Origin of the sequence: Herpetosiphon geysericola (assembly GCF_001306135.1) — a bacterium.
Lineage (GTDB): Bacteria > Chloroflexota > Chloroflexia > Chloroflexales > Herpetosiphonaceae > Herpetosiphon > Herpetosiphon geysericola.
The window spans coordinates 57,672-104,529 of the sequence record NZ_LGKP01000002.1; the positions used below are offsets into that span (position 1 = coordinate 57,672).

The following is a 46,858-nucleotide window of genomic DNA, read 5'->3' on the forward strand; positions in this document are numbered from 1 at the left end:
AACCCGCAACGAAATTGCTGATGGCCTTGAACAGGCCGCTGAGCAATTGCAAGATCAGCCGGAAGTGGCCGAACGCTTGCGTAGCGATGCTGATCAACTGCGTGGCAACCCGCAAAATGCTGCCGATGCGCTCGAAGATTTGGCCCAGCTGACCGATCAGCTTGATAATGCTCAACCTGATTTGGCCAATGGCGAGCAGAATGGCCAAGCTGGCAGCGAGCCACAAGCTGGCAACCAGCCGCAGCAAGCTCAGCCAGGCGCAAATCAAAATGGCCAGCCAAGTAACAATGGCGCTGGCAATTCTGGCACTGGCAGCCGTTCATCGCCGCCCCCAAGCGATGCGCTTGGCCCCGATGTAAGCTTGCCGGAAGCGCCTGCTGCTGGCGAAACGACTCCAGGAACTGGCGGCGATACCTCCATCACCTTGCCTGGTGGCGAGGGCACTGGTGGCGGCAATGCTGGCGGTAGCGGTGGCAGTGTGCCCGATGACCTTAGCGATCCATCTAATATTCCTGCGGAGCTACGCGATGCGATTCAAGACTACTTCGGGCGCTAGTGGCGACCTGTTTAACCCTGAGTTTTTAGCGCGCATCGAGCGGCTTGCTTTGCGTTCACGGCGCACTTTACGCGGCGGTTTAAGTGGCGAACATGCCTCGCGCCGACGTTTGCCAGCCCCAACATTTAGCGATCATCGTGCCTATAGCCCGGGCGACGACCTTCGCCACGTCGATTGGTTTGCCTATGCACGCCATGAAGATTTGCATGTAAAACTTGGCGAAACCGAACAAGATATCAATATTACAATTGCTTTGGATTGCTCGGCCTCGTTGGATTGGGGCCAAGGCGAGCTGCACAAAGGTCGCTATGCCCTGCGCTTGGCGGCAATGCTCGGCTATCTCGGCCTTACCTCAAACGATCAAACCACAATTTGGCCGTTTACCAGCAAATTGATCAAGCCGTTTGGGCCGGCGGTTAGTCGGGCACGCGGCCCCGATTTGCTGCGCTATTTAAGTAATTTGAATTGGGCCGAACAAACCTCATTTACCCCGATTACCCAAGCAGTTCGTCGCAGTTCTGGCGGCATGCTTTTAATTATTTCCGATTTATGGACAAGTGATTTAGAGCCGTTGCTACGGGCTGCTGCCCCGCCAGTCTGGCAAGTTGTGGTGCTGCACCTGCTGCATCCCGAAGAAATTAAGCCTACGCTAAGCGGCCCAGTTGAATTTGAAGATAGCGAAACTGGTCAAGTGTTGGCGCTTGAGCTTGATCAACAAACTCAAAAAGATTATCGCGAAAAATTGGTGCGTTGGGTGCGCATGCACGAGCAAATGTGTCAGCGCTATGGGGCGACCTATGCTGGCATTCGCAGCGATCGCCCGCTTGAGCAAAGCATTCTGCCCTTCCTGCGGCGGCGCGGCATTATTGGCCTCTAAAGTCAGAAGTCAAAAGTCAGAAGTCAAAAATTTAACGCAGAGGCGTAGAGAAATCAGGGCTATTGGCTATTGGCTTTGGGCTATTAGATTATTCAATCTGAGCCAATCTGTGGCTCAAAAAATGATCGTTCATGGAATTCGTGGAATTCGTGGCTAAAAAATCAGCCTTCGTGCTCTTCGTGGTTACGGTACTTCGTGCTCTTCGTGGATCAAAAACGCTAATCTAGCCTAGATCGGCTATTGCTTCTTGTGCTCGAAAAAATTACTATCAAACTGGAGCATATGGTTGTTGCTGATTCAGCTGCTGCTCCATATTAGGAGGATGGTATGAATTTGATCGAACGCACAGGCGCTATCGTTGTGATAGGGCTGATCGGACTGTTCATCGTCGGAACGTTGCTTGCACCGAATCATGCCACTTCAGCAACCACAAGCAGCCTTGCCCAATCGTTTGGCGGCCCAACCGCAACTCTAGGGCCAGAACCTACCCTCCAATCGCCTGCCAACGAAGCTATTCTGCCCCAGCCAGTTGCCCCCAACAAATGGACGTTTAATTGGCAAGGCCCGCGCTGTGGTCATACGATCCATCTCGATGGGCCTGGCGATCGGAATTATGTTTTCACTGGGGTTATGGGTCAAGGCCAAGCAATCGTCCCGTTTACCTACAGTTATACCCAAACTCAAGCGCTGCCAGCCGATGCCCTTGCGCCATGGTATTGGCATGTTGAGTATGATTGCAGCACCTACCAAGGCCAAAGTATCACCCGCACCTTCTCAGTTGTGCCTGCCAATTTCGTCTTTTTGCCCTATACAACCCAGTAATTATGAGGGATGAAGGATGAAGGATGAGGCATGAAGGTGAAGAGCAGCGGCCCATAGCACCTGTGGCTCTAGGCTGAAGCCTTTGAGCTATAGTTCAGAGGGTTCAGGTGCTAGGGATCAGGGGTCAGATTTACGTAATTATGAGAGATGAATTATCGAAACTACGAATTGCAAGAAGCACAGCTTTAACCCCAAATTATTAGGATGTGATTCATGTGCGCGTCATCCTAATAATCTATGCCAAAAAACGTAGCCTTCGTGTTCTTCGCGTTCTTTGCGGTTTCTGTAGCTCATCCCTCATAATTCATCCTTCATAATGTGCTTTACGCTTCGGGCGCAAAGACCTTGATTGGCTGATAGCCAGTTTCGCTCAACAACGCAATCGCCACTAATTGGCCAGCTTGATCAAGCAAGCCTACTCGTTCGGCAGTGCTCGCAACCTGCACAACCCGCCCCATGCGCACATCGGCGATAACCGCCTCAGGCAGCGAGATTAAAGGCCAGTTGGCAATCGCTGCCTGTGGTGGCAACAAGGCCGCCGCCAAAACCTCAGGTTGTTGATCAAGATCAGCCAATGCAATGCTTGTGCTCAAATCAAAGGCTCCTGCTCTGGTGCGCCGCAAGGCAGTTAGGTGCGCACCACAACCAAGCAAGGCCCCAATATCGCGGGCCAAGGCGCGAATATAGGTGCCTTTGCTGCAATCGACTGCGATCGTTAATTGCTGCGCATCCCAAGCCAACAAATCAAGCTGCTCGATTGTGATTGGGCGGGCGGGCAACTCGATATGCGTGCCTTCGCGAGCATACTCATACATGCGTTTGCCATCGACCCGAATTGCTGCATATTGTGGCGGCACTTGTTCGATTGCGCCGCGAAATTGGCTCAAGACGTGTTCAATCAAGCCTGGTTCAAGCGCAGGAACCGCCGATTCAGCAATCACGTTGCCTTCTGCATCGTCGCTATCAGTGGTGATGCCAAGCCGCAATGTTGCAGTATAGGCTTTGCGATCTTCCTCTTGTAGATATTCGAGCAGACGGGTGGCATTGCCCAAAGCAATTGGCAGCACGCCTGTGGCCATTGGGTCGAGCGTGCCACCATGGCCCACCCGTTTCATGCGTGCAGTTCGTTTGACCACCCGCACCACATCGGTTGAGGTCATGCCTTGGGGCTTATCGATGTTTAAAAATCCATGCAGCATACGCAAAAATGGCTCGCTCATCTACGAGCCAGCACCTTTCTATCAATTAGGCCAAGGCTACCCGTAATGTGCTTAGCACCAAATCTCGGGCTTCGTCCAAGCCAAGCTGCAAAGTTGCGCCAGCAGCTTCGCGATGGCCGCCACCACCCAAGCTATGGGCCACACTGCCAACATCAATCCCAGGCTGCGAGCGCATGCTGATTTTCACCGTGCCATCACGCCGCTCTTTAAACAGCACATAGGCTTTGGCTGTGGCAACGCGGCTGAGATAGGCTGTAATTTCATCGCCAGCCTCATCATCTGCGCCAGTGCCTTGTTGCATGGCTTGGGTAAATTCAGTCCAGATAATATCGCCTTCGTCGTGCATGCGCTCAATTGCCATGCCCAAAGCTTTGGCATGGGCAAACGGCTTGCCATACATCATCGAGCGCATAACCTCGTTTAAGCGCCCGCCGAGCGCCAATAAATCGGCGGCAACCCGCAAGGTGCGCGGGCTGGTATGCGAGGTTTGGAAGCTTTGGGTATCAGTCACCAAGCCCATCAACAAGGCGGTTGCGGTTTCTGCATCAATTGCTTGGTTCCACGCTTGGGCCAGCAAGCCCAAAATTTCGCAGGTTGCGGCGGCTTCGGTCATCACCAAGTTTAAAAAGCCTTCGCCGCTATTGGTGGCATGATGATCAATCACCAACAATGGGCGTTGAGCCAAATAGGCCCGTTCAGCGCTAAAAATTGGCTCAATCCGCGAGATGCTGCCAGTATCGACCAACACCACTAAATCAACATCGGCGGGCAAACTTGCCCCTTGGCTATAAACCCCAACCTCTGGCGCATCGGGCAAAACCACCGCCAAACTTGGCAGTTCGGTTGGCAAAACCATAGTTACCCGACAACCCATCGCCCGTAAAATGCGGGTTAGCCCAATACTTGAGCCAACTGCATCTCCATCGGGATTGATATGCGAGGTAACCAAAATATGGCGTGCGGCGGTCATGGCATCACGCAGGGCCGGAGCCGCTTGTTGAATAGTGGTATACAGCATCGTGGTATTCCTTATTCGTCGTCTAGTTTTGGGGGATTAACCCGCCGTTCTTCGTCCACTTGGTTGAACAGCGCATCCATATGTTGGCGCGTATCAATCGTCACGTCAAGATGGAAATGCAACTCTGGCACAGCCCGTAACTTCATTTGCTGGCCAAGCTCACGCCGCAAAAAGCCTTTGGCCCGATCAAGGGTTGCAATCGAATCTTTGCGCGCTGCATCATCGCCCATTACGCTGACGTTGATATTGGCATGATACAAATCTGGGCTAACATTTACGCTGGTCAGGGTCACAAAGCCCAAGCGTGGGTCTTGAATTTCAAATTGAATCGCGTTGCTCAAAATTACTTTAATTTCTTCGGCAACCTGTTCAACTCGTTTATTTTTTGCCATAACAGTCACTCCCACAGGATTCATAATGCAGAATGGAGACAAACACACCTGTTCCAAACAACAGATCTATTTGTCTCCACTCTAACGGTTAATCAGCGCTTACGAGGTGCGAATAATCTTTTCTTTGCGATAGAATTCCATCGTATCGCCAGCTTCGATGTCGTTGAAGCCATCGACCTGCATCCCACACTCGTAGCCAGAAAGCACTTCGCGCACGTCGTCTTTGAAACGGCGCAGCGAGCCAATCCGACCGTCGTGTAACACAACCCCTGAGCGCAAAACGCGAACCAATGAGTTGCGGGTAACTTTGCCGTCGATCATCATCAAGCCAGCCACAACCTCGCGTGATGGCAAGCGGAAGGTATTGCGCACTTCTGCAAAGCCATCGGTCACTTCCTTGATCTCAGGATCGAGCATCCCGATCATGGCCTTGTTCAGGTCTTCGATCAATTGGTAAATGATGTTGTAGAAGCGAATATCAATTCCGTTTGCTTCGGCGCTGCGGCGGGCAGCAGCATCAGGGCGGGCATTGAAGCCAATGATAATCGCGTGCGATGCCACGGCCAAGCTTACGTCCGACTCGCTGATTGTGCCCGTGCCACGGTGCAAAATCTTGATTTGAATCTCGCTTTGTTTCTCGTTCAACTGCGCCAACGAGTGTTCGATGGCTCCAATTGAGCCTTGTACGTCGGCTTTGAGAATAATGTTAAGATCTTTGATTTTGCCTGCTTGAATTTGTTTGTACACTTCATCAAGCGTGGTTGCTTTGCCAAGCTGGTTGGCCATATGCTCCATCTGGCGTTGGCGTTGGCGCACCGTTGCCACTTCACGGGCAATCCGTGGATCATCGAGCACTTGCAAAATATCGCCAGCTTGTGGCACTTCTGAAAGCCCAATGATCGAGACTGGTGTGGCTGGCTCGGCAATCCGAATCCGGCGGCCAATATCGGTAAACATGGCCCGAATTTTGCCGTGCGTTGCGCCGACCACCACAATATCATCTTGACGTAACGTGCCATTTTGGATCAACACGGTTGCGACTGGGCCACGACCCTTGTCGAGTTCAGCTTCGACGATTGTGCCGATGGCTGGTTTATCGGGGTTGGCCTTCAATTCTTGCAAATCGGCGACCAACAACACCATATCGAGCAAGCCATCGATGTTTTTCTTGTGCTTAGCCGAAATTTCGACATCAGGAACGTCGCCGCCCCAGCTTTCAGTCGCAATCCCTTCGACAGCTAATTGTTGGCGCACGCGGTCGGGGTTGGCCCCAGGCACGTCGATTTTGTTAATCGCCACAATCATTGGCACGCCAGCAGCCTTAACGTGAGCAATTGCTTCTGCCGTTTGCGGCATCACGCCGTCGTCTGCTGCAACCACCAAAATAACAATATCGGTGACGGTTGCTCCACGGGCACGCATGGCGGTAAACGCTTCGTGGCCTGGAGTATCCAAGAACGAAATTTTGCGGCCATGGATTTCAACTTGGTAGGCCCCAATGTGTTGGGTAATCCCGCCTGCTTCGCCTTCAGCAACCCGCGTTGAGCGCACTGCATCGAGCAATTTGGTTTTACCGTGGTCAACGTGACCCATGATTGTGACAACTGGTGGGCGAGTTTTGAGATTTTCGGCGGTTTCTGCGCGCAGTGCATCGCCAATATCATCGACCAAGCCAGCCATGCGTTCGGGCACATGTTCACTGGTTTCAATATCAAATTCTGCGGCAATCACAGCGGCAGTTTCATAATCAAGCTGTTGATTGATATTGGCCAAAATGCCTTGCTTGAGCATTTCTTTGATAATATCAGCTGCGCCAACACTCAGCGCTTCAGATAGTTCACGCACAGTCATAACGGGGCCAAGTTCAACTGGGCCGCGTGGGCGCGCAGGCGCAACTGGGCGAGCCATCATTGGTGTGCCACGGCCACGACCACCTTGTTGATTGTTGTTTTGGCCGCGTCCGCCGCTGCCGCGTGGTGGAACGCCACCGCTGCCACGAGGTGGAACACCGCCACCACCGCCGCCGCGATTGCCACCAGGGCCACCGCTACTCCGGTTTTGGTTATTGTTGTTGCGGTTTCCGCCGCCGCCGCCGCCGCCACCTGTGCGGTTACGGTCGTCTTCGCCGCTACGGGTAGGGCGTGCGCCACCAGGCGATTGAGGTCGATTGCGGTTACCACCGCCGCCGCCACGGTTGCCACCACCGCCACCGCCGCCGCCACGGTTGCCACCGCTGCCGCCGCTGCTAGCAGATAATGATTTGCGATTGTTTGCGCGATCACTTACGCCATCGCGGGTATTTTTTTGAGAAACTGGCATCTATAGTCCTCCTAATGCCCAACACGAAACTTGTGTTTAAGGGCTTGGGAAGCTGAAGCCAGAGGCGAAGGCAGTGATGCGGCTTAGTTCATCGCAGCCTCCACCGCTGGGTCAGCATCGGGAAATTGATCAGCAATTGTTTGCAGAGCCTGCTGATCAATCGCGCTCAATTCGACGCGCAAGGCTCGCTCTAAGGCCCCGCGCTTTAGCGCATTGGTCCAACATGGGCGTTCAGCACAGAGATATGCACCGCGGCCCGCTTGCTTGCCGCTTGGATCGACCACAACACTTTGGTCGGCCAAGCGTACAAGACGTACCAACTGACGTTTATTATCGGTACGCCGGCAAGCAACACACATGCGCTGTGGCACATGGCGTGGGCGCGGCGACTGCTTTTGAGCAGCCATAGGCTATGCCTCGGTATCCGTCTCGTCGCTCTCGCCAGCTTCATCATCGATGATATAGCTAGCAATGAGCTTGTCATTGAAATAAATATTGAGTTTTTGGGCGGCGGCACGCAACGCGACTTCTTCGCCAATAATCTCTGCTGGCAATGGGCCGTATTGGCGCCCTTGATAGGTAACCAAGGAATCGACCCGAACCTTGCGGGTTTCGACTTTGGCGGTTGAAAGCGCTGCTTCTTGCAGCATTTGTTCCGACGCGGCAGCTTCGCGCACTTCGGCAGCAGCGCGTTCTTCCTCAAGGAGTGAAGATGCGCTCTTGATGTCGATGCGCCAACCAACCAGTTTGGCTGCCAAACGAACGTTTTGGCCCTCCTTGCCAATTGCCAACGACAATTGTTTATCTGGCACGACCACAGTGGCCGTTTTCTCGCCTTCATCAAGATGAACTTCGACGACTTGGGCTGGGCTGAGGGCATTGGCAATAAATACCCGCATATCAGCGCCCCATTGCACCACGTCGATCTTCTCGCCGTTCAATTCATTGACAATATTTTGAATCCGAATCCCACGCATCCCCACGCACGAGCCAACCGGGTCGATGCCTTCTTGACGGGCATGGACGGCTACTTTCGAGCGTAAGCCTGGTTCGCGGGCAATTGATTTAATTTCAACGGTGCCGTTGTAAATTTCTGGCACTTCCATCTCAAATAAGCGTTTGATTAAATCTTTGTGGGTGCGCGAGGCCACCAAACGCGGGCCACGGGGATCATCACGGCGGGCTTCCATCAAATAGACTTTGAGCCGCTGGCCATGACGATAGTTGTCGTGGCTAATTTGCTCTTTTTGCGGCAGAATCGCTTCTGCGCGCCCAACTTCCAAAATCACGTTGCCTTTGGCGGTGCGCTGCACAGTTGCAGTAACAATTTCGCCTTCGCGATCAAAATATTCGCCATAAATATGGTCGCGTTCAACTTCTTTGATCCGTTGGAGCACAACTTGCTTCGCCGTTTGAGCGGCAATCCGACCAAAATCGTCGGGCGTGCTTTCAACATAGACGGTTTCGCCGATTTCAACATCAGCACGCACGTTGCGCGCATCTTCGATGTCGATTTCGAAGCGATCATCCATCACTTCATCGACAACTTGCTTTTCAGCGTAAACTCGAATGCGGCCAGTATTTGGCTCTAATTCAATCTTAACGTCAACGGGTGGTGGATTATTGCCCAAATACCGCCGATAGGCGGAGATTAGGGCTTGCTCGACCACATCCTGCACCGACTCGCGGGGAATGCCGCGCTCGGCGGCAATCTGTGAAATAGCTGCGTAAAAATCACTTTTCATATCTAGCCTCGCCTAGGGGTGCAGTGGGTCAGGTATCGACATAATACCTGCTTTGATGGAGCCACCCTGCGTTGGTTAACATTGTTGACAAGAAGAAACGTGGGGGACACCCACGTTTCGGTCTGTGTACTTCATACTGATTATAGTATAGCACTACCACTAAGGCCGTGCAACCCTAGGGAGTTGGGTAGGCCGTTGGTTGCGAGTTGGGCACTGGGTATTGGCCTGGCTCCAAGGTTGGCTCAACAACCACATTGCCATCTGCTGGCGTTGGGTAGCTGGCCGGGGTTTGGGCTGCTGGAGCCGGATTGGTTGGTTGGTTGGTGACTGGAGCTGTGGTTGGAGCTGAACCGGTGGTTGAACAACCAGCCAAGAGTGCTAGCACAACAAGGCTAGCCAACATGTGTTTGCGCATCTGTAAGAACCTCCATGGGTTTTCAATCGCTCGTTATGCTACCGTAGCGCCGATAAAAAGTCAAAGCTTTGGCTTAACCGTTGTTAATCTTTTTGGCCTGCGCAGCCCGCCAATCAGCGCCTAGCAAACCAAAGAAAACTGTGTCGGTGAAGCGGTTTTCAACAATGTCAAAGTAGTTTTCGCGTAGCAGCCCTTCTTGGCGAAAGCCAACTTTTTCGAGTGCCCGCCGCGAGCCGTGATTCTCAGGGTGAATCTGGGCTTCGACGCTATGCAATTTCAGGCTTTCAAAACCAAATTGGAGAATTGCCTGCAAGGCCTCCGTCATAATGCCCTTGCCCCAGAAGTGCGCTGCCAATTCGTAGCCAATTTCGGCCCGCGCATGCTCGCTTTCAAACCGCCAAAACCCACCAGAGCCAATCCACTCGCCATGGTCGCGTAAGGTGATGGCCCAGCGCACGCCAATTTTTTGCTCAAACGATCGTTTGAGACTGTTTAAGCGATTTTCTGATTGCTCAGGCGTTTGCATTGGTAATTGACCAAAATAGCGCAAGACCTGTGGGTCGGCCATAATCGCAAACATGGGGTCGCGATCGGCTAAAACTGGCTGGCGCAAGATCAGGCGCTCGGTCTCCAACACGGGAAATTGGGCTAAAGCACGATCTAAATCAAGCATATCACCTCTTGTTGTAAACACGTGACGGGCTTTATCAACAATTAATTCAACCAACGAGCGATTAACGCAAATGACGAAACTCAAACGAGCTTCGTCATTGCCAATTAGCGATTAAGCAGTTTAGGCGCGTTTTTTGATCAAGACTTTATCAATCCGCCGCCCATCCATATCGATGACTTCAACATCATAATCATCCCAAGCCACATGATCGCCAACATTGGGCAAGCGATGCAGCTCGTTGAGCACATAGCCTGCGATCGTCACAAAATCGTTGGCATCATTAATTGAAATGTTTAAGCGATCGGCAATTACCGCATACGATTCAGAGCCGTCGATCAGCCATGAGCCATCATCACGTTTGACCATGGTTTGTTCTTCGTTGGAATCATATTCGTCACGAATATCGCCAACCAGTTCTTCTAACACATCTTCGAGGGTCAGAATGCCCGAAATCTGGCCATATTCATCGACAACCAAGGCCATATGTGAGCCAGTTCGGCGAAACAGGCTCAACATTTTGGAAACTGGCTCGTGCTCCAACACATAGGTTGGCGGGCGCACCAATTCACGCAGTTGGCGTTGGTCGTTGCCCAACATCGATGGCAAGACATCCTTTATATAGATCGTGCCAATCGAGCGGTCAAGCGAATCGCCTTCGTAAACTGGCATGCGCGAATAGCCATGCTCTACCGCAATCCGCGTAATTTCAGCAAGTGGGGTGTTGGCACTGACCGCGACCACATCGGGGCGAGGTGTCATCAGCATTCGCGCCGTGCGATCCGAAAAATCGAAGACCCGCGAGATCAAGGCTTCTTCATGCAAGGCCACTGTGCCGCCAGCGCGGCCTTCACGGGTCATATACAAAATATCGTCTTCGGTGACGCTAGAATCAGGTTTTTTATTCTGGCCAATCAACATCAAAATCAAAGTTGATGAATTGGTAAGCACCCAAACGATTGGGCGGGTAAGCCACGAAAGCCACGAAAGCAATGGCGCAAGGTTGCGGGCAATCGTATCTGCATGCAACAAGGCTAAGCGTTTGGGCACAAGCTCACCAATAATTAACGAAAGATAGGTGATGAGCAATACAACCACCGTAAAGGCAATTGAATCGGCATAACTCTCGAGCGCAGGAATCGTTTTCAGATATTCGGCAAAGGGTTTGCTAATGTTCGCGCCCCCAAAAGCTGCTGCAAACGTACCAATTAAGGTGATCCCAACTTGAACGGTGGCTAATAAGCGATCAGGTTGGTCGGCGAGTTGCAGGGCCTTCTTTGCCCGAAGATCGCCATCGGCGGCTTGTTGTTCTAAGCGAGAACGCCGCGCCGAAACCATGGCTAGCTCCGATGCAGCAAAAACCCCGTTGGCAACCAGCAATACCAAGACAATTCCTAGCTCGCTGGCTATGTCACTTAGCATTCAATTGTTCCTTTCTCAAACATAGAATGGCTCCAGCACAGGTTAATTTTCATTGAGATTTCTTGTGCTCTAATATCACAAATTGTACCATTGACTGAGCGTCGCGTTGAAGCAGCTTTGGGCCTAATTCGGCAGCTAAATCTAAGAATCATTCTCGTTTGACAGAACGAATAGCGCGACGTATACTCTGCCAATCGCAATAAAAACTGTTTTTTCCGTACTAAATGATTTAACTAGACCTTGGCATGTGGAGGTTTCTGGCTCATGTATCGTTGGCTTTGTGCATTAACTCTCGTAACAGTGCTTTTCGGCTGTGGGGCTGAAGAGGCTGTTCCTACCACGCAACCAACCCAAGCAACCGCCGCTGGCGAACTTGGCGCAATCAAGACCTATCTTTTAGGCAAAACTGGTGATTTGATCACCAGTACCACCGCTTTGGAAACCGCCAGCCAGCGCTATTATGATTTGGCCAAAGCTGCTAATTTCGATTATGCAACCCTTTGGAACAGCAAGCAAGCTGAGGTTGGCACGACCTTGAACGAGGCCAAAGCAGCTTGGTTGAAATCCAGCCCTACCTACGAACAAATGGAAGGGATCGTTGCAGGCGTAGGGAGCTTGGCCGATTTCGACGTAACGCTTGACGCTGGTTCTTCTGCTGAAGAAGGCGGCGATAGCGTGGTCAATTATGATTTGAGCTTGGCTGATGGCCGCACGATTGCCAAGCCTGGCAACTTGTTTGGCGTAACCGAAAGCACGCTCTGGGGCACCTATGATGCCTTCCGCATCACCGATGTTGAAGCAGACATTAACGGCAATGGCACGCTTGAATTTGGCGAATCGTTGCCAGAAGCCAATGTCTTGTTGGCAGCAGCCCAAAAGCTCAAGGCTACCGCAACCGAGCTTGATACCGCCGCCAAAGCCTGGGAGCCAACCGACAGCGACGCATTCAGCGCCTTGGTCGTGATGGTGCCAACCATGAACGAATATTTCGATTCGTGGAAGAACTCGCGCTTTGTTGCTGGTGATAGCAGCACCCAACGCGATTTCGTGGCGATCTCACGTTTGGCCGATATTGGCGATATTTTGGGCAGCTTGCAAGTTGTTTACGATAGCCTTAGCCCCAAAATTGCCACGCTCGACGCCGACCAAGATCGCCAAATCAAGACCAACTTACAAGGTCTGCGCGATTTTGTTGCCGATGTGCACAAAAAAGAACAAGCTGGCCAACGCTTTACCGCTGAAGAAGCCGATTTGCTTGGTGCTGAAGCCCAAAATCGTGCTGATGCAATTACTGGCCAAGTTAGCCAAATTGCTGCTCGCTTGAATGTCAAAATTAGCGAGTAAGCTGAAAATTGCAGGGTTAGGCTAAAAATCGGTTCCCGAACTGATTCGCAAATCAAACCAAAATAGGTATACTGCTCACAGGGATATCTATGCGCTCAGTGAGAAAGAAGTTGCGCCGGAGCAAGGTCGATGGAGTTTGGGTGTGCGTCCCTCCATCACAAAACTTAAGCAGTAAAGGGCGTGAACTGTTGGCATACAGTTCACGTCCTTTGTCGGTTTATTTTGCTGTTGCCCATTATGAGCAGCAGCAAACCACAATTTTAGGAGCTTGTATGTGGTTGCGTCGTTTTTTGCTGGCGTTGGTCGTTGCCTTATTGCCATGGTCGGCCATGGCCGCCGAACCATCACCAGCCCAGGCCAGCGAATCGGTGCGTTCGTTGTTGGTGCAAGCCCAATTATCGCTCACGACTGATGCTGCCAAAGCCAAAAGCCTGGTCAGCGAAGCCCAAGCCTTGTATGATCAAGCGCTGGCGCAGGATTTGACCAGCTTGGCTCCCCAACAGGCTGCTGAAATCGCCACGCGCTGGGCAGATTTGGCTCAAGCCTTGAGGACGAACGATGTTGCGGCCTTTGCCCAACACCGAGCCTTGCTCTGGATTGATTTGCTCAAAGCCAGTTATGGCATCGTTGGCCAAGCGATTGATACGGACAAGCCTGAACAAGCCTTGCAATGGCTGCCTGTGCGCGAGTTTCGCAATGCAACGCGCTTTTCACGCCCTAACGGCGATGCAGCCCGCGCTATCGAGCAATGGAAACAAGCAGCCTACAGCGCCGCCGATGCCCGCATTGCCCTCGATGCAGATTTGTTGGATACCTACCAAGCCAAACTTAACGAAAGTTTGCGTACCTTGCGCAGCGCTGCCCAAAAAGGCAATCGGATTCAACAAGCAGAAGCAGGTGCGGCCATTCAAGGCTATTTCGCTATTTTAGAGCCAGCCTATCGCGGGCAACACCCTGATAAAGCTGATGCAGCTTTGACTAATGCTGAAAACTTGCGCGAAGCAGCGCTGAGCAATAACAATTTGGAAACGGCAATTACGAGCTTTGAAGGCTCGCTCAGTGGTTTTCGGGCGGCTCCGCTTAGCCCAGCAGAGCAAGTGCGTCGCGCTGGTCAATTGCGCCGCTTCTTGAGCCTCGTGCCAGTTGAATATGAACGTGGCGTGCGCAACGGCCAAGTTACGCTGGATCTCGAAATTCAAGAAGCGACGACCTTCCGCAATGGGGCTGCTGCTGCCTTCAGCGACCTTGAAAGCCTGTTGGTCGAAATTGATCCAACCAAAACCCAACAAGTTGCCAGCGATCTACGCGAATTGGAAACAATACTGACCGCTGCGGCCCAACGTACCAGCGTCGCCGACCCCGATGCAGTGCAAGCCAAAATTGATAGCATTAACACAACTTTGGCGGCAATTATGCCTGCCGAGTGGCAAAAATCGAGCCTCGAAGGCGATTTCGATGTGATCGATTCAATGCTTGATCAAATGGAAAATGCTGTTGCTGGCGATCAATATGATCTGGCCGAATCGGCGCGTTTGGAAGCCTACGCTGTGCTTGAATCTGGCCCAGAAGCCCGTTTGATTGTGTTTGCGCCAGAATACAAAGCGCCCATTGAAAACCTCTTTTGGTATGGCAAAGACGAATTTACTGGCCTTGCAGAGTTGATTCGCCAAAAAGCGCCGTTGAGCGATATTCGCGCTAGCCGCCAAGCCTTGGATAAACAACTCGATTTGGCGCAAGATGCGCTTGGCGGTTCGAGCACGCCTGAAGCTGTGGCAACCAGCGCTGCCGTGATTGTGTTTCGCGAAGGCTTAGAGGCAGTGTTGATTTTGGCCTCGCTGCTTGCCAGCCTCAAAATTGGCGAACAACGCAGCTATCGCAAGCCAATTTGGATTGGCGCAGCCCTCGCCATGGTTGCTACAGCTCTAACGTGGATGTTGGCGCGTGGCCTGATCAACGAACTAATTCGGCGTGGCGACCAAGAAAAGATCGAGGCGATTGTTTCGTTGATTGCGATTGGCGTCTTGCTGTTGATCACCAACTGGTTCTTCCATAAAGTCTATTGGACAGGTTGGATGGCCAATTTCCATGCTCAAAAACGCCGGATTATTGGTGGCAAAGCTGGGCTTTGGCTGGGTTTGATCACCTTAGGCTTTACCAGCATCTATCGCGAAGGCGTTGAAACTGTGCTCTTTTTGCAAGCGCTGGTGCTCGAAGCCAGCACCCAAGTGGTGCTTGGTGGGGTTGCGCTGGGGCTTGGCGGCACGGCCTTGGTTGGGGTGCTGGTCTTTGGTTTGCAAGCCAAATTGCCGCATAAGAAGATGTTGATCGTCACTGGCGTGATGATTGGCGCGGTGCTGCTGGTTATGGTTGGCAATACGGTGCACATTATGCAACTGGTTGGTTGGATGCCGTTGCACCCAATTCGTAGCCTTGAAGTTCCCTATTGGGCCAATATGTGGCTGGGCTTCTATGCAACCTGGGAAGGCATTGCCTCACAAGTGGCAGCTGCGGCCTTCGTTATTGGCTCGTATGTGATTGCTGAGCACTTGCAACATCGCAAAACCGAAGTTGCGGTTAAACGTCAAAGTGCGCCTGCCAAGTAAATTTAATTAATGTCGCTCACGCTGGTCAATCCCCGGCTCAGAACAATTTCTGGCAGGGGATTGGTATTTAAGCCTAAAATTAAGTTTGTTAGCTAAGTTTCTCAGCAATCTTCATCACAACTTCATCGTTTATTAATCTTTTATTGACCTTTGGGACGTGAGCAAGGACGTTGTTTCGGACTATCTAGCTTTATAGTGACCGAGGTTTGAAATTCACCTCTGCTTGAAAGGAGCACACGGTCATGGCAAGCATTAATAAATTACTCGATAAGCCAGGATTTGGGATCGCTATTTTGCGAATTGTGGTTGGTTTTATTTTTTTTATGCATGGCTTGGATAAATTCAATGGCGGGATTGAAGGCACTGCTGGCTTTTTGGGCAGCCTTGGCATTCCAGCGCCAACCTTTATGGCAGTTTTGTTGATTGCAACTGAACTGATTGGCGGGATTATGTTGATGCTCGGCTTGTTTACGCGCTACGTTGCAGTGGCTGAAGCAATTGCCATGGTTGTGGCTTGGGTAACCGTACACTCAAGTAACGGCTTCTCATCACAAAATGGTGGCTACGAATATGTGTTGGCTTTGATTGGGGCAAGCCTTGCCTTGGTCTTGCTTGGTTCAGGCTCATTGGCGCTTGACAACTTGCTCAGCCCACGCTTGACTGGCCGCCAAATTACTGCTCGCGCCTAAATAACTTACAGATACACACTGCGACCCCGCCATGCAGCCTAGACGCATGGCGGGGTCGGCATTTTAACAATCGCAGCTACAACAATCGCCACATTCGCAGCAACTGCCGCATTCGCAACAGCTACAGCCGCCTTCGCAAGCATCAGCTGCATCGCAACACAAACATGAACATTGACAACAATCACAGCAATCATCATCACAACACTTAATTCGTGAGCGATGCGAATGGCGACGACTTTGGCAGCAACACAAGGCCGCACCCAAGGCGACATCACGTTTGCTATCTTGATAATGGCCTTGCGGCGCTGGATGCGAGCTGGCTGGCGGCAACGTACCTGGTGGCAACATCCCTGGATCGTTGGGATTGTACGGCGGCGGATATTGCGAAGGATATTGTTGGCCTTGGTAGGGCGGTTGTTGCGGGTATTGGCCTTGGTACTCTGGGTTTTCGTGGGGTTTGAGCGCCCGCGTTGGCCCAGTGTAGGCGCGGTTGGGGTCGCGACGCGAAGGATCATCGTCGTAATCGCTGGCCATGGCTGGCAACAAAGCGGCGGCCACTGGCAATGCAGTAGCGCAGACTAAACTATGGCGTTTGCAAGCCCCAAAAGCTTTTGAGCCAATTGCTGGCAACATATTGAGCAACAGCACCTCAACCAAATGGGCTTGCAAGAGGGTTAAGCGTTGCCAGTGTTGCCGCAACGTTACCAAGGCATCGTTGAAAATTTTATGCGCTGTGGTGCGCAATTCAGCTTGGGGTGTAGCATTCAAGGCATTAAAATGGCCGCGCGCTTGATCTTCGGCAAAATCGCCGTAGCTATCGAGCAGCAACATCATGCGGCCATACATGCGGCCCATTTGCTCTAGCGGCTCGGCATTGCTTGGCTGGTTGGCTAAAATTGCGGTATGCCGAAAGGCCGCGCCGACAGCGGCTTCCGTCGGTGCTGAATAGGTGCAGAAATCGGTGTTGGGCAAGGCTTCAACTGCTGCTTGGGCAATTGCTTGTTCGCGCAGCAAGGCTGGCTCGAAGCCCAATTCGCGGGCAGTTTGCTCTGCCTGCTTATCCCAACGTTGAGCAACCGTCTTGGCAACGAATGGAACCTTGCCAGCCCAGCCATCGCGGTCGGCCACATTGTCGCGCAGCCGAATTGCTGCCATCAGCAAACTAACTGCTGCTGCATAGCGCGAGCCATGATCATCAGCAGCAACCACATCGAGCGCGCGAAAGCTGCGTAAGGCACAAACACTGGTGCGCCGTGCGCCTTGTTCAGGGCGTTGCGCTTCGTATAAGGCCGAAAGTAAGGCTGCATCGTAATTGGTGGTGATGCGAGCAACTTGGCCGTGCTGATCGCGCAATGTGAGGCACATGCCACAAATATGGCTCCACCAAGCGGCATGGGTCGATTGATCGAGGTGCGGCGAGCACCCACGCAAAACGCCAAACATAATACGCCCTTTCTCAAAAAGAACATCGCAGAAAATGGCCAGACTTGGGAGAAAATCTTGCAAAAGGTACGTGGTTTAGGGGCTGATTGTTGCGCAAAAAGAGCCTGAGGTAGCCACCCCCCAAGCTCTCTGATGATTAAGCGGCTGTGCTGGCTGGCTCGCTTGGCTCTGGTTGCCAAGGGTTGTCCCATTGTTGGTAGCTGCTGGCTGGTGGGCGGCGTTGTAAGGCGCGGCGCAGCACAAACAAACTGCTACAAACCACAATCAAAACAATGCTGGTCAAACGGGCGGTTGAAAGGCTATCGCCACATGCAGCGCCACCAACCCCGCCAGTACACAGCTTATCAACCCGTAGATCTTCGATCCAGAAGCGGCCAATTGAATAGAGCACACCGTAGATCAACAATGAATCGCCGTTGCGCAAGCGACCACGGAAGCGGCGCTCGATAAACACGATTGCAAACAACACGCCCAAATTCCAGAATGATTCATACAGGAAGGTTGGATGAAAGCGGGTTGCTGCATCGTATTGTTCGGTGCCACGAATCCGATATTGCGCGGGAATGTTTAAGTTCCAAGGCAAGCCGTTATTGACTGGGCCGCCATAGGCTTCGTTGTTGAAAAAATTGCCCCAGCGCCCAATTGCTTGGCCAACGCTCAAACATGGAGCCATGATATCCATCCATGTCAGAGCATTGGTTTTGGTGCGCCACGAGGCGATAATGACCGTTAGCACTGCCCCAACGATTGCGCCGTGAATTGCCAGCCCGCCTTTGGTGGTGTTGATCATATCGATGAATGGGCCATCGCGATATTGGGGCCACGACGAGGCGACATACCAAATCCGGCCTCCGGCAACGCCCAAAATCAAGCCAACGATCAACCAATCCCACACTATATTAGGGTTGTAGCCACGAGCGCGCGCGCGATGCGCACCCAACCAGCCACCAAGCATCGCGCCACTCAAAATGGCAATCGCATACATTCGAATAATAATCGGGCCTAATTCAAGCAAATTTGGACCAAACGGCGGTTGCATAGACTCTCCTTAGAACAATTGCTTGGGCCATTGTAGCACGGCCTAATCGAGTGTTTGCTGCCATTCAGCCTCTAACAAACCAAACGATCGATTGTAGATTGCAGCATAGTTTGCCGCGCCAGGCTGGCGCTCGCCGCCAGAAACATACAATTGATCGAAGGCTTCGCGGCCATAGCTGTTAATCAAATAATCGACAAAACTCGCCCATTGATAGTAGAGCACATTCATGCCGTCGATGCCAACGCTGGCGTAGTGCGTGGCAAGCGGCAAGGCTTGACCATTGGCCTTATAATCGCGGGCAAAACTACTAAAATCGTTGGCACTGCCAAGCCAATAGCGGCCTGCACCCCAGGTTGCAAAACCCTCAGACAGCGCCAAGTCGGCGCTCAAATGGGCAGCGCCATAGCGATCTTGCTCCAATTGATGCACAAATTCATGGGCGGCGATATTAACCACGCGGCTGCGGGCAACTCCAGCGCAACTATAAATGTAAATCACGCGCACATCGGAGTAGGTCACGCCATGAAAACCACACTGCCCATCTTGGCTGATGACCACGGTCACACGGTCGCTTAGGCGAATATTAGTGCGTTCTTGAACATAATCGAGCGCTGTTTGTAGCTCGCCCGCCAATTCGCTGCTTTGGTCTTGGTACAGCTCGGTTTCGAGCACCAAATCGATTTGGTTGGAGCTTCCGGCGGCATTGCTTTGTTCAATTGCTTGCAGGGTGGTTGGTGGCAGTGGCGTAACTTGGCTTTGCGGCACACTAGCAGCAGCATCGCTGAAATACGCACCTAGCGGCGCATAACGGGTTTTTGGTTGATTGAGCTGGTTAACAATTAATAGCAATAAGCCCAAAAGCACCGCAATTGGCCCAAGAGTTGCCCAATCTAATGGTTTTTTTCGCCGCATCGCCAGCCCCAATCTACACATCAGCAGCGGCTATTGTACCATTGGAGCTTCCTGATGAGGGTAGGCTTTATGTTGATTGCGGTTCTTTGTCAATTGATTTGTAATTGACAATCGATCATAATTAGGTATTGGTTCTCCACCCTTCCGTCCCTCCGCCGGAGGGAAACGCCGGGGGTTTTCATCCCCCAGCACCCCCTAATATGTATCTAGTGGACTATGATTGTTTTGTGGATGGAGCACAGCGCGAATGGCTGAGCTTTTTGAATTAATTATCCTCAACCAATGCTAACAAACGCTCAAGCTCTGGCAAAGGTGCGGGCCTAAGCTCAGCAAGCGGCGAGGTTAATTGCAGCATTGTCGCAATCAGGCCTTGAATTACCTGTTTTTGGGCGAGCGTTGTCGCCGCAAACTGGCTGCGCGAGCCATGCTGGTAGCTCCATGGTCGCTGTTCGATTAAGCGTTCGACTTCAAGCACAATTCGTTGCAATTCTTCCAGCCATGTCGTCACAAATCCATGATCGCGGCGAATTAGATATTTAATCGTGACTGCGCTCATCATCCAAAAAAACGCCACTCGTTCTTTGATTAATTCAGTTGGGTTTGGCTCAACCTGCGGGGCAGCTGCCACTGCAATTGGCTCATGCTCAAACAAGATCAGCGCATCGACTGGACGTTGCGCCTTGTCAGCTGGAACTAATGTCCAATCAACCATTATGCCAGTGCCTTGATAGCAGACAAAGCTTTGAGTTCCGCCTGCTGGCGCATTGTGATGGGCTTCGTACAGCGCAGCAATTGGGCCAAATGTTGTAAACAAGGCAGCTCGTTCAGGCGTTGTGCTGGCGCGATTAATCGCTGGTTTGGCGCATAATTGGGCGCTTGCTGCCTCGGCTACTAGCAACATCAGATCAAGATCGCTAACTGCATCAGCAGCGTTGCGGCCAAAACTGCCAACCAGCCATCCAGCTACAAAACGCTGATCAGCTGCGAGGGTTTGGCGTAACTGGACGACTAAACCATCGCGCTGGGTTTGATATTCAAGCACATCATGCATCAATCACTATCCTATCAAGAGTGATTGGTCTAGTTGCAAGTTCCCAAAGAAACCGTGGTTGATCATCAAGAATATATTGAAAGGTCAACGTGCCACCATGTGGTAGCATTTGGATATGATCGATTGCAGTAAGATAGGTTAGTCCTGACTCATAATCATCCAACCGGATATCGCCATAGGTCTGAATCTGAGTCTGGAGGGCGAGCGATCGCATGTCAGTTGTTATCGGGGGGATAGAAACAGTTATTGCTGGAAAGGTTAATGGCTCAGGATAGGTGACAGAATAGCCACTCATGGTTGCTTGGTCGACTGTAAAGATTGGCCCAAGTTCGATGCGTTGGCGTTGAGGCGTGGCATTATCACTATTAAAATCAAACTCCTTGGCCAGATTAACCAGGATTGCATTGACCGTAATGCGTTCAGGAACTAGCAAGCCATCAGGCAGCAAGCTCCGGAGCAGATGGGCAGTAATTGCAACCTGTGGTTCATTGGCTAATCCCTTTTGCATCGTTTCTGTTACTACAAGATGATAGGATTCATCAGGCGTAAACTGGGTTGCATCAGCCTGAATGAATGCTTGGATTGAGTCCTCAACCTGAAAATGTGCTGCAATTTGACGAACTGAATCTAAGGTTGATTGATGATAGTCAAGAACCCAAAATTGGACTTCCGTGGGTTTAAAAACCGTCATAAGTGGCAATGCGAGTGGAGCAAATGGTCCGGAACCAGCATAGAGCACCCGAAGGCATTGATTGGGAAACCGTTGCTGAAGTTCCTGAATTGCAGCATAAACACCCTGTAAAAAGCGCGTTGTGCGCAAGAAATCATGGAGACAGCGACCTGCATTGCGCGGTGAAATCATGCGCCCATAGGGTGATGGAGTATCACGATGAATGCTGGTTTCAATTGCGACTTCGCCATGGCCAACGATCTTGACGCAGATTGAGAAATAACGTTCAATTGCCTGTTGCCACTGTAGATACGAGCCATTGCGATCAAGCATCTGGCTTGTAAGCTCTGCCAGTTCCTCAAATGCTGAAAGAGATGCCGAATGGGCCATAGAGTCCTCGCTCAGGCTATAAAATTGTGTGAAGAGTATACATCGGAACAGGTTGGGATAATGCCGACCTTAATTCTACGATATTCATTTCTGCACATCCAATTCAATCACTGTAATGCCTTTTTCGTCGGCAACCGCAAAGCGCTTGTTTGCTTGGTCGAAGGCAGTTGGTGGCAGCGCTTGGTCAAGCCTGCCGATCATGCTGTGGGTTTGGCGACCAGTAGCCAACTCTGGCCAACGCTGCACCACTTTGCCAGTTGTGCAATCGAATACTTTGGGATGATCAAAGAAGCCGACCACATAGCGCTCGCTTAGGGCCATGGCCGTGCCCACGATTTCTGCTGCCTGTACAGTTGCCCGAAATTGGCGATTTTCCAAATCGTAGTAGCCAATGCTATGTGCTCCGCGCCGCTGCACCAGCGTATCAACCAAATTTGCATTGAGGTTGGCAAACTCATCGGTGATGATCAGTAGAGTTTGTTCATCCAAAAAGCTGACCGAGCTAATATCAACTTTGATTGGCGGGCAAAAGCCTTCAGTATCGAGAATTTGCGGCTCTGACCATAGCTCATCGACTTTGTAGATTGCCACGGTATGGGCTGGCTGCCATTGCCAACCGGCGCTGACCACCCAGGTGCCTTTGGGACTGACGCTCAAGCGCGAATGAAAAATATCAACTGGTTTGCGCTTCCAGCCCTCAGTCAAACGCCGCCCAGTTGCTACATCCTCCAGATCAAGTTGGTTGTGCTTATCGGGGCAGTGCAGCAGCACATCATTCAAATCGGCATGTTGCAACACAGCAATCGGGTATTCATAGCTATCGGCGTAGTAATAACTGCGGTTAATTTCGCGCACAATTTTGCCATTTTTGAGCACCAAGCCCTTCGTTCCCAAGCGTTGATAGATGACCACTACCTCGCCTGAGGCCGATTGCACCGCCGCATCAAAAGGATACGGATAGACCGTGGCCGAACGCTTAATCTTGCCATCAAGCTGATAGCGCGTCCCGCCCGCAACCCAATCAATCAAACTATTATCGTTCCAGCATAACGAGCGCACGTTTGGCGCAGGAATGCGATATTCGCGATAGTTCATATAATCCCCGTCTATTTTTACCGATTTGGCTATAGCAGCAGTTGTGCCGCGTTATTCAAATCATTGTAATAAGTCTATTGCATCAGCAGGATTGCTGTGCTATACTTCTGTAACGTTTCAGAAACACAAGCGTTGCTTCAGCGTTTCGTCTGTTAATGGTCTTTGGAGCATGTGCGGCAAACACATTCCAAAACCCGAGATTCGCGAGCCTCGCGTGTTCGAAGCATACTCTCCTTGCACTCCCAGCGGATTGGCCTTGATTCTCCCGATGAGGGTTGCTGCGCTGGGAGTGTTTTATTTAAGCAGCAATGTTCACTGGGCTAATCTGGCGTAGCGCCATGATTGCGAAAGGAACTTCAATGCACAGCACTACCAAAAATCTCAAAACTGGCCAACAAATTGCTGCAATGGTTGCCCATGCGTTTGCTGGGATGCAGCTTGCGCCACATGCAGAAGCAGTTCAAGAACTCAAAGATGGTTGGTTTAATGCCGCTTATGCGATTACGTTGGCCGATGGCCGCGAGTTTGTGCTCAAAATTGCCCCACCTCCAACCGCCGATGTGATGAGCTACGAAAAAAACATTATGCAGACCGAAGTTGCAGCAATGCGCTTGGTGCAGCAAAATCCAGCGATTCCGGTGCCAAGCATCGCCTTTTTCGACGATAGCTTGAGTATTTGCGATTCAGCCTATTTTTTTATGCAAAAAATTGCTGGCACCAACCTTGAGCAGCTACGGGCAACGCTTGAGCTAAGCATCCAAGCTGAGCTTGATCGCCAAATTGGGTCAATTATGCACCAGATTAATGGCTTTAGCGGCAGCTATTTTGGCTACGAAGGCAACCCTGATCTTCGTGATACAACGTGGCGAGCGACGTTTATTAAGCTCATTGATGCCCTGTTCGCAGATGGCCAGCGCAAAAATGTCGAATTTGAGCATAGCTATGCCGAAATTCGCGCCGCCGTGCTCAAGCATGCCGCTGCCTTGGATACAGTGACTACGCCTCAGTTAGTGCATTGGGATGCTTGGAATGGCAACTTCTTTGTTCGCGATTCCACGATTGTTGGGATTATCGATTTTGAACGGGCGTTATGGGGCGATCCCTTGATGGAAGCCCAATTTCGCCCCTTCTCAGGCGAAAGTCTGATCAATTTTATGGATGGCTATGGCAAAATAAGCTTTACGCCTGCAGAAGAACAACGCTGCCAACTCTATTCGCTCTACTTGGCCTTGGTTATGGCAATCGAATGCTATTACCGCAATTATGACACTGATTTTGTCCACACAATTGCCCGTCAATTGCTGGCCACAACTATGGCTTGGCTCAAGGCCAATTAGGCATCATTGCAGGAGCAAGCAGCACGAATCTCGGAACCGCTCCCATTGCCGTAGCAGGCGCAGCAAATAGTGCGCCAGTAGGCATCAATAAGACGTTGTTTGGAAGGTCGGATTATGCCATCAATGACGATTGAACAAATTGCCGAAATCGCCCAAGTTTCGATTGCGACTGTTTCGCGGGTGCTGAACAATCAGCCACATGTGCGAGCGGAAGTGCGCGAACGGGTGTTGGCTGTGATGCAGGAGCATCATTATACGCCACAGGCAGCGGCCCGTACCTTAGCTGGGCAACGACCCAAAGTTATTGCGGTGTTTATTTCTGAAACCACCGCGACGATCTTTCGCAATTCGACCTTCTCGAATTTACTGCAAGGCATGACCGAAGCCTGTAACGCCAAGGGCTATGTTTTGATGGTTTCGCTCGATAGCGCTAATCGGGCTGATGATCCGGCGACCAAATTGCTGCATGGCCGTAGCGTCGATGGCCGGATCGTAATTCCCAATACGATTAATGATCCCTTGCTGCCGCAGTTGATTGCTGATCGGGTGCCGATGGTTTTGGTTGGCAAACATCCTTTGTTGCACCATATTGTGACTGTCGATATTGACCATTTTGCTGGTAGCTATCAAGCGGTGCGGCATCTGCTGGCGCTTGGTCATGAATCGGTTGGCATGATTATTGGCTCATTGCATGCCCCAGCCAGCCATGATCAAATTGAGGGCTATCAACAAGCCTATCGAGAGGCGGGCTTGCCGATTCACCCAGCCTTGATTGTGACTGGCGCGGAGAGCGAACACGGCGGACAAAGTGCGATTCAGCAACTTTTAGCCTTGCAACCACGGCCAACTGCGTTGTTCGTTAGTAGTGCGGTGATGGCAACAGGCGTATTGCGAACCTTGCATGAAGCTGGGCTGCGCATTCCCGATGATATGACCGTGGTGTGTTTTGATGATGTGCCAACTGCTGCCAGCCTCAACCCCAGCATGACCTCGCTGCACCAGCCAATGTACGATTTAGGCACAACCGCCGCCAATGTGTTGATCGAAATGATCGAAGGCAAAACACCAAGCAGCGAAAACACAATCCTGCCAATTAGCATGATCGTGCGCCACGAAAACGATGAATGTTGCGATGAAGAATGTTAATGGATTGGGTGAGAGACGATTATTAATCAAAAAAGCCCTGCTGCTCGACTGAGCAACAGGGCTAATGTTTTATTCTTCGGTTGGCAAGGGCGCTGGCACATAGCGGCCTTCGACCTTCTCGGCTAACACAAAATACGGGCCGGTGCGCATCCAGCCAAACAACCACAAATCAAGCTCCATCAGCAGCGTAACCAGATACAGCGCCCAGTAAATTGGCGAGCTTTTGGTCAGGTGGCGGCGCATTGCGCGCCGTGCCACAATTTCGCGTTGTGCGCCTGCCGAGGCATTGACGGCCTCGTCGGTTAGCACCGGAGCGCTGGCTGATTTGGCAGCTTTGCGCTTGGCAATCAGCGATTCGCCCAGTTTCATTAGCACATGCTCAACAAACGAGGTGAAAACGCTATTCCAAAATACAACTTTAACTGGCTTGAGGCCTGCTTCAACCAAGGCTGCTTCCACATCATCCCAGGTTTTGAGGTCTTTGATGTGGTCGGATTTACGCCGTGCTTCGCGCTCGAAATCGTAAACGCCTTGCTTGACGAAGAATTTACCCAAGCGCTTGGAAATATTGATGATCGGCTGAATTGGCGACATCTCGCGGGTATTCGAGAAGATTGCCACCCGACCGCCAACCCGCAACACGCGCGCAGTTTCGACCAAATAATCGTGGATCACATCGCGTGGGAAGTGTTCGAGCACATCGACCGAGAGCGATTTATCGAAGGCACCATCGATAAAGGGCAAACGCCGCGAATCAGCTTGAGCCAATTCCATCTCGGCCAGCGCTTGGTCGGCGAAGAGCACCGCAGGATCGCTGCCGACAATCAATCCAACTGCATCGGCGTTCCACAAGCCAAAGCGCCCATTGCCACAGGCATTATCAAACACAATATCGGTCGGTTTGAGTGCCAACATGCGCCGAATTTGGCGATGGCGCACGCCTGCTGCCAACAATGGGGGAGCCATCTCACGATAATCAAGCTCCTCGCCCATGCTTTCTTCTTCGGAAACATATTTGGAAATATAATCAAATTCAGTTTGGCGCGGCATTAAATCAATGTAGCCCTTGTGAATGGGATATTCGTTGCGACAGCCAGCGCACAACACATGCTCAGCATACACCGCCAAATCCCGTGAGTTACAGGTAGGGCATTGCAACAACCGATAAAGTTCACGTCCAACCATTGATAGACCTTTCTATTGGGGTAGCATAGAGTGCCGCGATGCGAGTGCTAAATCCACCTTTAGACGCGGATCAAGCCCCGAAAGCCGCGTACAGCATAATACGAATCGGCACCACTATGATAGATAAAAACATGGTTATAGCGATAATCACCGAAGAGCGCACCGCCAAGATCGCGAATTGCAGGCGGAGTTTGCAGCCAGCTTGAGGTTTTGGTATCGAATGCTCCAAGCTGTTGCAAGGCCCAATAATCTGCTTCGCTCAGCAATGCAATCCCCATTTCCGCTGCCATATCTTGCGCACTGGTTGCTGGTTTATGTTCTTTGCGCGCATTCAGCGCTGCACGATCGTAACAGATACTGCGGCGGCCTTTGGGAGTTTCAATCGAACAATCGAAGAACAGGTATTGATCATTTGCTGGATCGTAGCCAACCACATCTGGCTCGCCGCCAGTGCGCTCCATTTCGTTGAGCGACCACAGTTTGGCTGGCTGGGCCAAGAGTTTTGCTTCAATTTTGGCCCATTCAAGCGTTGGATGGCGCTGCATAAATTGCGCAAAGCGAGCTTGCAAGCTACGCAACAGAGCTTCGGCAGCTTCCGGTGCTAACGCTGCTTGAGTTGGATCAACACGCTTCATTGTGTATCGTACCTCCGCTGAAGTGCTTGGCATTGACGGAGCATAAGCAACTAGGTTTGCGCGCAATGTGCGGCTAGCTAGCGTGCTAGTATAGCAGAATTTCCTCAATTGCTAGCGATCTGGCTGCACATAAGCTGATTGTGCTATCATGCTCGCGGAGCGTTTGTTCTCAACTTGTGAGTTTAAGCTATGCCTATTTTAATTCAATTAACCACCGCCGACCATGGCGGACGCGTTTCAACCGGCAAATGTGGCACCGCCGAATGTGGCGTGAGTTGCAATTGTGGTTGCCCATATACTGCGATGGAAACTCGCGGCCATACCGAAGCCATCGAAATTATCGAAGCTCGCTATCCTAATCAATGGCTGGGCTTGGTGATTCCGCCAGAGGAAGATGAATTTGCACCTGAGCGCGCCATGCTGGTGGCCTATTCCCACGACGATAACGAAGTGTGGGATGCGATGAGCCGTGTAACCCACAACCAAGTGGTGCATGTCTATTTTAATGGCCAATATAGCTCCGAGTATGCAGATTGGGCGGCGAGCGAGCCTGCAACCTATGGCGCTCGGCTGAGCCAATCATCACCATTCGGCGGCGATATGATTAGCTTGATGCCTTTATGACGATTCAACAAGCGCAACGCCAACTGGCTGTGCAAATCCTTGGCATGCTCGATTATCAGGCTGCTTGGGAATTACAACGCCATTTAGTGAGCCAACGTAGCGCCGACAGCATTCCCGATACCTTGGTGTTGTTGGAGCACCCATCAACCTATACGATTGGACGCTCTGGCGGCCACGAACACTTGTTGGTCAGCCCCGAAAGCTTGCAACAACGCGGCGCAGCCTTAATCGAGGTTGATCGCGGCGGCGATATTACCTATCATGGGCCAGGCCAGTTGGTGGGCTACCCAATTTTGCAAATTCGCGATCATGGCCGCGATTTACATCAATATCTGCGCATGCTCGAAGCAGTGATTATCGAACTGCTGGCTGAATATGGCCTGAGTGCGCGCCGCTTCCCTGGCTATACCGGGGTTTGGGTTGGCGATCGCAAAATTGCTGCGATTGGCGTGCGCTCGAACACCCGTGGCGTTACCTCGCATGGCTTTGCCCTGAATGTTACGACCAATTTGGATGATTTTGCAGCGATTGTGCCGTGTGGCATTCACGATTATGGCGTAACCTCTTTGGCCGAGCTGTTGCCTGTTGCGCCAGCCTTGAGCGACGTCCAACAACGAGTTATTCGGATTTTTGCCCGCATTTTTGATTTAAACCTGCTAGAGCCTGCTTAGTCGAGGACTATCGAAACTATGCCAACTATTCTTTCTGTTTGGGCGCACCCCGATGATGAAGCTTTTGGCCCGGTTGGGGTGCTGGCCCAGGCCCGTGCTGCTGGTTATCGGGTTGTGATTATCACCGCAACCCATGGCGAACGTGGCGATATTAGCCCTGAAGTGGAAATTGATCCTGCTCAATTGGGTTCGGTGCGCCTAGAGGAGCTGTATCAAGCATGTCAAGCAATTGGCGTCGATCGCAGCATCGTCTGGGATTATCCCGATGGTGGCTTGGCGCTGGCAAATGCCACCGAATTGCGCGATAAAATTGTCGAAGTGCTGAATGCAGAGCAGCCAGAAATTGTCTTGACCTTTGGCCCCGATGGAATTTATGGCCACCCAGACCATATTGCGATTAGCATGGCTACAACCCAAGCCTTTGCTCAATATATGGCCTTGAATCCCAGTAGCGAACAGCCGCGCTTATATTATCAAAGTGTCGCGCCAGGTAGCGATCGGGTAATTAATTCTGCGAGTAGTGGCGATTTCCCCGACCCGCTGCCAGCAACCACGATTATTGATGTTAGTGAATTTGCTGAAACCAAGCGCGCAGCCTTAGATGCCCATGCTACTCAGCGCCACGATTGGCAACAATTTCTCGATAACCATGATTGGTTTAATACTGCCTATCTCCATCGCGTTTATCCTTCGTTCGGCTTGAACGATCAGCCAGAAACGAAACTTTTTGCATGAACACCAAGCTTGAAACCAAAGCCCAAGCAACGGCTGGTCGCAGTATTGCGCTAGCCGCTTTGTTATTAATGGTTGGCAATTTTGCCAGCCGCATCCTTGGCCTTGTCCGCGATAAAGTTATCAATCACAATTTTGGGGTTGGCGCAGAAACCAGCCTCTATTCGTTGCTCAGCGCCGTGCCCACCCAGCTCTACGATTTTTTGGTTGGTGGCTTGGTCAGCGCGGCGCTCGTTCCAGTGCTTAGCGATTACATCGATCAGCAGGATGATGGCGATTTATGGCAAATTATCAACACGATTTTGACCATACTCAGCCTTGTTTTGGGCTTTTTGGGTGGGCTAGTTTGGCTTTTTGCAGCGCCAATTAATCAGGTGTTGGCTTCTAAAATTGTTGCTAGCCCAACCATGCTCAGCCTTGGCGTGTCGATGTTGCATTCGATGGTCATCGCCGTGGTTTTTATGTGCTTGTCGGGCGTGCTGACTGGTTTATTGCAAGCCCAACGGCGGTTTTCATTACCAGCCTTTACCTCGACCGTGTTTAATCTGGCCTTGATTGTGCTAATTTGGTTTTGGCCGCAGGATGCGCGGGTGTTGGGTTGGGCGATGGTGGCTGGGGCGTTGGCGCAAGTTGGCTTGCAATTGCCAGCCTTGCGCGCTGCCCGCTTGCGCCCGATGCTGCGTTTGAACCACCCAGGCGTGCGTCGAATTGGTTTACTCTATGCGCCAGTTGCGTTAGGCATTAGCTTCTCGTTTGTTGGCACGCTGATCGATCGTCAGCTGGCAGGCAGCATTGATGACCTATCTGCCTCGTATATGCGCAATGCCACAACCTTTATTCAATTTGCCTTGGGCTTAGTTTCCGCGGCCATCTCGATTGCGATTTTGCCAACCCTCGCGCGGCTCAACAGCGATGGCGATGAAGTAGGCTTTCGGCGTATCTTAGGCATTGGGCTAAAAGTGGTATTGCTGCTGATTGTGCCAATGTTGGTGATTTTTGGCTTGCTGGGCGAGTCTGTACTGCGAATTTTATTTGAAGGTGGCAAGTTTAGCCCAGAAAATACTCGGGTTACAGCGCTGGTGTTGCTGGCATATTTGCCAAGCATGTTGGCGGCGGCGATCGATCAGCCATTAATTTTCGCTTTTTATGCTCGCAAGAACACCTTGTTGCCCAATTTGGTGCAAGCTCCGGCGATTGCCAGCTACTTTTTGGTGGCTGGTTTGAGCTATCGTCATTGGGGCATGTATGGCCTGATTGCAGGCAATGTAGCTCAATTGACTGTTCACGCCTTAGTGATGGCGGTCGTGGCCCATCGGCGCTTACGGGTTTTTGATGGCCAAGCCATGCTGCTTGCAGGCGCCAAAATTGCTCTGGCGGCCTTGGTCATGGCCGCAGCATGTTGGGGGTTATTACAATTGTTGCCAACCACGCCCAGCAAATTGAATGCGCTGCTGGTGCTGATGGTGGCGGGCGGCGGCAGTGGCTTAATCTATTTGGGCTTATTGTGGTGGCTCAAACTCGATGCGCTGCTATTTTTTAGCCAAGCATTGCAACGCAAATTCAAGCGTAACGCTGCTTAACCGAAATACGGCGGAGTTTGTGCTCCGCCGTGTTTGATCAATCAGGGCAGTTATTTACGCCGAAAGGTATATTCGATGCCTTGTTGCAGCGTGCTATAGGTCACAACGCTGCGCAAATCGAGGCCAACGCTGACGATGGTTTGGGCAATTTCAGGCCGCAAGCCAGTCAGCACCATACGCGCACCAAGCAGCTGAATTGCTTGCGAGGTTTGCACCAACAACGAAGCCACATAGGTATCCAAGACTGGCACGCCAGTAATATCGAGAATCACGAAATCGGCGCGATATTTGCCAACTCCCGATAAGACCGCCTCGGTCATGCGTTGTGCTCGTTGCTGATCGAGTGCGCCAATCAATGGAGCGACCAACACTTGATCATTAAGCGGAATCAACGGCGTTGAAAGCTCATCAAGCAAGTTTTGTTGCAGGCCGATAATCTCGGTTTGTAGCCGCTCGCGTTCGCGAATATCGTGTTGATGGGTGCGAATTTCTTGGCGCAACTTAAGCTCGGTCATCAACAATTCAGCAAATTCATGCAAAATATCGAGTTCTTCAGCTGTCCACACCCGTGGCTTGCTATCGATCACACAGAACGCGCCAAGCACATGGCCATCGCTGCGAATCGGCATACCAGCATAGCTAATCACGCCCAAATCGGGGATGGCAAGGTTATCGTGAACTAAAGGATGTTCGCGGGCATCGGTGACAACTAACTCACTGCCATTGCTGACGACATGTTGACAAAATGAATGGCTCAAGGGTGTTTCGCGGCGTTCTGCCCAAGGCTCGCCCAAGCCAACATGACTTTTGAAATATTGGCGATGATGTTCAACTAAGGATAGTAATGAAACTGGTGCTTGCAGCACCTTGCTTGCTAAACGGGTCAATCGATCAAAGGCTGGGTCGAAAGAAACATCAAGGAGCCCTAGCTCTTGTAGTGTCTCGGTTCGGTCAGCATTGTCAAGCTGCGATCCTGATGCTGAAGACATATGCCAGACTCTCCACATAATAGCGTTACTCAAAACAGTAACAGAGTTATTAAGATTGCACAATTGCCACGATAGGGTAACCATGAGGGGTAAGTGAAGGATGAAGGATGAAGGATGAAGGATGAAGGATGAAGGATGAAGGATGAAGGATGAAGGATGAAGGATGAAGGATGAAGGATGAAGGATGAAGGATGAAGGATGAAGGATGAAGGATGAAGGATGAAGGATGAAGGATGAAGGATGAAGATAGTTTCGCCACGATTGAGACTTGAACCACGAAACGAATACCCCTCGCCCGCGTCCAGTGGGAGAGGGGCTGGGGTGAGGGAATCAGGCTATAGGCTATGGGGAACCCATTCTAACTAATCTGTGCAATCTGTGGCTAAAAACTTAATCTTCGCGATCTTCGTGGCCCTTCGTGGTTTCTATACCTGCTCTGATCCCTTACCTCTGATCCCTGACCCCTACTTTAACGTGGTATACTATAACGCAGTGCGTCATTTGGATTCAGGAGTAGCGCCATGCAACGGACGATCGGCTTGTGCCTTGGCGGTGGCGGCGGCAAAGGCAGCGCTCATATTGGCGTGCTGCACGAGCTAGAACGAGTTGGTATTCAACCAAATATGGTGGCCGGAACCAGCATTGGCGCGATTATTGGCGCGGTTGTGGCGGCTGGCTACAACGCTACCACTATCGAGCAGGCCTTTCGCTCAACTCCATTGCGCCGCATTCTCAGCCTTGATCCCGCTAGCTGGGGCTTGATTGGCTCGGAAAAATTGGCTGGCGTGCTCAGCGAATTATTGGGCGACCAGCTGATCGAGGATTTGCCAATTCCCTATGCTGCGGTCGCTGTTGATTTAGTAACCGGCCATGAGATTGTGCTGCAACGTGGCTCGTTGGTTGAGGCAGCACTTGCAAGTGCCGCCGTGCCTGGCGTGTTTCCGCCGCGTCGCATTGATCGCTATATTTTGGCCGATGGTGGTATTCGCAATAATTTGCCAATTGACATAACTCGTCAGCTTGGGGCTGAACGGGTAATTGCCGTTAATTTAATTGGCGAATTTGATCAATTTGAGGTGAGCAGTGCTGCCCAAAGTAGCCTTTTTTCGTGGCGGCGTTGGGTTCCACTCACCCAATTGGCCTTGGCTGAACGCGCGATTGGGATTATGGTGCATCAAATTACCTTGCAACGCTTGCGTGAAACTCCGCCCGATCTGCTATTTAGCCCCGATGTGAATCGCATGAGCATGGCCGATTTGCTTCACCTTGATGATGGAATTCAGGCAGGAATTGCTTGTGTGGCTGATTATTATGAAGAATTGCAGCAATTGGCGCTGTGGCAACGCGGCGAATTAGCCTAGGCCGAAATCGAGTACACTCTAAACCGTCATTAAGCCGACCACGTTGGTCGGAAGGAGAATTTATGCGGTTTATTGGCTATTTTTTAATGATCGGTAGTTTGGTTGCTTGTGGTGGCGCGACAGCTACAAACGTGCCTCCAACCGAACAGGTGGCCCAAGCTGCCACTGCCACGGCAACTGCCGAGCCTGTTTTGCTCGTACCATCGGCCACCCCAACCGTGCCAGCGACGGTTGCTCCACGTCCACAAGTTACCCCAACCACCGACGAGTTGGCAAATATTCCAGGCGATAGCACATCCTTTATCGTGATTGATGAGCTGAAAACCTATACTAATCCAACCAAGGCCTTTTCAATTGATGTCCCAAGCGATTGGCAAATGCGCGATAGCGTTGATGCAGGCAATAATTTGCTGTTTTGGGTCGACCCCTTAGAACAAGCATTTATTCAATTGCTGCTAGTTGATGATAGCCAAAACTTGATTACCAATGATGAAGAGTTTTTAAACGATTTTATTAGCCAAATCGTGGGTGAGTCTGCGGAGTTTAATCTTGATCAGCCAGTCAAGCAAGCAGATGGCACAACCTATATTTCCTATAGTTTTATTGATAGCCAAAGCTTGCTAGCGATGAGCGGCGATGGTTATGTGCGCCGTGATGGCAATTATCTCAGTATGATTCAGATTTTGGTGCCGCTTGAGCAATTTGAGAGCTTGCAGCCCGACCTACAACGCATTGTCCAAAGCTACAAAATCGATCCCAATATTCCATTGCAATAAAAAAAGCGCAGGGATGGCTCAACCATCCCTGCGCTTGCACTGAATTTAGAAATCGCAGCCAGTGCGAGTAATTGGCAAATAGGCTTTGTAATCGCCACCTTGCAGTTGTTCTGGAGCATACACCTGTTGGCGTGGTGCTTCTGGGGCAGGGTTTTTGACCCATGCAGTCCGCTGCAAGTCTTGGCGGCTCATTGGCCAAGGCATCAATTCTGGCAAATTACGGCCTGGGGTTTCCCAAACATAAATATTGCCAGCTCGGCTATGGGCCAAAATCTCAACATAACAATTATTGTCAATATCGGCGATGGTTGGCGCAGCTTGAATACCTTTTTGCGAGCCAGCAGTATTATCATTCGATGGGCCTTCATTGGGCAACGATAACGGAAAACCGCTGTGTAAGGTTCCAGTCCGCGCATCGAGCGCGTACAGCCCCACAATTCCCGCATAAACGCGATCAAATGAATAGGTGCCGAACACAATGTCGATTTTGCGATCGCCAGTGACATCGGCAATCGTCACTTCGCTGCCAAAGACTTTGCGGGTTGGTGCGCCAGCTACTGGCTCTTGGGCATAGAAGAACGACCACATTTGGACGCCATTTTCGCGATAGGCGCGAATCGTGCCATCATCAAAGGTCACAACAAACTCTTTGATGCCATCGCCATCCAAATCGGCGACAACAATTGGGTTATTTGGGGTGAAGTTGACATCCAAAGGAGCGCCTGCCCGTTTGGCATCAGTCCAGCCTGCGCGCCGCGTACCATTTGGCTCGGTCACAATCACCGCGCTGGCAATTTGGGGATCGTAGTTATTATCTGGTAAGCCGTCGGGAGTGCGCACTTTGCCTGCTGCAATAATCTCGTAGCTACCATCGCCATCTAAGTCGGCGACTGCTGGCCCAGAGCGGGTAAACTCCAGATAATCGTGGACGTTCCAGGTGGTTTGGTTGACATGGGTATAGGTGCGAATTGGCCAGCCTGGATATTGGTTGCCATCGCTGTTGTAGCGATAGAAATAGATTTCATCGCGGCCAACCAAAATTTCCGAATAGCCATTGTTATCGATGTCGGCCAAAGCTGGGTGGCCCCAAATGCCCGAACCTTTGTCGGCGCTGCGCGGATAGCCATTGAGGATGGTTCCGTTTGCAGACCAAGCATAGACATTTGGCGCAAAATTGGTGTTGCTGCCAGCTTCGTTGGTTGTGGTTGCAACCACTTCAAGTTTGCCATCGCCGATAATATCGGCAACCGCCACATGCACAACTTCGGGGAAATTGCCATTGGTGATATAGGCCCAATCCATCTCTTTGGGCCAGCCACTTAGGATTGCCCCATTGCGTTGATAGACAATTACTTTGCCGCGTTGGCCGACCGAAGTGCCTTTGCCGCGCGTGCCAACCACGATTTCCAGCAAGCCATCTTGGTTGATATCAGCGACCACCAACGAGCCGTTGACCCGAGGGGTGTTGGAACATGCGCCGCCAGTCATCCATGGGAAGCCAGGCAGCACTTGGCCATAAATGTTATGGCCCCAAATACAGCCAGTTGCATCGGCGGAGAGAATTTCCGGCGAGCCATCTTTGAACAAATCGACCACGGTTGGTGATGAAAAGTAGGAGCCATTGGGTTTGGTTGCTGGGAAGCCAGCGCGCATCGTGTAGGCATTGGTTGCAGCTGGGCTTGCGACAACTGGGGCTTCAGGGGCGTTCGTTTCGAGCGGCTTTGCCGAAACTGTGCTCAGGCTAAAAATAACGAGCAGAACAAACATCATCCTTCGAATGAACATACCAGACACTCCTCCGTGACTGCAAACATGGCAGTTAAATGGAAATAATGGGTAGATCGTGCTATGCTAAGCCCTAATTGACTATAGGCCAACAGTCCTATTCGCCTTTAAAATTTTATTAACAAGTATGTATTTTTTAAGCATTTAGGAATAGCCAATGAGTGATTCGATTTTGGCTCAGGCTGCGCCGCCTGCTGATCAGCGAATTTGGTATGCTGCCGATCCATTGCAATTTGGCGATTTGCGCTTGCCAGCTGGCAATGGGCCATTTCCTGTGGTCATCGTTGTCCATGGTGGTTTTTGGCGCGCTCGCTATGACCTTGAGCATATTGGCCACGTTTGTGCCGCCCTGACTGCACTTGGCTATGCGACGTGGAATATTGAATATCGGCGGGTTGGCAATGGCGGTGGGTGGCCCACTACCTTTTTCGATGTTGCCCAAGCTGCCGATTTTGTGCCCCAGTTGGCCCAAACCTATCCGATTGATGCGCAACGGGTGCTAAGTTTGGGCCATTCTGCTGGCGGCCATTTGGCTTTATGGCTTGCTGCACGCTCGAAACTTGCCCCAACCAGCCCACTTTGGCAAGCCCAACCGTTGCGCTTACAAGGCGTGGTTAGTTTGGCGGGAGTTGCCGATTTGGCCTTGGCTGATCAACGGCGTTTGAGCCAGCAAGCGGTGCAAGAATTATTGGGTGGCTCGCCAGCAGAGTATCCAGAACGCTACCATGATGCTTCGCCAGCTGCCTTATTGCCCTTGGGCGTGCCCCAAATTGTGCTGCATGGCACAGATGACGGGCCAGTCCCGTTTGCTATTAGCCAAAGCTATGTTGAGCAAGCAGTAGCTGCTGGCGATGAGGCGCGCTTGGTAGCGCTGCCAAACGCTCATCATTTTGAGTTAATCGATCCGTCAAGTCGCGAGTGGCCTGCGGTTGTGGCTGCGGTTCAGGATTTATTGGCAACGCCGTAGGCTTCGCGGGTTTCTTGGCGCAGCAACAACCACAGCCCAGCAATCGGCAAGAGTAATGGGGTAAAGCCATAGCCAATCCCAAAATCGCTCCAAACCGTATCCTTGGGAAACCAATCGCGCTCGATTAAGGTCAAAATTCCAACCGTAATTACGCCCAAGAACTCAATCGCACAGACCGCCATAGTTACGCGCCATGCTTGCGGTGTGCGCCGCCCAAAGCCTAAGAAAGCGATCCCATAAATTAACGCGGCGATGGTGGTTAAGCCATAGGCCAGTGGCGCTTGATTGAATTTGGTGGCAACTTGAAACAAGGCCCGCGCGCCAGCAGAAATTGCCAACACACAATAGGCAAAGCGTAAAACCCGGCTACTACCTGCTAAAACTTCCGATTCAGTGGTTTGATCAGTACGCGCCATTGCGCCACTATCCTTTCAACAACAAAAAACGCCGAGCAACAACGTTGACCTCAGCGTCTAAGTTTTGTATAGGATACCATAAACTTTGGCTGCTTCGAGCAAAAAAAGGGTTTATTGGCCGCTTGCTTGGGCAGTTTTTTGGGCCAAAACCTGCTTGAGCACGCTTAAATGCTGACTCGCTTCTTTGATTAATGCAGAACGCATCAGCGGAGCAAATGGGCGTAAAAACCACTTGAAATCAAGCGCCGTGCTAATGATTAAGCGCGTGCCTGCTGGCTCAACCACAAACTGATAATCCATATCCGATTGCATTAACGGCGAGCTAATAGTGAATTTGATCTGTTTTGGCGGCTCGTAATGATAAACTTTCAACTGCATTTTCATCGGAATCCCCGCCACTTTGGCGTGTTCCTCATAGATTGCGCCAACGCCCGCGCCGCTGATGTGTTGAGTATGGGTGACTGGCAGCCACCACTCGCGGTTATTTTCAAACCGACAAACATAGTCAAAGGTCGTCGCTTGATCGCTGCTCAGCAATTCGTTGGCGCTAATGCGTAATGGCTTTGGCATGGTGCGTTCTTCTCCACTATTACCCGCCTAATTCCGACATTCCTCGAACTGTTGGTTTAACCCCTTCGGGCAAGCCATGGCCCCAAGGTTTAATCCAAACCGCATGCCTGATCAAGGCTGCTAGCTCTTCGTCGCTGCCGTTGCCCCGTAAGGCTGCTCGCAAATCAAGCTCATTATCGCGCAGCAAACACAGGTGCAATTTGCCGTCGGCAGTCAGCCGCATGCGATTGCAGGTAGCACAAAACGGGTCGCTAATTGAGCTAATAAAGCCAATTTTGCCTTGCGCTCCAGGAATTTGATAGGTGCGCGCTGGGTCAGCTCCATACCAACCAAGGAAATCGAGGCCCAAGTTGGCTTCAATCTGACCAATTAATTCGTTGCTCGGCACCACGCCGTTATCAGCTACATCAGCCACGCCAACCAACGGCATAACCTCGATAAAACGCATTTGCCATGGTTTATCGATCGTCAGTCGAGCCAAATCGAGCACTTCATGATCGTTCATGCCACGTACAATCACACAATTGAGTTTGAGTGGAGTTAGCCCAGCTTGTTCTGCGGCTTCGATGCCAGCCCAAACCCGCGCCAAATCGCCGCCACGCGTAATTTTGCGGAAGTTTTCGGGGTTGAGCGAATCGATGCTGATATTGACTCGTTTGAGGCCTGCATCGGCCAATTGCTGGGCAATCGGCGCTAACAATAAGGCGTTGGTGGTCATCGAAACTTCGTTAATGCCTGGAGTATTGGCAATTGCCTCGACCAACCCGACCAAATCGCGGCGCAAGGTTGGCTCGCCGCCAGTCAAGCGAATCTTTTCAAAGCCAGTTTGGGCCATAATGCGCACCAAGCGAATCAACTCGTCATTGGTCAGCAATTCTGGTTTGGGCGCAAATTGCATGCCCCATTCGGGCATACAGTAGAAACAGCGAAAATTACAGCGGTCGGTGAGTGAAATCCGCAGGTAATTAATCCGCCGCCCATGGGCATCGTGGGCAGGGCCAGTTGCGTGGATTTGGCTGGTTTGAGGGCTTTCCAGTAGTTCAATCGGCATCATCGGCTTGCTCTTTCAGACAACAATGACGCATAGCAGCAGCCATGCGTCATTGAAGCGTTACCAGTGGCAAGGCGCTAGGCCGCCACCATGGTTTCAATACTGATGCGGCCTGCGAGCGTGCGCGCAACTTCGCGGAACGCATCTGCATAGGCATCTTTGGCGCTTTGGGTAACCGCTGGTTGGCCAGTGTCGCCACCTTCGCGAATTGACATACCCAATGGAATTTCACCTAAGAATGGTACACCCAATTTCGTGCTGGCAGTTTGGGCGCCGCCATGGCCAAAGATGTCGTAGCGCTTGCCAGTGTCGGGAGCGATAAAGTAGCTCATGTTCTCGACAATCCCCAAGATGGGTACATTCAACTTGCGGAACATCTCAACGCCTTTAATCGCATCAGCAAGGGCTACATCTTGTGGCGTGGTTACCACAACCGAGCCTGAAAGCGGAATCGCTTGGGCCAAAGTTAATTGAATATCGCCAGTGCCCGGGGGCAAATCGACGACCAAATAATCCAGCTGGCCCCAATCGACCTCGAACAAAAATTGACGCAACATCGATGAAATCATCGGCCCACGCCAAACCAAAGGTTGGCTATCATCAACAAAATAGCCTACCGAAATGATTTTAATGCCATGCGCTTCGAGCGGGGCAATTTTTTGATTTTCGGTAATGCCTGGTTTGCCGCGTGCGCCAGTCATCAACGGGGCGCTTGGCCCATAAATATCAGCATCGAGCAAGCCAACCCGCGCGCCTTCTTGGGCCAACGCGACCGCAAGATTAACTGCAACTGTTGATTTGCCTACGCCGCCCTTGCCTGAAGCTACCGCCAAAATATGGCTCACGCCAGGCACGCGGGCTTTATCAGGAATCCCATTGTATGACCGCACGGTAGCGGTAAAATCGACCTCGATTTCGCTTACACCAGGCACTTGGGCCAAGGCTGCGCGTACATCGTTGGCCAACTGGTCCTTGAACGGACAGGCTGGCGTGGTCAGATCGACGAGGACGACGACGCGTCCGCCATCGATGGTCAGCTCTTTGATCATTTTGCGAGCAACTAAGTTGCCGCCGAGTTCTGGCTCTTGCACCGTTGCAAGGGCAGCCAAGACTGCCTCTTGTGTTGGCGCATCCGCCCGTTTCCCAAACAAGCCCATGGTGCTATGCGCTCCTATAACAATGATGCGAGTGTCGCGCACCATTGAGCAATCTTGTTATGCTATTTAGAACGATTATAGCACGACTAGCTATGACTTAAGTCGCTGTAGCAAAGGATGAGGGATGAATTATGAGGGATGAAGGTCAAAAATCAGAAATCAGAAGTCAAAAGAGAAGAATGAAGAATGAAGGATGAAAGCAAAAATCAGAAGTCAAAAGGCAAAAATCAAAACCGAGGGATCAGGATTGAGGGGTCAGGGTTATTGGCTATTGGCTATCGGCTTTTGGGAACATAATCAAGCTAATCTGTGGAATCTGTGGCCAACGGAAAGGATGAAGGATGAGGGATGAAGTTAAGAACAGAGAACAGAGAATATAATCCAAACAATCTGTGCCAATCTGTGGCGAAAAAATAAGGCTTGCGTTCTTTGCGCGCTTTGTAGTTACAAACCTTCGTGCCCTTCGTGGATCATTAGCGCAGAGCCAGGGTGCGGAATTCAGGGGCGAGGGGCCAGAGTTCGTGTTTTAAGCCTGATCCCTGACCCCTGATTCCTGATCACTTATTTATTCTTACGCACGCCAGTGAAGCCTAAAGCGCCTGGCCCAATGTGGGTTCCCACAACTGCGCCAATTTCGGCCAGCACAATTCGTTCGGCGGGGAAAATTTCGTTGAGGCTTTGGGCAAACTCTTGGGCTTCTTCCTCGTTGCGTGAATAGAGCACTGCTAACTCTTCGAAGGGAGCCATATTGCGGGCTTCTTCGATCAAGCGAGCCACAGCTTTTTTCTTGCTGCGTACTTGCTCGAACGGCTTAACTTCGCCATCGCGCACGTCGATAATTGGCTTGACGTTGAGCAAGGTGCCGAGCAAGGCGCGGGTTTTGCCAATTCGGCCCCCTTTTTCGAGGTAGCGCAAGGTATCCAAGGCGGCCAGCAAGCGCGTGCGCTCAACGATGCTATGCACCAAGGCTTCAATTTCATCAGCCGATTTGCCTTCTTTGGCGGCGCGGGCTGCCAAAAGCGCTGCCCAGCCTTGCGACATGGTGGTGCTTTGGACATCGATTACCCGAATATCGAAATCGGGCAATAATTCGGCAGCTTGTTGAGCTGAGCGAATCGTACCGCTCAACTTGCCAGCAATATGAATCGAGATAATTGGCTCATCGTTGCCAATTGCGCGATACAGTTGCTCGAAGGCCCCAACTGAAGGCTGCGACGTCGTTGGCAAATTGTTGCTAGCTACTAAGCGCGCATAAAATTGATCGTGGGTAATTTCGACGCCATCGGAGAACGATTCTGCATCGAAATTAACCGTTAATGGAATCACATGAATGTCGTGTTCTGCTGCCAACCCTGGCGGAATATCAGCAGTACTATCGGTTACAATAATCGCCACTTGGCCTCCTTCTGGCATTATTTTCGCCAAATCGTAGCGAGCGGCCTTTGGCTATACTGCCAGCACACTGCTCGCTAAGGGAATAGCTACCCCACGCAGCCGTATAATAGCCGAAAATGGCGCTGCGTGGGGTGTTGCTTTGGTGTATGGATTGCTTGGTTGCTGCGCAGGTGCTTTGCGGCGTTTTACTCGATCCCTTCGTACACCACCACGCCCATTGCATTTGGCCCAAGGTGGGCTCCCAGCGCTGGCCCATATTCAACAATCATGACCTGATCGCGAGGATAGATCGGGTCGATCTTCTCAAGCAATTTCTCCACATCATCGGGCGTGGTGCTGTGCATAATCGCCACCTGCTCGACTTTGGGAAAATCCTCAATAAAGGTAAACAGGCCTTCAATCGCTTTGGCTCGGGTGCGAGTGCGATCGTAGGGCACAATTTCACCATCATCAAGAATCAGCAAAGGTTTGATTCGTTGCATCGAGCCAAGCATTGCCGAGGCTTGCGATAAACGCCCGCTACGTTCAAGATAATCAATTGAATCAACAAAAAACACCACATGGGTCAATTGAATAGTTTGCATCACTGTCCGATGCACTTCATCAATTGAGGCGCCATCAAGTGCTGCTTTGGCCGCAGCGATCGCTACCATGCCCAAGCCCAACGAGGTCGAGGTGCTATCAATTACCTCAACCCGCGTCAGCGAGGCTGGCAATTTATCGCGGGCAATCGTTGCCGATTTAACCACGCCGCCAAAGCGATTCGACAAGTGAATTGAAAAGACCCCGTCATATTCACGGGAAAATTGACGATAATACTGTTCAAACACTCCTGGTGCTGGTGCAGTCGTATAAGGATACGGCCCACCCTCGGCCATCCGCCGATAAAACTGCTCGTTGCTAATGTCGATTCCAGCTCGCAACGTCTGATCTCCAAAATGCACATAGATTGGCACAACCGTGATGTTCAGCTCTTGTGCCAAGGCTGGTGGAATATCAGCAGTGCTATCGGTAATAATCTTTACTCGCGCCATAACCCAACATATCTCCATCGCGCCGTCAGAAACGGGGCTGTGTATCACTCCGCAGAGAGAATGTAATCATAAAATGGTTGTCCGCCGTTTTGCACCTCAACATCAAGCGCCGGGTAGGTTGCGTTGATCTTGTGGGCTAGTGTTTCAGCCTGTTCCGCCGAACATTGTTCGCCATAATAGATGGTAACGATCTCATGCTCGTCCAAATCCATCCTGGCTAAGATGCGATCAATCACGTCGTCGGGCTGATCGCCAGATTCAACCAGTGCGCCATTGAGCAAGCCAATTGTCTGGCCATCGCGCACTTCAACTTCATTTACAGTAGCGTCGCGCACAGCAGTGGTAATTTCCGCCGTGGTAATCGCTTTAATTGCGCGGCTCATGGCCTGCACATTTTCCTCAGCGCCAACCGCATAATTAAAGGCAAACATTGCCGCCATGCCTTGAGGCACGGTTTTGGTTGGAATCACATGCACAACTTTATTGGTTAATTGTTGGGCTTGTTGCGCCGCCAAAATCACATTGCTATTATTTGGCAAAACCACAACTGCTGGCTGGGGCAATTTCTCGATTGCCGTTACCAAATCTTGAATCGATGGATTCATGGTTTGGCCGCCAGTCACTACTTCGCCAACATTCAACGATTCAAACAGCTCACGGAAGCCTTGGCCTGGCGCAACCGCGACCACCCCAACATCGCTCACTGGCTCATCGGGCTTGACCCGCGCTGGTTGGCTGGTTTGTTGGGCTTTGGCCTCATGCAAATCGCTGCGCTGTTTATCCATATTAGTAATTTCAATTGCCCCAAGGCTGCCCCATTGCACCGCATAATTCAGCGCATCGCCAGGCCGCAAGGTGTGCAAATGCACCTTGACCAAGCGTTCATCGCCGACCGCCACCACCGAAGTGCCCATTTCAGCAATTGTGCGCCGCACATCGTCGTAAGGGATGTTTTCGCCTTGGATCATAAAGTTGGTGCAATAGCCAAAATCATCATCGCTATGAATATCATCAAACGCCATCGCCACTTGATCGATTGGGGCAACTCGTTGCTCAAGCTTCTCACCACGGGCAAATGCCTGCGCACCTTCGAAGAGCACATACAAGCCTTCGCCGCCAGCATCGACCACGCCAGCATCGCGTAACATTTTCATCAGGTTGGGCGTATTATCGACCGAAACCCGCGCACCTTTAACAATTAAATCAAGCACTTCGTGCCAGTTCATTTCTGGCTTAAAGCCTGCCCGCGCTGCCTCGCTAGTTTCGCGAATAACCGTGAGCATCGTGCCTTCGACTGGCTTGATCACTGCTTTATAGGCAGTGGTTGAGGCTTGTTCTAAGGCAGCAACCAAAATTTCGGGCGTACAAACCTGATGGCCGGCCATGCCCTGCGAAAGCCCGCGCAAAATTTGCGAAAGAATCACCCCAGAGTTGCCGCGAGCGCCCATCAAAGCCCCGCGATACACTCGTTCGGCCACCACAGCGACCGAGGCATCATCCTGCACATCTTTGAGCGCTGCTGTCAGCGTAAGGTTCATGTTGGTTCCTGTATCGCCATCGGGCACAGGAAACACATTGAGCGCGTTGACAGTTGCCACATTCTGGCTAAACCACGCTGCGGCTGCGCGAAAAACTGCCAACAGCCGGGTGCCATCAATTTGATTCTTCGGTGCGCTGTCCACGCAGACCTCCCATTACGCCAAAACGTCGCCAGCGGCTGGGCTGGCCTTCGGTTGCATCTTTTGTTGGTTCTTTGTCTGCTTGCTCAATCCGCAGGCCCTGAACATGGACATTGACCGTAATATTGGCCTCGCCAAGTGCATGCACAACCGCGTACTGAACAGTTTCCATAATATTGCGGGCAACAGTGGCAATCCGTGTGCCATACTCGATGATCACAAACAGATCGATATTAATTGCCTCGCTACTGACTTGTACGTCAATACCTTTATATTGATCTTCCGGTCGCAACACATGGGCGACACTATCGCGTAAGTTGCGCGGGGCCATGCCCACAACGCCGTAGCATCGCACTACCGCTCCTGCTACCACAGTAGCAATGGCGCGAGAATGGACCTCGATGCGTCCAGCGTCGTTTTGGCGCACATTCGCGAGACTTGTTTTCTCGTTCACTCGAACAGTCCTCGCAACTAGATGGTTCGATGGTCGGCGCTCATGAGCGTCGGTTTTTTGATGAGAATAGCGCGGAACTAACCGCGCTACTGCTGTATGATACTCGATTATGCAAGAGCTAGCATAGGCCATAATGGGCCTCAATTTGCGGCCAAACTGGCCCTTGATTACCAGGTATTTAGCTGTGGCACTTGCCTACGGTTAAAAGTTGCATCAGAGCGCGTCCTATGGTATAGTCAGCGGGTACAGCCACCAAGGGTGGCTCTTTTTAAGTCTCAACTACGGAGGTCCGCCCATGGCAGTCTGCCAAATGACGGGGAAAAAGCGCTCCTTCGGCCACAATGTGAGCCACGCTAAAAACCGTACCAATCGCTCATGGAAACCAAATATCCAATGGGCTATGGTTGAAGTTAATGGTCAAATGAAGCGAATGAAAGTTAGCACCCGCTATATTCGCACCATGTACAAAGATCGCTAATGCTTGTATCACCGCAGAGGTGCGTTGCGGCAAGGAACCTCGGTTTTGACCGCAACGCATTATAGCGGATAGCTATACCCTTTGCAATAGTTTTTAACTATTATTTGACCTCAGTTCAAGCTACTTTTTAACACCTAACAATTCAATAAATCCCCCAATGCATACAATAGTCCCATTGTACACTAGCACTTTACTCCTAACCTATGAAGAAACTTTGAACATCTATAAACTACCCCTTTTGGCTTATTGATCTTGACGAATCTCTTGCTATACTATACTTGTTATACTGTAACTGTAAGAATTACAGTTCGTGGCGTGGTTTTTGCTTCAGACATCATCCAGGATGTGTAAGCAGCCCGTCACAATCCAGCAAACATCCAAGCTAACCAGACGTAACGTAGTACATTGTATAAAGAATCCTGCGGGTTCAATAGATAGCTTTCGTGCGCCGCCAGCTAGCGAAAGCCATAGTGGGCGTAGCCCAGCGAGCGTGGACGATGACAAAGTATGAAACGATGAATGTAGCAAAAAACCAACCGGAGCTTGAAGATGCCCCTGAGGGCTGGGAGCTTGAGCCGGGTTTTAATGATGAAGACGCAGAATTAGCCATAGTAAACCTACGCCGCAAGAAAACGCTCTATTCCGAGGCTGTCGAAGATTCAGTCCAGATGTATTTGCGTGAAATCGGCGAGGTCGAGTTGCTTACCGCCGAGGAAGAAATTACCCTCGCCAAACAAATTGAAACTGGGCGCAAGGCGGAGCTCCAGTTGCAAACCGAGCAATACGCAACCTGGGATGAGCGCAAAGCCCTCGAACGCCGCGTCGATTATGGTAACGAAGGCCGGCGCAAGCTAACTCAAGCCAATTTGCGCTTGGTGGTCAGCGTCGCCAAAAAATATATCGGCAATCATATGTCGTTCATGGATCTCATCCAAGAAGGCAATATTGGCTTGATGCGTGCCGTCGAAAAATTCGACTATCGCAAAGGCAACCGTTTTTCAACCTATGCTACTTGGTGGATTCGCCAAGCAGTAACCCGGGCAATTGCCGAGCAAAGCCGTACGATTCGCTTGCCAGTTCACTTGAGCGAATCAATCGCGCAAATGCGCCGCGTTGCCTACCAGCTTGAACAAGCTCTACAACGCGAGGCCACTCCCGATGAGTTGGCCGATGCCTTAGGTGTAAGTTTGCGCAAGGTCAAGCGCATGCTGAATGCCTCGGTGCAGCCAGTGTCGCTTGAGCAACCAATTGGCAAAGAAGGCCAAGGGCGGGTTGGCGAGTTTCTGGCCGACGATACCGATGAAGCGCCACTTGAGCAAGCAACCCGCATGATGTTGCACGATGAGTTGGCCGATGCGCTTTCGCAATTGCCCGACCGCGAACGCCAAATCTTGCAGTTGCGCTATGGCTTGGCCGATGGCAAACGCCGCACTCTCGAAGAAGTCGGGGCCGAATTCGGGATTACCCGCGAACGTACCCGCCAAATCGAGGCCGAAGCTATGCGCCACTTGCGCCAACCCAATGTTGGTCAACACCTCCGAGCATACCTTGACTAAGCATTAGGTTTTTACTATGGCTTATGAACCCTCGCTACCGCCTTGGTGGCGGGGGTTTGTTGTTGATCCACGAAGCGACACGAAGTTACACGAAGGACGGAAACCGCGAAGATCGCGAAGCATTATTTTTAGCCACGAATTGCACCGATTGATTTGATTATCGTTCCCATAGCCCAACGCCCATAGCCATATGTTCTCTGCGCCGCTGCGTTAACAGCGTGATCCACGACGGCTTGTTTTTTTGCCACAAAGTGCCACAGATTGTTGGGATTATGTTCTATGCTCTATGTTTTATGTTCTATGCTCTATGTTCTATTTAGCCACGAATTCCACGAATGCTCACTATTCATCCTTCATCCTTTCCAACTCTGCGCCTCTGCGTTCAATCCAAATCCTTTTTTAGTTACAAATAATGTCCCGATAGCCAAAAGCCCATAGCCATTAATCCCTGACCCCTAATCCCCATAGGTGGTAACTTAAGCTCTGACAGGCTTAGGGATAGGCATACAAAGAACCTCGTGGTATGCTGGAAGCAATCACCCAACCAGCAGCACGAGGTTCCCCATGCATTCTACCACACCACCCGCC

General features: G+C 51.3%; 44 protein-coding genes (1 of these 44 running past the window's edge). 17 read left to right on the forward strand and 27 right to left on the reverse strand.

Annotation, left to right across the window (positions count from 1 at the left end; genetic code table 11):
- The 3 genes from SE18_RS00195 to SE18_RS00205 all read left to right on the forward strand — a co-directional run.
- Window positions 1–556, forward strand: partial view of a hypothetical protein gene (locus tag SE18_RS00195; protein WP_054532397.1) — the end only. 776 nt of this gene lie to the left of the window's left edge; only the last 556 of its 1,332 coding nucleotides appear in the window; its start codon lies off the left edge, out of view; it ends in the stop codon at window positions 554–556.
- Entirely contained in the window at window positions 528–1,433 is a 906-nt protein-coding gene (locus tag SE18_RS00200; protein WP_054532398.1) for a DUF58 domain-containing protein, read from the forward strand. The genes SE18_RS00195 and SE18_RS00200 overlap by 29 nt, the downstream gene beginning before the upstream one ends.
- A gap of 327 nt (window positions 1,434–1,760) precedes the next feature.
- The gene (locus SE18_RS00205; RefSeq protein WP_054532399.1) at window positions 1,761–2,255 is read left to right on the forward strand and encodes a hypothetical protein; all 495 of its coding nucleotides are present in this window, start codon (window positions 1,761–1,763) and stop codon (window positions 2,253–2,255) included.
- 323 nt (window positions 2,256–2,578) lie between these two features.
- Here SE18_RS00205 and truB read toward each other — a convergent pair whose 3' ends face one another.
- The 9 genes from truB to SE18_RS00250 all read right to left on the reverse strand — a co-directional run bounded on the left by truB (window position 2,579) and on the right by SE18_RS00250 (window position 11,456).
- The gene (gene truB, locus SE18_RS00210; RefSeq protein ID WP_201783453.1) at window positions 2,579–3,475 is read right to left on the reverse strand and encodes a tRNA pseudouridine(55) synthase TruB; all 897 of its coding nucleotides are present in this window, start codon (window positions 3,473–3,475) and stop codon (window positions 2,579–2,581) included.
- A gap of 25 nt (window positions 3,476–3,500) precedes the next feature.
- The gene (locus SE18_RS00215) at window positions 3,501–4,493 is read right to left on the reverse strand and encodes a DHH family phosphoesterase (RefSeq protein WP_054532400.1); all 993 of its coding nucleotides are present in this window, start codon (window positions 4,491–4,493) and stop codon (window positions 3,501–3,503) included.
- An 11-nt stretch (window positions 4,494–4,504) separates the two neighbouring features.
- Window positions 4,505–4,885: a 30S ribosome-binding factor RbfA gene (rbfA, locus tag SE18_RS00220; protein ID WP_054532401.1), complete on the reverse strand. Its 381-nt coding sequence runs from the start codon at window positions 4,883–4,885 to the stop codon at window positions 4,505–4,507.
- A gap of 99 nt (window positions 4,886–4,984) precedes the next feature.
- On the reverse strand, window positions 4,985–7,204 hold the full coding sequence (infB, locus tag SE18_RS00225) for a translation initiation factor IF-2 (RefSeq protein WP_083469619.1): 2,220 nt from the start codon (window positions 7,202–7,204) through the stop codon (window positions 4,985–4,987).
- Between the two features lie 83 nt (window positions 7,205–7,287).
- The gene (rnpM, locus tag SE18_RS00230; protein WP_054532402.1) at window positions 7,288–7,611 is read right to left on the reverse strand and encodes an RNase P modulator RnpM; all 324 of its coding nucleotides are present in this window, start codon (window positions 7,609–7,611) and stop codon (window positions 7,288–7,290) included.
- Window positions 7,612–7,614: 3 nt separating this feature from the next.
- A complete protein-coding gene (gene nusA / locus SE18_RS00235; protein WP_054532403.1) occupies window positions 7,615–8,949 on the reverse strand; it encodes a transcription termination factor NusA in 1,335 nt (444 codons plus the stop codon).
- 175 nt (window positions 8,950–9,124) lie between these two features.
- Window positions 9,125–9,364 (reverse strand): hypothetical protein, encoded by a 240-nt coding sequence (locus SE18_RS00240; RefSeq protein WP_054532404.1) that lies wholly within the window; start codon window positions 9,362–9,364, stop codon window positions 9,125–9,127.
- A 73-nt stretch (window positions 9,365–9,437) separates the two neighbouring features.
- Entirely contained in the window at window positions 9,438–10,037 is a 600-nt protein-coding gene (locus SE18_RS00245) for a GNAT family N-acetyltransferase (protein WP_054532405.1), read from the reverse strand.
- A gap of 120 nt (window positions 10,038–10,157) precedes the next feature.
- Entirely contained in the window at window positions 10,158–11,456 is a 1,299-nt protein-coding gene (locus SE18_RS00250; protein WP_054532406.1) for a hemolysin family protein, read from the reverse strand.
- A 264-nt stretch (window positions 11,457–11,720) separates the two neighbouring features.
- Here SE18_RS00250 and SE18_RS00255 point away from each other — a divergent pair, with 264 nt between their 5' ends.
- The 3 genes from SE18_RS00255 (at window position 11,721) to SE18_RS00265 (ending at window position 16,092) form a co-directional block, all read left to right on the forward strand.
- On the forward strand, window positions 11,721–12,800 hold the full coding sequence (locus SE18_RS00255; protein WP_054532407.1) for an EfeM/EfeO family lipoprotein: 1,080 nt from the start codon (window positions 11,721–11,723) through the stop codon (window positions 12,798–12,800).
- A gap of 272 nt (window positions 12,801–13,072) precedes the next feature.
- Window positions 13,073–15,403 (forward strand): FTR1 family iron permease, encoded by a 2,331-nt coding sequence (locus SE18_RS00260; RefSeq protein WP_054532408.1) that lies wholly within the window; start codon window positions 13,073–13,075, stop codon window positions 15,401–15,403.
- A 242-nt stretch (window positions 15,404–15,645) separates the two neighbouring features.
- The gene (locus tag SE18_RS00265; RefSeq protein WP_054532409.1) at window positions 15,646–16,092 is read left to right on the forward strand and encodes a DoxX family protein; all 447 of its coding nucleotides are present in this window, start codon (window positions 15,646–15,648) and stop codon (window positions 16,090–16,092) included.
- 63 nt (window positions 16,093–16,155) lie between these two features.
- On the opposite strand, the gene SE18_RS00270 is transcribed toward SE18_RS00265, so the two are convergent.
- The 6 genes from SE18_RS00270 to SE18_RS00295 all read right to left on the reverse strand — a co-directional run bounded on the left by SE18_RS00270 (window position 16,156) and on the right by SE18_RS00295 (window position 22,692).
- Entirely contained in the window at window positions 16,156–17,535 is a 1,380-nt protein-coding gene (locus tag SE18_RS00270; RefSeq protein ID WP_054532410.1) for a DUF5685 family protein, read from the reverse strand.
- 136 nt (window positions 17,536–17,671) lie between these two features.
- Window positions 17,672–18,574 (reverse strand): prolipoprotein diacylglyceryl transferase, encoded by a 903-nt coding sequence (gene lgt, locus SE18_RS00275; protein ID WP_054532411.1) that lies wholly within the window; start codon window positions 18,572–18,574, stop codon window positions 17,672–17,674.
- Between the two features lie 42 nt (window positions 18,575–18,616).
- Window positions 18,617–19,486 (reverse strand): gluzincin family metallopeptidase, encoded by an 870-nt coding sequence (locus SE18_RS00280; RefSeq protein WP_054532412.1) that lies wholly within the window; start codon window positions 19,484–19,486, stop codon window positions 18,617–18,619.
- Window positions 19,487–19,751: 265 nt separating this feature from the next.
- A complete protein-coding gene (locus SE18_RS00285; protein ID WP_054532413.1) occupies window positions 19,752–20,537 on the reverse strand; it encodes a hypothetical protein in 786 nt (261 codons plus the stop codon).
- Complete coding sequence (locus tag SE18_RS00290; protein WP_054532414.1) at window positions 20,530–21,597, reverse strand: SAM-dependent methyltransferase; 1,068 nt, start codon at window positions 21,595–21,597, stop codon at window positions 20,530–20,532. The genes SE18_RS00285 and SE18_RS00290 overlap by 8 nt, the downstream gene beginning before the upstream one ends.
- 84 nt (window positions 21,598–21,681) lie before the next feature.
- Entirely contained in the window at window positions 21,682–22,692 is a 1,011-nt protein-coding gene (locus tag SE18_RS00295; protein ID WP_054532415.1) for a YncE family protein, read from the reverse strand.
- A gap of 359 nt (window positions 22,693–23,051) precedes the next feature.
- Between SE18_RS00295 and SE18_RS00300 the strand changes: the two genes are divergently transcribed.
- Both SE18_RS00300 and SE18_RS00305 read left to right on the forward strand, forming a co-directional pair.
- Window positions 23,052–24,029, forward strand: coding sequence for a phosphotransferase family protein (locus tag SE18_RS00300; RefSeq protein ID WP_054532416.1), 978 nt, complete (start codon window positions 23,052–23,054; stop codon window positions 24,027–24,029).
- A gap of 114 nt (window positions 24,030–24,143) precedes the next feature.
- The gene (locus tag SE18_RS00305) at window positions 24,144–25,175 is read left to right on the forward strand and encodes a LacI family DNA-binding transcriptional regulator (RefSeq protein WP_054532417.1); all 1,032 of its coding nucleotides are present in this window, start codon (window positions 24,144–24,146) and stop codon (window positions 25,173–25,175) included.
- 69 nt (window positions 25,176–25,244) lie between these two features.
- Here the strand turns inward: SE18_RS00305 and SE18_RS00310 are convergent, their stop codons facing one another.
- Complete coding sequence (locus SE18_RS00310; protein WP_054532418.1) at window positions 25,245–26,360, reverse strand: class I SAM-dependent methyltransferase; 1,116 nt, start codon at window positions 26,358–26,360, stop codon at window positions 25,245–25,247.
- A gap of 59 nt (window positions 26,361–26,419) precedes the next feature.
- A complete protein-coding gene (locus SE18_RS00315) occupies window positions 26,420–26,995 on the reverse strand; it encodes a DUF4256 domain-containing protein (RefSeq protein ID WP_054532419.1) in 576 nt (191 codons plus the stop codon).
- Window positions 26,996–27,184: 189 nt separating this feature from the next.
- On the opposite strand from SE18_RS00315, the gene SE18_RS00320 reads away from it, so the two are divergent.
- From SE18_RS00320 to murJ, 4 genes are read left to right on the forward strand one after another with little or no spacing between them, the layout of a single operon-like run.
- Window positions 27,185–27,619 carry a hypothetical protein gene (locus SE18_RS00320; RefSeq protein WP_054532420.1) on the forward strand — a complete coding sequence of 145 codons (435 nt, stop codon included), beginning with the start codon at window positions 27,185–27,187 and terminating at the stop codon, window positions 27,617–27,619.
- Window positions 27,616–28,290: a lipoyl(octanoyl) transferase LipB gene (lipB, locus tag SE18_RS00325; protein WP_054532421.1), complete on the forward strand. Its 675-nt coding sequence runs from the start codon at window positions 27,616–27,618 to the stop codon at window positions 28,288–28,290. The genes SE18_RS00320 and lipB overlap by 4 nt, the downstream gene beginning before the upstream one ends.
- Window positions 28,291–28,308: 18 nt before the next feature.
- Complete coding sequence (locus SE18_RS00330) at window positions 28,309–29,025, forward strand: PIG-L deacetylase family protein (RefSeq protein ID WP_054532422.1); 717 nt, start codon at window positions 28,309–28,311, stop codon at window positions 29,023–29,025.
- A complete protein-coding gene (murJ, locus tag SE18_RS00335; RefSeq protein WP_054532423.1) occupies window positions 29,022–30,602 on the forward strand; it encodes a murein biosynthesis integral membrane protein MurJ in 1,581 nt (526 codons plus the stop codon). Before SE18_RS00330 ends, murJ begins: the two co-directional genes overlap by 4 nt.
- A gap of 50 nt (window positions 30,603–30,652) precedes the next feature.
- Here murJ and SE18_RS27770 read toward each other — a convergent pair whose 3' ends face one another.
- The gene (locus SE18_RS27770; protein WP_054532424.1) at window positions 30,653–31,591 is read right to left on the reverse strand and encodes a GAF domain-containing protein; all 939 of its coding nucleotides are present in this window, start codon (window positions 31,589–31,591) and stop codon (window positions 30,653–30,655) included.
- A gap of 521 nt (window positions 31,592–32,112) precedes the next feature.
- On the opposite strand from SE18_RS27770, the gene SE18_RS00345 reads away from it, so the two are divergent.
- Window positions 32,113–32,952 carry a patatin-like phospholipase family protein gene (locus tag SE18_RS00345; RefSeq protein WP_054532425.1) on the forward strand — a complete coding sequence of 280 codons (840 nt, stop codon included), beginning with the start codon at window positions 32,113–32,115 and terminating at the stop codon, window positions 32,950–32,952.
- A 62-nt stretch (window positions 32,953–33,014) separates the two neighbouring features.
- Window positions 33,015–33,728, forward strand: coding sequence for a hypothetical protein (locus SE18_RS00350; protein WP_054532426.1), 714 nt, complete (start codon window positions 33,015–33,017; stop codon window positions 33,726–33,728).
- A gap of 45 nt (window positions 33,729–33,773) precedes the next feature.
- Here the strand turns inward: SE18_RS00350 and SE18_RS00355 are convergent, their stop codons facing one another.
- Complete coding sequence (locus tag SE18_RS00355) at window positions 33,774–35,513, reverse strand: FG-GAP repeat domain-containing protein (protein WP_083469622.1); 1,740 nt, start codon at window positions 35,511–35,513, stop codon at window positions 33,774–33,776.
- A gap of 157 nt (window positions 35,514–35,670) precedes the next feature.
- On the opposite strand from SE18_RS00355, the gene SE18_RS00360 reads away from it, so the two are divergent.
- Window positions 35,671–36,480, forward strand: coding sequence for an alpha/beta hydrolase family protein (locus SE18_RS00360; RefSeq protein WP_054532428.1), 810 nt, complete (start codon window positions 35,671–35,673; stop codon window positions 36,478–36,480).
- On the opposite strand, the gene SE18_RS00365 is transcribed toward SE18_RS00360, so the two are convergent.
- The 8 genes from SE18_RS00365 to SE18_RS26615 all read right to left on the reverse strand — a co-directional run bounded on the left by SE18_RS00365 (window position 36,456) and on the right by SE18_RS26615 (window position 44,236).
- Entirely contained in the window at window positions 36,456–36,896 is a 441-nt protein-coding gene (locus SE18_RS00365; protein WP_054532429.1) for a hypothetical protein, read from the reverse strand. The genes SE18_RS00360 and SE18_RS00365 overlap by 25 nt on opposite strands.
- Before the next feature lie 111 nt (window positions 36,897–37,007).
- The gene (locus tag SE18_RS00370; RefSeq protein WP_054532430.1) at window positions 37,008–37,466 is read right to left on the reverse strand and encodes an SRPBCC family protein; all 459 of its coding nucleotides are present in this window, start codon (window positions 37,464–37,466) and stop codon (window positions 37,008–37,010) included.
- Between the two features lie 19 nt (window positions 37,467–37,485).
- Window positions 37,486–38,520 (reverse strand): GTP 3',8-cyclase MoaA, encoded by a 1,035-nt coding sequence (moaA, locus tag SE18_RS00375; protein ID WP_054532431.1) that lies wholly within the window; start codon window positions 38,518–38,520, stop codon window positions 37,486–37,488.
- 74 nt (window positions 38,521–38,594) lie between these two features.
- Window positions 38,595–39,674: an iron-sulfur cluster carrier protein ApbC gene (gene apbC / locus SE18_RS00380; RefSeq protein WP_054532432.1), complete on the reverse strand. Its 1,080-nt coding sequence runs from the start codon at window positions 39,672–39,674 to the stop codon at window positions 38,595–38,597.
- 561 nt (window positions 39,675–40,235) lie between these two features.
- Entirely contained in the window at window positions 40,236–41,069 is an 834-nt protein-coding gene (locus tag SE18_RS00385; RefSeq protein WP_054532433.1) for a DegV family protein, read from the reverse strand.
- Window positions 41,070–41,254: 185 nt separating this feature from the next.
- Complete coding sequence (locus tag SE18_RS00390) at window positions 41,255–42,103, reverse strand: DegV family protein (RefSeq protein ID WP_054532434.1); 849 nt, start codon at window positions 42,101–42,103, stop codon at window positions 41,255–41,257.
- A gap of 44 nt (window positions 42,104–42,147) precedes the next feature.
- Window positions 42,148–43,785, reverse strand: coding sequence for a DAK2 domain-containing protein (locus SE18_RS00395; protein WP_054532435.1), 1,638 nt, complete (start codon window positions 43,783–43,785; stop codon window positions 42,148–42,150).
- Complete coding sequence (locus SE18_RS26615) at window positions 43,757–44,236, reverse strand: Asp23/Gls24 family envelope stress response protein (protein ID WP_160319451.1); 480 nt, start codon at window positions 44,234–44,236, stop codon at window positions 43,757–43,759. Before SE18_RS26615 ends, SE18_RS00395 begins: the two co-directional genes overlap by 29 nt.
- A 295-nt stretch (window positions 44,237–44,531) precedes the next feature.
- Here SE18_RS26615 and rpmB point away from each other — a divergent pair, with 295 nt between their 5' ends.
- Together rpmB and SE18_RS00410 are read left to right on the forward strand one after the other, a co-directional pair.
- Window positions 44,532–44,714 (forward strand): 50S ribosomal protein L28, encoded by a 183-nt coding sequence (rpmB, locus tag SE18_RS28100; RefSeq protein ID WP_041303856.1) that lies wholly within the window; start codon window positions 44,532–44,534, stop codon window positions 44,712–44,714.
- A gap of 497 nt (window positions 44,715–45,211) precedes the next feature.
- Window positions 45,212–46,270 carry a sigma-70 family RNA polymerase sigma factor gene (locus SE18_RS00410; protein ID WP_054532437.1) on the forward strand — a complete coding sequence of 353 codons (1,059 nt, stop codon included), beginning with the start codon at window positions 45,212–45,214 and terminating at the stop codon, window positions 46,268–46,270.
- The last annotated feature ends 588 nt before the right edge of the window (window positions 46,271–46,858 follow it).

What these genes read in the sequence shown, in the direction of transcription:
- SE18_RS00290 (WP_054532414.1), bottom strand. Translation starts at nt 21,597, where the DNA reads ATGGCCCATTCGGCATCTCTTTCAGCATTTGAGGAACTGGCAGAGCTT.
- SE18_RS00390 (WP_054532434.1), bottom strand. Translation starts at nt 42,103, where the DNA reads ATGGCGCGAGTAAAGATTATTACCGATAGCACTGCTGATATTCCACCA.
- truB (WP_201783453.1), bottom strand. Translation starts at nt 3,475, where the DNA reads ATGAGCGAGCCATTTTTGCGTATGCTGCATGGATTTTTAAACATCGAT.
- SE18_RS00255 (WP_054532407.1), top strand. Translation starts at nt 11,721, where the DNA reads ATGTATCGTTGGCTTTGTGCATTAACTCTCGTAACAGTGCTTTTCGGC.
- SE18_RS27770 (WP_054532424.1), bottom strand. Translation starts at nt 31,591, where the DNA reads ATGTCTTCAGCATCAGGATCGCAGCTTGACAATGCTGACCGAACCGAG.
- moaA (WP_054532431.1), bottom strand. Translation starts at nt 38,520, where the DNA reads ATGATGCCGATTGAACTACTGGAAAGCCCTCAAACCAGCCAAATCCAC.
- SE18_RS00310 (WP_054532418.1), bottom strand. Translation starts at nt 26,360, where the DNA reads ATGGTTGGACGTGAACTTTATCGGTTGTTGCAATGCCCTACCTGTAAC.
- SE18_RS00285 (WP_054532413.1), bottom strand. Translation starts at nt 20,537, where the DNA reads ATGCATGATGTGCTTGAATATCAAACCCAGCGCGATGGTTTAGTCGTC.
- SE18_RS00215 (WP_054532400.1), bottom strand. Translation starts at nt 4,493, where the DNA reads ATGCTGTATACCACTATTCAACAAGCGGCTCCGGCCCTGCGTGATGCC.
- SE18_RS00350 (WP_054532426.1), top strand. Translation starts at nt 33,015, where the DNA reads ATGCGGTTTATTGGCTATTTTTTAATGATCGGTAGTTTGGTTGCTTGT.
- SE18_RS00280 (WP_054532412.1), bottom strand. Translation starts at nt 19,486, where the DNA reads ATGCGGCGAAAAAAACCATTAGATTGGGCAACTCTTGGGCCAATTGCG.
- SE18_RS00205 (WP_054532399.1), top strand. Translation starts at nt 1,761, where the DNA reads ATGAATTTGATCGAACGCACAGGCGCTATCGTTGTGATAGGGCTGATC.
- SE18_RS00345 (WP_054532425.1), top strand. Translation starts at nt 32,113, where the DNA reads ATGCAACGGACGATCGGCTTGTGCCTTGGCGGTGGCGGCGGCAAAGGC.
- SE18_RS00370 (WP_054532430.1), bottom strand. Translation starts at nt 37,466, where the DNA reads ATGCCAAAGCCATTACGCATTAGCGCCAACGAATTGCTGAGCAGCGAT.
- rpmB (WP_041303856.1), top strand. Translation starts at nt 44,532, where the DNA reads ATGGCAGTCTGCCAAATGACGGGGAAAAAGCGCTCCTTCGGCCACAAT.
- SE18_RS00300 (WP_054532416.1), top strand. Translation starts at nt 23,052, where the DNA reads ATGCACAGCACTACCAAAAATCTCAAAACTGGCCAACAAATTGCTGCA.
- SE18_RS00355 (WP_083469622.1), bottom strand. Translation starts at nt 35,513, where the DNA reads ATGTTCATTCGAAGGATGATGTTTGTTCTGCTCGTTATTTTTAGCCTG.
- murJ (WP_054532423.1), top strand. Translation starts at nt 29,022, where the DNA reads ATGAACACCAAGCTTGAAACCAAAGCCCAAGCAACGGCTGGTCGCAGT.
- lgt (WP_054532411.1), bottom strand. Translation starts at nt 18,574, where the DNA reads ATGCAACCGCCGTTTGGTCCAAATTTGCTTGAATTAGGCCCGATTATT.
- rnpM (WP_054532402.1), bottom strand. Translation starts at nt 7,611, where the DNA reads ATGGCTGCTCAAAAGCAGTCGCCGCGCCCACGCCATGTGCCACAGCGC.
- SE18_RS00200 (WP_054532398.1), top strand. Translation starts at nt 528, where the DNA reads ATGCGATTCAAGACTACTTCGGGCGCTAGTGGCGACCTGTTTAACCCT.
- SE18_RS00365 (WP_054532429.1), bottom strand. Translation starts at nt 36,896, where the DNA reads ATGGCGCGTACTGATCAAACCACTGAATCGGAAGTTTTAGCAGGTAGT.
- SE18_RS00330 (WP_054532422.1), top strand. Translation starts at nt 28,309, where the DNA reads ATGCCAACTATTCTTTCTGTTTGGGCGCACCCCGATGATGAAGCTTTT.
- rbfA (WP_054532401.1), bottom strand. Translation starts at nt 4,885, where the DNA reads ATGGCAAAAAATAAACGAGTTGAACAGGTTGCCGAAGAAATTAAAGTA.
- SE18_RS00320 (WP_054532420.1), top strand. Translation starts at nt 27,185, where the DNA reads ATGCCTATTTTAATTCAATTAACCACCGCCGACCATGGCGGACGCGTT.
- SE18_RS00260 (WP_054532408.1), top strand. Translation starts at nt 13,073, where the DNA reads ATGTGGTTGCGTCGTTTTTTGCTGGCGTTGGTCGTTGCCTTATTGCCA.
- SE18_RS00410 (WP_054532437.1), top strand. Translation starts at nt 45,212, where the DNA reads ATGACAAAGTATGAAACGATGAATGTAGCAAAAAACCAACCGGAGCTT.
- SE18_RS00315 (WP_054532419.1), bottom strand. Translation starts at nt 26,995, where the DNA reads ATGAAGCGTGTTGATCCAACTCAAGCAGCGTTAGCACCGGAAGCTGCC.
- SE18_RS00295 (WP_054532415.1), bottom strand. Translation starts at nt 22,692, where the DNA reads ATGAACTATCGCGAATATCGCATTCCTGCGCCAAACGTGCGCTCGTTA.
- nusA (WP_054532403.1), bottom strand. Translation starts at nt 8,949, where the DNA reads ATGAAAAGTGATTTTTACGCAGCTATTTCACAGATTGCCGCCGAGCGC.
- SE18_RS00360 (WP_054532428.1), top strand. Translation starts at nt 35,671, where the DNA reads ATGAGTGATTCGATTTTGGCTCAGGCTGCGCCGCCTGCTGATCAGCGA.
- SE18_RS00265 (WP_054532409.1), top strand. Translation starts at nt 15,646, where the DNA reads ATGGCAAGCATTAATAAATTACTCGATAAGCCAGGATTTGGGATCGCT.
- apbC (WP_054532432.1), bottom strand. Translation starts at nt 39,674, where the DNA reads ATGGGCTTGTTTGGGAAACGGGCGGATGCGCCAACACAAGAGGCAGTC.
- SE18_RS00245 (WP_054532405.1), bottom strand. Translation starts at nt 10,037, where the DNA reads ATGCTTGATTTAGATCGTGCTTTAGCCCAATTTCCCGTGTTGGAGACC.
- SE18_RS00240 (WP_054532404.1), bottom strand. Translation starts at nt 9,364, where the DNA reads ATGCGCAAACACATGTTGGCTAGCCTTGTTGTGCTAGCACTCTTGGCT.
- infB (WP_083469619.1), bottom strand. Translation starts at nt 7,204, where the DNA reads ATGCCAGTTTCTCAAAAAAATACCCGCGATGGCGTAAGTGATCGCGCA.
- SE18_RS00305 (WP_054532417.1), top strand. Translation starts at nt 24,144, where the DNA reads ATGCCATCAATGACGATTGAACAAATTGCCGAAATCGCCCAAGTTTCG.
- SE18_RS00250 (WP_054532406.1), bottom strand. Translation starts at nt 11,456, where the DNA reads ATGCTAAGTGACATAGCCAGCGAGCTAGGAATTGTCTTGGTATTGCTG.
- SE18_RS00270 (WP_054532410.1), bottom strand. Translation starts at nt 17,535, where the DNA reads ATGTTTGGCGTTTTGCGTGGGTGCTCGCCGCACCTCGATCAATCGACC.
- lipB (WP_054532421.1), top strand. Translation starts at nt 27,616, where the DNA reads ATGACGATTCAACAAGCGCAACGCCAACTGGCTGTGCAAATCCTTGGC.